We start from the raw sequence: 57,671 nt of genomic DNA on the forward strand, positions 1-57,671 counted from the left end.
TGCCCGCCGCCGGCGACTTGATAGGCGTACCGGCCGGAACCGCGAAGTCCAGTCCGGCGTGAGGATTACGCTCCTCGCCGTTGAAGAAACGTCGCACGCCGAATTTGCTCGAGAGCGGCCCGTCCACCGGTTTGTCCAGCAGAAGGTTGCTCGGGGTCACGGGACTGAACGTACGGTAGGCGCGGACTTGCACATCGAGTTCCTGCTCAATGCGCTTGAGGTCGTCCGGGTTGGGATTGACCTGGCGCTGGTTCTTCAGGGTAATCCGCTGCTCCGGGTACTGCTTGTTGCCCACCACGAAAGGCAGGTTACGGCCGCCGCTGCTGACCTGCTGCGACGTGCCTGGCTTGACGCTCAGCGGAATGCCGACAATGGCCAGCCAGTGCGCGTCCTGATCCTTGACCACCAGCACCGGCTTGCCCTGCCACGTGGCCTTGGGTGCTTGCGCGGCGGGGCCAAGATCGACCACCGCCACGCCGCCCGGCACCCGCTTGTTGAGCAGGCGGGAAATGTAGCTGTCAGCGTAGGCGGGCAGGGCAGCGCAAAAGACCAAGGCGGCAGTGGCCAACGAGCGGGATAGAAGAGGGAGCATTGATCAATCCAGAAGTGAAAGGGTGACAGGCGTCAGATGGTTGTCTTCAACGCGCACTTGCAGCTCGCCATCCGCCAGCTTTGCCGTCAGGCGCTGACCCTGTTGCGTCTGCTCGGCAGCGCGGATGGCCCTGCCGCGTTCATCCAGCAAAATACTGTAACCACGGCCCAGGGTCGCCAGCGGGCTGACCACGTTGAGCGTCTGCACCTGACTTTGTAGCTGCAGGCGACGGCTCTTGAGGTTTTCCTTGATCGCACGGGGCAGGCGCTCGGCCAGTACTGCCAGGCGCTGACGCAGAAACATCAGCGTGCGTCCCGGATGTTGCGCGGCCAGGCGGCTTTCCAGATGGCTCATGCGCACCTGGCGCTTGTGCATCTGCTGCTCAAAGGCACGACGCATGCGCATGTCCAGATCGTCGAGGCGCTGGGCGCGCTGGCGCAGGCGCTCGCCGGGGTGACGTAGGCGGCGGGAAATACCGTCGAGACGCAACTGCTCGCGCATCAGCCGGTCCTGCATGCGGCTGATCAGTCGGCGTTCCAGGCTGTCGACTCGGCGTTGCAGATCGCTGGAGTCCGGCGCCAGCAGTTCTGCGGCGGCGGAGGGCGTCGGGGCGCGCACGTCGGCCACGAAGTCACTGATCGAGACGTCGGTTTCGTGACCGACCGCGCTGACAATCGGCGTCACGCATGCGTCGATGGCCCGGGCCACGGCCTCTTCGTTGAAGCACCAGAGGTCCTCCAGCGAGCCGCCGCCCCGGGCGAGGATCAACGCATCGAAGCCGCGATCGTCAGCAAGTTTCAGGGCGCGCACGATCTGGCCGATGGCCTCGCGGCCCTGCACAGCGGTGGGGATCAGAGTGAGTTCGACCTGGGGGGCGCGACGGCGAAACACGCTGATGATGTCGCGAATCACCGCGCCGGTCGGGGAGCTGATGATGCCGATGCGCTTGGGGTGCAGGGGCAGGGCGACCTTGCGCTCGGCGCTGAACATCCCTTCGGCGCTGAGCTTTTCCTTCAGTGCGTCGAAGGCCAGACGCAGTGCGCCATCGCCAGCAGGCTCTACGGTGTCGAGAATCAGCTGATAGTCGCCGCGACCTTCAAACAGCGAAACCTTGCCGCGCACCTTGACCGCCAGGCCATCTTTCAGCGCCTGACGCACCCGCGCCGCGTTGCTGCGAAACAACGCGCAACGCACCTGGGCGCCGGAGTCCTTCAGCGTGAAGTAAACGTGCCCGGAGGCCGGACGCGAGAGGTTGGAAATCTCGCCCTCGACCCAGATGCTGGAAAACACATCTTCCAGCAGCACGCGTGCGCGGCCGTTGAGCTGGCTGACAGTGAGGACGTCCCGGTCAAGGCCGAGTCTTGCGAAGGGGTCTTTGATCATGGGGGCATCATAAAGGCATTGGGGCACGGGTCACCAGATGAGATCGCTGACGGCGCGCGCCCCGACGGCCATACTTGACGTCACCGACAGCGCGATTAAGCTGCCGCCCCCGATTACTCGTCAGACAGGCCCGTCATGGACACCCAAAGCATCATCGTCCCGCAAATCTCCAGCTTTCCTGCGCACGAAGCGAAGGCGCGGGCGATCCTGCGCTGGCTGGTGAAGCTGAACGTCGTCGAAGAATCGCTGACCACCTGTGGGCGCAGTTTCAATCGCATGGCCTACGCGGTTGCCCCGGGCGCGCGACGCTTCGTCGAAAACCCTGACGCCTTGCCGTTCGGTCAGCCGGTCAACGGTCTGGAAATCGTCCTCAAGCGCTGCATCTATACGCCGCAGAAGGGGTTCAAGGAGGAGGCCGGTTGCCCGGAGTGCCGGCGCGAGATCGGCGAAGCCCTGTTCGACAGCCTGGAAGAGTGGATGCCGGGCCATACCGACAACTTCATGTGCCCCGAATGCCGCCATGAAGACGACATCAACGGGTTTCTGTTTCTTGAGCCGTGCGGGTTCTCGAATCTGGGGTTCATCTTCAACAACTGGCTGGATGCCGGCTTCAAAAGCAGCTTTGTCGAGGCGTTTGCCGAGCGAATGGACCGGCCGGTGTCCCATGTCAACGTCAGGATGTAGATCTGCGCGGCTGTCATTGGGCGCCGTAATCCGGCTCATGCGTAAATAGCCTGATCTTTACATTGAGATAGTGCAGGTGTCTGGGTACAATGGCGCGCTTCCATTTTCCCGCTCGGGAGCCCAGCGATGCTGCGTATCAGCCAAGAAGCCCTTACATTCGACGACATTCTCCTTGTGCCCGGTTATTCCGAGGTGCTTCCCAACGAAGTCAGTCTTAAAACACGCCTGACCCGTGGCATCGAACTCAACATCCCCCTCGTTTCCGCCGCTATGGACACCGTCACTGAAGCCCGTCTGGCAATCGCCATGGCTCAGGAAGGCGGCATCGGCATCATCCACAAGAACATGACCGTCGAGCAGCAAGCTGCCGAAGTGCGCAAGGTCAAGAAGTTCGAAGCGGGTGTGGTCAAGGATCCGATCACCATCGAGGCTGACGCCACCGTTCGCGATCTGTTCGAACTGACCCGTCAACACAACATTTCCGGCGTTCCGGTCCTGCATGACGGCGAGCTCGTCGGCATCGTGACCTCCCGCGACGTCCGTTTTGAAACCCGCCTTGATGTGCCTGTTCGCGAAGTGATGACTCCGAAAGAGCGTCTGGTCACCGTCCGCGAAGGCGCCGACAAGTACGAAGTGCGCGATCTGCTGCACAAGCACCGTCTGGAAAAAGTCCTGATCGTCGACGACAAGTTCGCGCTCAAGGGCATGATGACCGTCAAGGACATCGAGAAATCCAAAGCCTGGCCGCTGGCGAGCAAAGACGACCAGGGTCGCCTGCGTGTCGGCGCTGCGGTCGGCACCGGTAAAGACACCGGCGAACGTGTCAGCGCACTGGTTGCTGCGGGCGTGGACGTCATCGTTGTCGACACCGCCCACGGCCATTCCAAAGGCGTGATCGACCGCGTTCGCTGGGTGAAACAGAACTTCCCTGACGTGCAGGTCATCGGCGGCAACATCGCCACCGGCGCCGCTGCACTCGCACTGGTCGAAGCTGGCGCTGACGGCGTCAAGGTCGGCATCGGTCCTGGCTCCATCTGCACCACCCGTATCGTGGCTGGCGTGGGCGTCCCGCAAATCAGCGCCATCGCCAACGTGGCTTCGGCACTGGAAGGCACCGACGTTCCGCTGATCGCCGACGGCGGCATCCGTTTCTCGGGTGACCTGTCCAAGGCCATCGTTGCCGGTGCCTACTGCGTGATGATGGGTTCGATGTTTGCCGGTACTGAAGAAGCACCGGGCGAGATCGAGCTGTTCCAGGGCCGTTCGTACAAGGCCTATCGCGGCATGGGTTCGCTGGGCGCAATGTCCCAGGCTCAAGGCTCGTCGGACCGTTACTTCCAGGACTCGTCCGACGGCGCGGAAAAACTCGTACCGGAAGGTATCGAAGGCCGCGTTGCGTACAAGGGTTCGCTGACTGCCATCGTTCACCAGTTGATGGGCGGCCTGCGCTCTTCGATGGGTTACACCGGCAGCGCCGACATCCACGAAATGCGCACCAAGCCTGAATTCGTGCGCATCACCGGTGCCGGCATGGCTGAGTCCCACGTTCACGACGTGCAGATCACCAAGGAAGCGCCGAACTACCGGGTCGGCTGACGCCTCCAGCCACAAGTTGATAGTTACTAGCTACAAGCGATCTGTAGCGGCACCGCCTTTAGGCCTGTCGCTACGGATCTGCGGCCCCCGACACCTTGCAGCTTGAAGCTTGAGGCTTGAAGCTGCTCTATCTAGAGTCCTCTCATGGCCCTCGACATTCACGCCCACCGCATCCTGATCCTGGACTTCGGTTCCCAGTACACCCAGCTGATCGCCCGTCGCGTTCGCGAAATCGGCGTGTACTGCGAACTGCACCCGTTCGACATGTCGGACGAAGCGATCCGCGAATTCGCCCCGAAAGGCATCATCCTCGCCGGCGGCCCCGAGTCCGTCCACGTCGCTGACAGCCCGCGCGCGCCGCAGGCCGTGTTCGACCTGAATGTGCCGATCTTCGGTATCTGCTACGGCATGCAGACCATGGCCGAGCAGCTCGGTGGCCGCGTGGCCGGCTCCGAAATGCGTGAGTTCGGTTACGCCCGCGTCGATATCGTTGGCAAGAGCCGCGTGCTGGATGGCATCGAAGACCACGTCGACGCCGATGGCGTTTTCGGCCTCGACGTGTGGATGAGCCACGGCGACAAGGTTACCGAGATCCCGGAAGGCTTCCACGTACTGGCCAGCACCCCAAGCTGTCCGATCGCCGGCATGGCCGACGACACCCGCGGCTACTACGGCGTGCAGTTCCACCCGGAAGTGACCCACACCAAGCAGGGCGGTCGCATCCTGTCGCGCTTCATCCTCGACATCTGCGGCTGCGAAGCATTGTGGACCCCGTCGAAGATCGCTGAAGACGCCATCGCCCAGGTTCGCGCCCAAGTCGGTACCGACAACGTGCTGCTGGGCCTGTCCGGCGGTGTTGACTCCTCGGTGGTCGCAGCGCTGCTGCACAAAGCCATCGGCGACCAACTGACCTGCGTCTTCGTCGACAACGGCCTGCTGCGCCTGCACGAAGGCGAGCAAGTCATGGCCATGTTCGCCGAGAACATGGGCGTCAAGGTGATCCGCGCCAACGCCGAGGATCAGTTCCTCAACAACCTGGCCGGCGAAAGCGATCCGGAGAAGAAGCGCAAGATCATCGGGCGCACCTTCATCGACGTCTTCGACGCCGAGTCGACCAAGCTCGACAACATCAAGTTCCTGGCCCAGGGCACCATCTACCCTGACGTGATCGAGTCCGCTGGCGCCAAAAGTGGCAAGGCTCACGTCATCAAGTCGCACCACAACGTGGGCGGCCTGCCGGAAGAGATGAACCTGAAACTGGTCGAGCCGCTGCGCGAACTGTTCAAGGACGAAGTCCGTCGTCTGGGCCTGGAACTGGGCCTGCCGTACGACATGGTCTACCGCCACCCATTCCCGGGCCCGGGCCTGGGCGTGCGCATCCTCGGTGAAGTGAAGAAGGAATACGCCGACCTGCTGCGTCGCGCCGACCACATCTTCATCGAAGAACTGCGCAAAGCCGACTGGTACCACAAAGTCAGCCAGGCCTTCGTCGTATTCCAGCCGGTGAAATCGGTTGGCGTGGTCGGCGACGGCCGTCGCTACGCCTGGGTGGTGGCCCTGCGTGCCGTGGAAACCATCGACTTTATGACCGCACGTTGGGCACACCTGCCTTACGAACTGCTGGAAACGGTCAGTGGCCGGATCATCAATGAGATCGAAGGCATTTCGCGCGTGACGTACGACGTGTCGAGCAAGCCGCCTGCGACGATTGAGTGGGAATGATGGGGTGGCCGGCATTGTCCGGCACGATCTAGCAAGAAATGCCCTGGAGCCCGCGTAACTGCGGGCTTTTGGGTTTTTGGGTGTGGCACGTTCTGGCAGGTTTGTGCATCGCCAGGCAAAGTGCTTGTGCGGCATTTGGGGGTACTGGCTGAGGTAACTGCCGACTTGACAGGGAAGGGCATGGTGTTAGATCCCATTACCGCCACTGGCTTGAACTCGACGACATAACACTAGACAGCTTTTATGAGTGAATCCGGGCATGCCTTTTTTTGAATCCAAACACCAAAACCCTGGATTTGTCTCATTGCTTTGCTTCGACCAGGGCGGGTGCCACGAGCGGAGTATTGGTGTGGAAAGCATCGATACCCAGCGACCGTTGAACCGCGATATTGTCTTTGACCTGGCCTCCGTTTCCAAACAATTCACTGCGTTTTGTTTGCTGCTGCTGGAGCAGGGGGGGCTTTTGCTTTAAGCGATCCGATAGGCCGCTTCGTACCAGAGATCAGTGGCTACTCATCTCAAATCAGCTTGCAGGATCTTGTTTATCACATTGGCGGAATGCCTGATTTCATAGAGATTGCATTGTCGCAAGGCATCGATTTTGGCGATGAGCTCGGTGCTGCCGATATCCTTGCTCTTTTAAGAGAGCAGACCCGTCCTGATTTTCCGACAGGAGAGCGATTTGAGTACAGTAATACGGGTTATTTTTTGCTGGGGATCGTTATAGAACGTGTGAGTGGGCTCTGCTTATCCGACTATGCCCAAACCCATATTTTTGCGCCCTTGCCCATGGAGCACACTTTTATTCTAGATGGATTGAGCCGGGATGATCGAGTTGCCAGCGGCTATGCAAGAAGTAACGGGCAGACTTATGCTCTTTCGCGTAGCCCCTGGAATTCCTTGGGGGCGAGCCTGGTACATTCTTCCGCTGCAGATCTCATGAAGTGGGGCGAGAATTTTCTCACCGCCAAGGTGGGAGGACATGCTGTTATAGGAAAAATGTTAACGCCGCTGGCGCCAGTAAACCACAGGGGAGAAGCGATCATTGAGCATTCGAGTTATTGCTTCGGGATATCCATGGAGAAAGATGGCAAGGGGGTGAAGTTCTGCCATGAGGGTGTTACGGCAGGCTTCAGCAGCTATTTCGAACGCTCGCTGGAGAAGGGCTATACGCTTGCTATTTTATCGAACGTCGAAGATTACGAAGTAGAGCAACTGGCTGCTGAGCTTTGTGCAGAGCATGGCCTTTAGGCTTGTGTTTCCCGCACAGAGCTCCCTGTTTAATTCCCATGGTTTAAGCTGAATGGCTGGTTATGAGGCCTGTGCTTCATAACTCACGCCAAGCGCTTTCGTGTAAGAGGCTGCCGCTGTAACGAACAACGCCGTCCTTCGCCCACCGCAAATGACCTCATTTGAAATTGGCTTGAAGTTCGAGGAAAATTCTTACGAAGAAGTCTTTGGGGGGCGCCTTAGCCTCGACATCAGCAAAAGAATTCGATGCTCGCATCCGCCATAATCAAGGAACCCGTTCATGAAATCCCGATTTTCTTTCAATTCGTCCTTTCTGATTATGTTGTCGCTGACAGGATGCGCAGCGACTATGGATGCTGCAAAGCACGATCAGCTTCGAGAAAGCGCGCTTTACGGCAGTTGGCATGTAGCAGGTCTAGCGGTATCAGACTCGGGCGTGCAAGCACTGGAAGATAATGACCCAAGCTTCATGGGCCGACGTCTCAGTTTCAATCACGATCAACTTGCATGGAAAGCGTTAGCAGACTCAACGGAAGACGTGTGCAACGGGCCTGCTTTTCATAAGCTTCCGGCGATGAGTGGAGCTGAACTGAAGCCACAACTCCATAAGCTGGGCATCGAAAAAGCCGTACCCTACGGCGTTGAATGCAAAACTGGAAGCTGGGGGCCTCTTGATAAAGAAAGCCCTGCATTTTTCCTGGCGCAAGATGGGACGTTAGCTCTTTCATGGTTTGACGGCGGACTGCTGAAACTGATACGAGACTGAACACGGGAAGGTCACGCTACCGGCCAAGACGTGAACCCAAGAGGGCGAGACCTTAGAAGGGCGTCATGTTCGCGTCTATGCACGCACGGAAGGTAACCGTTGGCTGCCGTATTTGATCGAAGCGTCGGCCAGCGTATTGGGCAGAAAACAGCCGAGTGGACCCCTTAGCGCGCCACTCGGCTGTTTAAATATGAAGCCTCAACGCACCCACGTCATCCCCATCAGCTCCAGCGCCGTCGTCAGATCCGCCAACGTCTCAAACCGACGTCCGCTCACCCGCTGCCATTTCGGCCGATCGATATAGACGCGTTTGCCCTCTCGTTTGATCTCGGTACGAACCGCAGTGCCTTCGTTGCTGCGGTGGACGATTGCGAGGTGACCATCACTGTCATCGAGGGTGAACATGCCCGCTCGTAGCAGTTTGTTCTCCAGGCTGAGCTCAATCCGGGGCGGGGCGACGAGCACTTGCAGACGCAGATCACTCTGGACGCGTCCCGCACGACGGCCCACCGTATCGGTCATTTCAACGCCGGGGTCTGGCGTTATTCCAGCCGATTCAGCCACACGAACGTCTTCAATGCGCAGCCCTACCGCGCCTTCCAGTTCCGCGAGACCGGGGACGCCCTGATACGTATTGGCGTGGGAATTACCCACCAGTGCTACCCAGTGGCCGCCGCTTCTCGCCCCTTGGTCTGCGTCGATCACGCCCTTGGCGTAGTAATTCATCACCTTCTGCCGCAGCCCTTGCTCCGCGCCGTCCATGCCGTCGACGCGGTAACTCGCCATGCAGTCGATGGCGCGGATGCGCACGCGGTTTTCTTGCGCGGCTTTGAAAACGGCCATGAAGGTGTATTTGCCGTTTGGATCAGTTCGATGGCCTTTGTCCAGCGCCTTGATGTAGTCCTCAAGCTGAGGCGACAGAGTGCCCGTTCTCGAAAACGTATCGAGATCCACCTGATGGAAGTCGGTGAGCACGTGCTCCATGTACAGGGTTTTCACCTTGAGCTTGGTGAGCAGCGGCATCTGTTCGATCAGAAACTGTTTGCTGCCGATCCCTGCATGGCTCTCGCCGATGACCAGGCCCGATGAACGTTTGAATACGATCTTGAGCGCACGTTTGAGCGGCGCGTTGGCACTCAGCTCTGGCATGTCTGGACGCTTTGGCAGTTCGAGCGTGTTGAAGAAGGCGTTGGCGTCATCGCGCAGATTGCGACGGATGCGCTTGAAGTCGTCATAGGGATCGGGTTTGTCAAAATCGGGGCTGTGATAGCGATCGTCGACAAAGCGGCCGCCATATTGCGCGCCCTCCATGACTTCAGTCCTCAGCGCCGCTGGCACTTCGTATGGGCTGGGGAGGGTGGTCGTCTGGGGAGAAACGCCGACCCCACGACCGGGCCCCATCTTGCCGAGCACCTTCCCGCCGCCTGACAGGTGCAAGGGAGTGACGGGCTCCCAAATGCCAGCAGCGTTAAGGCGCACAGGCATGTTTCGGTAAAACGAGTAGGGGTTTGCAGGGTCGATGATGGCCCAGCATTTCAGCTCGTTGATGTAGCGAACGGCGTAGGCGAAGCCATCGATCTCGATGAAGGTTTCGCCCTGATCGGTCAGGTAGATGCCCTTCATGCGACCTTCTTCACGCACGGGTTCGAAGGCATCCAGCAGCATGTTGGTCTCGAAGTAGGCCAAGGCATCGTCGCGCTCAAAGGGGTAAACGGATTCTGGTTTCAGGCCCGGCATCTGAACTAACCCATCGGTGGGCTCATCGACTTCCGGTGCCAGCTCTCCCTCGGGTTCAGGCTGCAGCAACTCGCCTTCCGGCATCGCCTCCCCGCCGATAAGAAAGGTGCTGTTGAACAAGACGTCGATGCTGGCCGTCACAGCCCCGATGACCCCTGCCTTGCGCTGCGCCGTGCTCGCGCCATTCACGGCCTGATCAATGTTGAGGCCCATGTCGGCGATGCCGGCACCCACGGCTGCCAGCGCAATCGGCCAGTCAATCGCCGCCAGCGCACCGGAAAGTTGGGAGAACGACCGCAGATAGCCGATCCACATCTGTTTGCGCAGGTCGCCGTTGGAATGCAGCGCCAGGTCTGCGTCGGCAAACATCCGAGCTCGGATCGCGTCGCGCAAATGGCTGAACGGGTCTCCCGACACGGGCCGACTGTGTTGATTGATCAAACCGGGATGAGCGGATCCCCATGAGGTGTAGAGCACATCCAGGCCATGGAACAGCCCGATGTTGTTGTCAGCCGCTCCGTGTGCCGACAACGGGAAATGGCCCATGAAACGCGCGCGGCGTTCTGGGCGGTTGTTCTGCGACAGCAGCCACCCATGCAGCTCTTCGGGCGTGGCGAAGGCATGAAAGGCCTGCACTTCGCCGGGGGTGTAGAGAATTTGCCGGCCTGCTGCGGTCACGATGCGCAAGACGTCGCTGGCTTCGTAGCCGATCACGTCGAAGGTCCAGACTTTCGCGTCAGCGCTGGCCGGAGCGCTGGCTCGCAGAGTTTGCAGGCTCGGTGCCTCAGACGGTTCTACGTTCGCCGCACGCAAGACGATTCGCAGATCTTCTTCACTGAGCCAGCCGGCCTGTTGGTCTTCGAAGGCGCTGGCGATGAAGTTGGCTTTGGCCATGGTGCGAAAATCGTCGGCGAAGTCGCGCCAGAACGCCTTCAGCTTTTCCTTATAGCGCGATTTGAAGTCCACGGACCAAAACTCAGTCATGACCTGGGCGGGCAACATCCTGACCTCGTTTCGTTCATCGAACGGTTCTGCATCGGGGCCTGCGGCGTAGAACCCGCTAAGCATCTGCAGGGTGTCGGCGTTGTCCTGATCGTGGGGATTGAAGCGGTGCATGACCAGTTGCGGGAGGGTCATCGATTGATAGGGCGCGTCGCGGTGCTCCCAGCCATTGAATGACCGCGGACTGCTGACTGCCGTGTGGAAGCGGTGCCAGTAAACGGTATCTGGCTCGATGTCGCGACCGGTCTGGCGCAGGAGGACTTCTCGGGCGATGCTGCGGGCCATTTCGCGCATGTCCGGGCAGGCCTCGACCATGCGCTCACTCATGGTGATGAGGGCGTTTCGGTCCTGGCTCAGGGATGCAGCGGGCGGGTGAGCGGGTGCAACGGTCATATTCGTCTTCCTTGATGAATGGGAAGACAAGCTTGGCGTGATTGCTGATTCATTTGGCACTAAATATGTATTGCGTACGCCGTCGCCTTAAATTTCTGTAAGGGCAGGTGTATCGTGTCCGCCCCTCGCATCGTTCAAGGATGCGACCCGTCGTTTGAGGTTTTTTCGTACATGTCTTTTACCCGTCGACAGATACTCGGAGGTCTGGCCGGTCTTGCGGTGGTCGGGCTTGGCGCGGGCGGCGCCTCAAGGTATTGGCTGGGCAAACGCGGGCCGGGAGAAGGGCACGATTATGAACTGATCGCCGCGCCGCTGGACGTTGAACTGGTGGCCGGGCACCAGACGCCCGCGTGGGCATTCGGCGGGTCGGCTCCTGGCACTGAATTGCGCGTCAGGCAGGGCGAGTGGCTACGGGTGCGCTTCATCAATCATCTGCCCGTGGAAACCACGATTCATTGGCACGGCATTCGGCTCCCGCTGGAGATGGACGGCGTGCCTTACGTCTCGCAATTGCCGGTCAAGCCGGGCGAGTACTTCGACTATAAATTCCGAGTGCCGGACGCCGGCAGCTATTGGTATCACCCCCATGTGAGCAGCAGTGAAGAGCTGGGCCGCGGGCTGGTGGGGCCGCTGATCGTCGAGGAGCGCGAGCCGACCGGATTTGCACACGAGCGCGTCGTCAGCCTGAAGAGCTGGCATGTGGACGAGGAGGGCGCTTTCACTGATTTCAGCGTCATTCGCGAGGCTGCCCGCGAGGGCACGGCCGGGCGATTGTCGACGATCAATGGCGTGCCACAGGGCGTCGTCGAGCTGCCTGCCGGGCAAATCACCCGGGTGCGCATTCTCAATCTCGACAACACGGTGACCTACCGCCTGAATCTGCCAGGCGCCGAGGCGATGATCTACGCCCTGGACGGCAACCCGGTCAAACCGCGCCCCTTGGGCAAGGATTACTGGCTGGGGCCGGGCATGCGCATCTGTCTGGCGATCAAAGCGCCTGCGGTCGGTGAAGAGATTTCCCTGCGCAACGGCCCGGTGCGGCTGGGCACCTTTCGTTCGGTCGCCAGCACCGATACGCCGGGCGAGTGGCCGCCTGAGTTGCCGGCGAATCCGGTTGCCGAGCCTGATTTGACCAACGCCGAGAAGCTCAATTTCAATTTCGAGTGGGTGGGTTCGGTGTCGGTGAATGTCGACAACGGTAAACCGCCCAGCTTGTGGCAGATCAATGGCCAAGCGTGGGACATCACCGACAAGACCTGCGCGGACCGGCCGATCGCCAAGCTCGAACAAGGCAAGAGTTACATCTTCGAGCTGAAGAACATGACGCAGTATCAGCATCCCATTCACTTGCACGGCATGAGCTTCAAGGTCATCGCTTCCAATCGCAAGAAGGTGGTTCCGTATTTCACGGACACCTATCTGCTGGGGCGCAACGAGCGCGCGCGCGTCGCGTTGGTGGCGGATAATCCCGGCGTCTGGATGTTTCACTGCCATGTGATCGATCACATGGAAACCGGTCTCATGGCCGCTATCGAGGTCTCCTGATGCGTCAGCCGCCCATCATCGATCGCAGTCGCGATCAGCATTTCATGCGCGAAGCCCTGGCGCTGGCGGCGGAGGGTGCGTTGCTGGGCGAGGTGCCGGTTGGCGCGGTGGTGGTGCAGAACGGCGAAATCGTTGGCCGCGGTTTCAACTGCCCCATCAGCGGCAGCGATCCCAGTGCCCACGCCGAGATGGTCGCCATTCGCGCGGCGGCGCAGTCACTCAGCAATTATCGCCTGCCCGGCAGCACGCTGTACGTGACGCTGGAACCCTGCAGCATGTGCGCGGGGTTGATCGTTCATTCGCGCATCAGCCGCGTGGTGTATGGCGCGACCGAGCCCAAAGCGGGGGTGGTGCAGAGTCAGGGGCAGTTCTTCATGCAGCCGTTTCTCAATCATCGCGTGCTGTTCGAAGGCGGGGTGCTGGGGGAGGAATGCGGGACGATGCTGAGCGAGTTTTTCAGGATGAGGCGGGCGAAGGGTTAGTTCAGTGCGACGGCGAGCGGATTCTGGCGCTGACTAAAGCGGCGCTTTCTCTTCCGACGGCTTGGTCTTGTCGACCCCAGGCACATGCAACGAGCCTTCCGCCACCTGGCCGCCTTCCATCTGCGGCTGCGTCACCCACGTCAGGATGTCGTAGTAACGGCGGATGTTGGCGACGAAACTGACCGGTTCGCCGCCACGGGCGTAGCCGTAGCGGGTCTTGCTGTACCACTTCTTCTGCGACAGACGCGGCAGCATCTTCTTCACGTCCAGCCACTTGTTCGGATTAAGCCCTTCGCTTTCGGCCAGCTTGCGCGCGTCATCCAGGTGGCCGCTGCCGATGTTGTAGGACGCAAGCGCCAGCCAGGTGCGATCCGGCTCCTGAATTGAGTCGTCGAGCTGTTCTTTGACGTAGGCGAAATACTTGGCGCCGCCCTGAATACTCTGTTTGGCGTCGAGCCGATTGGACACACCCATGGCCTGGGCCGTGCTCTGGGTGAGCATCATCAAGCCGCGCACGCCGGTCTTCGACGTCACGCCCGGCTGCCACAACGATTCCTGATAACCGATCGCCGCGAGCAGGCGCCAGTCCACCTGTTCTGCTTTGGCGGCGGTCTGGAAGTGCTTCTCGTACTTGGGCAGGCGCTCCTGCAAATGCTGGGCGAAGGTGTAGGCGCCGACATAACCGAGGACGTCGACATGCCCGTAGTAGCGGTCTTTAAGTCGCTGCAGCATGCCGTTCTTCTGCATCTTGTCGAGATAGGCGTTGATCTCGTTGAGCAGGCTGTTGTCATCCCCCAGCGCCACGGCCCAACGCTGATCGCGGCCATCGCCGAGGTCGAAGCCGACGCGAACGTTGGGGAAATACACCTGATTCATCGCCAGTTCGTTGGAATCCACCAGGGTCAGGTCGATCTGACCTTCATCCACCATCCGCAGCAGGTCGACGACTTCGACCTGATCGGACTCTTCGTAGTTGATGCCGGGGTACTTGACCTTCAGCGCTGCCAGTTGCTCGGCGTGGCTGCTGCCTTTGAGGACGAGGATGCGTTTGCCGACCAGATCGCCCGGATCGGTGGGGCGCGACTGGCCGTTGCGGTAAACGACCTGCGGGGTGACTTCAAGATAGGAGTGAGAAAAACGCACCTGTTTCGCGCGGTTTTCGCTGCTCACCAGGCCCGCTGCCGCTAGCACCGGCCCGCCGGGCTTGCCCATCTGATCGAACAGGTCGTCGAGGTTGTCGGCGGCTTCGATTTTCAGTTCAACGCCCAAATCGTCGGCGAAACGCTTCACCAGTTCGTACTCGAAACCGGTTTCACCGTTGCGGTCCTGAAAATAGGTTGCCGGGCTATTGCGGGTGACGACGCGCAGAACGCCATCCTCCTTGACTCGTTCCAGCGTGTTGGGTTTCTCCACACACGCGCCGAGCAGCAGGAAGATTCCGGTTGCGATGAGCCACTTGGCACAGCGTGGGCGGAAATCTGATAGGGAAAACATCGGTGCAGTATACGCAAAGGAGCCATACCGCCATATCTCGACAGCGCGGGTCCCGTCTGATAGAGCCGAGGAATTTTTACCTTCCGGCGCAGGCAAGCGCCCGGAGCCGACATTCGGGTGCATCCCATGCCGTGGTTTCGGGTGCCGACGCAGACTGATTAGGCTAGAATGCACGGCCTCAAAGCACACCCCCTTCCCGAGGCTGTCCCGACGATGTTGATCCTGCGTGGTGCTCCCGCCCTTTCCGCCTTCCGCCACAAGAAATTACTTGCGCAGCTGAACGATAAAGTTCCGGCTGTCAGTGGCCTGTACGCTGAATTCGCCCACTTCGCTGAGGTCAATGGCGTCCTGACCGAAGACGAGCAGCAAGTCCTTGCCCGCCTGCTGAAATACGGTCCGAGCGTGCCGGTTCAGGAGCCGGCGGGCCGCTTGTTCCTGGTACTCCCGCGTTTCGGCACCATTTCGCCATGGTCGAGCAAGGCCACCGACATCGCGCGCAATTGCAGCCTGACCAAGATCCAGCGCCTTGAGCGCGGCATCGCGTTTTATGTAGAAGGCCAGTTCAGCGACGCTGATGCGCAACTGATCGCCGACACGCTGCATGACCGCATGACCCAGATCGTACTGGGCGCGCTGGAAGAGGCCGCCAGCCTGTTCAGCCACGCCGAGCCCAAGCCGCTGATCGCCATCGACGTGCTGGGCGGCGGCCGCGCGGCGCTGGAAAAAGCCAACGTCGAACTGGGTCTGGCCCTGGCCGAAGACGAAATCGACTACCTGGTGAACGCGTTCACCGGCCTCAAACGCAACCCACACGACATCGAACTGATGATGTTCGCGCAGGCCAACTCCGAGCACTGCCGTCACAAGATCTTCAACGCCAGTTGGGACATCGACGGCCAGAGCCAGGACAAAAGCCTGTTCGGCATGATCAAGAACACCTATCAGATGCACAACGAAGGCGTGCTGTCCGCTTACAAGGACAATGCCTCGGTGATCGTCGGCAGCGTGGCCGGCCGCTTCTTCCCGAATCCTGAAAGCCGCGAGTACGGTGCGGTTCAGGAGCCGGTGCACATTTTGATGAAGGTCGAAACCCACAACCACCCGACGGCAATTGCCCCGTTCCCTGGCGCAGCCACCGGTTCCGGCGGCGAGATTCGTGACGAGGGCGCGACCGGACGTGGCGCCAAGCCGAAAGCCGGCCTGACCGGTTTCACGGTGTCCAATCTGAACATTCCGGGTTTCGAGCAGCCCTGGGAAAAGCCGTACGGCAAACCCGAGCGCATCGTGACACCACTGGACATCATGATCGAAGGCCCGCTGGGTGGCGCGGCGTTCAACAATGAGTTCGGTCGCCCGGCGCTGACCGGTTATTTCCGTACCTTCGAGCAGTCGATCAGCACGCCACATGGCGACGAAGTTCGCGGCTACCACAAGCCGATCATGCTCGCAGGCGGCATGGGCAACATCCGCGAAGGGCACGTGCAGAAAGCCGAAATCACCGTCGGCGCCAAGCTGATCGTGCTCGGCGGCCCGGCGATGCTGATTGGTCTGGGTGGCGGCGCGGCTTCCTCCATGGCCACCGGCACCAGCTCGGCTGACCTGGATTTCGCCTCGGTGCAGCGTGAAAACCCGGAAATGGAACGCCGTTGCCAGGAGGTCATCGACCGCTGCTGGCAGCTGGGTGAAGCCAATCCGATCGCGTTCATCCATGACGTCGGCGCGGGTGGTCTGTCCAACGCCTTCCCTGAACTGGTCAACGACGGCGGTCGCGGCGGCCGCTTCGAACTGCGCAACGTGCCAAACGACGAGCCAGGCATGGCCCCGCTGGAAATCTGGAGCAACGAGTCCCAGGAGCGTTACGTTCTGGCGGTCAGCGCTCCTGACTTCGAACGCTTCAAAGCCATCTGCGAACGTGAGCGTTGCCCGTTCGCGGTGGTCGGTGAGGCCACTGAAGAGCCGCAACTGACCGTCACTGACAGCCATTTCGGCAACAACCCTGTCGACATGCCGCTGGAAGTGCTGCTGGGCAAAGCCCCGCGCATGCACCGTTCGGCCGAGCGTGAGACAGAGCTGGGTGACGACTTCGACCCGAGCGCGCTCGACATCGAAGAAAGCGTGCAGCGCGTGCTGCATCACCCGGCCGTGGCAAGCAAGAGCTTCCTTATTACCATTGGCGACCGCAGCATCACCGGTATGGTCAATCGCGACCAGATGGTCGGCCCGTGGCAAGTGCCGGTGGCGGACGTCGCCGTCACCGCAACCAGCTTTGACGTGTACACCGGCGAAGCCATGGCGATGGGCGAGCGCACGCCGCTGGCCTTGCTGGATGCCCCGGCGTCCGGCCGCATGGCGATTGGCGAGACCCTGACCAACATCGCTGCTTCGAGCATCGGCAAGCTTTCCGACATCAAGCTGTCCGCCAACTGGATGTCCGCTGCCGGTCACCCGGGTGAAGACGCGCGTCTGTACGACACCGTGAAAGCCGTCGGCATGGAGCTGTGCCCCGAGCTGGGCATTACCATCCCAGTGGGCAAGGACTCGATGTCCATGAAGACCCGCTGGAGCGACGAGGGCACCGAAAAAACCGTGACCTCGCCGCTGTCGCTGATCGTCACCGGTTTCGCCCCGGTCACCGACATCCGCAAGACCTTGACCCCGCAATTGCGCATGGACAAGGGCCTGACCGATCTGATCCTGATCGACCTGGGCCGTGGCCAGAACCGCATGGGCGCGTCGATCCTCGCGCAGACCCACGGCAAGCTCGGCAGTGTTGCACCGGACGTCGATGACGCCGAAGACCTGAAAGCCTTCTTCGCCGTCATTCAGGGCCTCAACGCCGACGACCACCTGCTGGCCTACCACGACCGTTCCGACGGTGGCTTGATGGCGACCGTGCTCGAGATGGCGTTCGCTGGGCACTGTGGCCTGAACCTCGAACTCGACACGCTGACCGGCACCCGCGAAAAAATCGCGGCCATTCTGTTCAACGAAGAGCTGGGTGCAGTGATCCAGGTTCGCCAGGACGCCACGCCGCTGGTGCTCGCGCAGTTCAGCGCTGCCGGTCTGGGCGAGGACTGCGTCGCCGTGATCGGCAAGCCGATCAACAACAGCGATGTGATCATCAGCCTGAGCGGCGACACCGTGTTCAAGGGTGATCGCCGTCTGCTGCAGCGCCAGTGGAGCGAAACCAGCTACCAGATCCAGCGCCTGCGTGATAACGCCGATTGCGCCGATCAGGAATTCGATGCGCTGCTGGAAGAAGACAATCCAGGCCTGAGCGTGAAGCTGGGCTATGACGTCAACGACGACATCGCTGCGCCTTACATCAAGAAGGGCGTTCGCCCACAAGTGGCAGTGCTGCGTGAGCAGGGCGTCAACGGTCAGGTTGAAATGGCGGCTGCGTTCGATCGCGCCGGTTTCGCCTCGGTTGACGTGCACATGAGCGACATCCTCGCCGGTCGCGTCGACCTCAACGACTTCAAAGGTCTGGTGGCGTGCGGTGGTTTCTCCTACGGCGACGTGTTGGGTGCCGGCGAAGGCTGGGCCAAGTCCGCGCTGTTCAACAGCCGTGCACGGGATGCGTTCCAGGGCTTCTTCGCCCGCAGCGACAGCTTCGCGCTGGGCGTTTGCAACGGTTGCCAGATGATGTCCAACCTCAGCGAGCTGATCCCGGGCAGCGAATTCTGGCCGCACTTCGTGCGCAACCGCTCGGAGCAGTTCGAAGCGCGCGTGGCGATGGTCGAAATCCAGAAGTCGGCGTCGATCTTCCTGCAAGGCATGGCCGGCTCGCACATGCCGATCGCCATTGCCCACGGTGAAGGCCACGCCGAGTTCAAGACCCCTGAGGCGTTGATTGAAACCGATCTGTCCGGCACCGTTGCCGTGCGTTTCGTCGACAATCACGGCAAGGTCACTGAAACCTATCCGGCCAACCCGAACGGTTCGCCCCGCGGCATCGCGGGTCTCACCACACTCGACGGTCGCGTCACCATCATGATGCCGCACCCTGAGCGGGTGTTCCGCGCCGTGACCAACTCGTGGCGACCGGATGAGTGGGCTGAAGACGGCGCGTGGATGCGCATGTTCCGCAACGCCCGCGTCTGGGTTGACTGATCGCTGATGTACAAGCTGGCTTTCTTTGTGCCGCAGAGCCATGTGGAACAGGTCAAAAACGCGTTGTTCGCCGCCGGTGCGGGGCGAATCGGCGCGTATGACCGCTGCTCTTGGCAAGTGCTTGGCCACGGCCAGTTTCGCCCGCTGGATGGCAGTCAGCCTTTCATCGGGCAAGCCGGCGAGGTCGAGCAGGTTCAGGAATGGAAGGTCGAGCTTGTCGTGTCAGATGAGCTGATCAGGCAGGCGGTTGCTGCGCTGAAGGACAGCCATCCCTACGAAGTACCGGCTTATGACGTGTGGAAGCTGGAAGATATCTAGCTTCCCTGCAGCATGGCTCGAGATTGAAGCAATCCGCATTACCCCGGCAAAATCTTACGGCCGAATCTCTATCATCGTGCCGTCTTTCACCAGATCCCACACCTCACGAATATCGCTGTTGCGCATGGCGATGCAGCCGTTCGTCCAGTCCAGCGTGTGGAAATACCACTCCGGGTAATCGTCGTTGATCGGCGTGCCGTGAATCATGATCATGCTGCCCGGTTTCACGCCTTCGCGGCGGGCGCGTGCGGCATCGGAAATGTTGGGGTAGGAAATGTGCATCGACAGGTTGTAGGCGTCGCTGGTCTTGCGCCAGTCGAGCCAGTAGAAACCCTCCGGTGTGCGCTGGTCTCCCTCTTGCAGCTTCGGTCCGGTGGGCGCTTTGCCCAGTGAGATCCGGTACGTCTTCAGCGCCTCGCCACGGCTGATCAGCTGCAATTGATGCGCGGATTTGAGCACCAGCACTTTATCGACAGTCCGGTCCGCGATGTTCTGAGTGTCGACGACCTTTCCGCCAACGAACTTCTGTTCGCTGCCTTTGGGCACGATGGTCTGGGTGAACGCAGCCTGGGACAGCGGCACAACCGACAGGCATAAAACGGCAAGCAACCAACGCATGAAAAGGGTATCCCTGAAGCCTGCGCGGCAATCGCGCATCATCGTTTCGATCAAGTGGTCTTGAGCGGCGGTGTGACAGACAGACAATCGGTGCGTACCTGGAAATCTTGATGCCGCCGGTCGCGGAAAAAACACTCCAGGGTACGCCTGACCGTATTGAACGCCAGCTCAGACCACGGAATATCCGCTTCGTCGAAGAGCTTCACTTCAAGGCTTTCGATACCGGCCGCGAACTCCGGTTTGACCAGATTCGAGCGGTAGAAGATATGCACCTGATTGATGTGCGGCACATCGATCATCGAGTACAACTGCAGGTCCTCGACCTCTGCGCAGGCTTCTTCCAGCGTTTCGCGGCGGGCCGCCTGCTCGACGCTTTCGCCGTTTTCCATGAACCCGGCGGGCAGCGTCCAGTAGCCCAGTCGCGGCTCGATGGCCCGACGGCACAGCAAGACCTTGTCGCCCCACACCGGCACGACGCCGGCCACGATGTTGGGGTTCTGGTAGTGAATGGTGTCGCAATGTTCACACACGTAACGCGGGCGGCTGTCGCCCTCGGGAATACGCTGGATGACCTGTTCGCCGCAGTTGCTGCAGAATTTCATGATCGAATCGGGTTCCTGTTGGCAGCGGCTATCTTGAGCCGTAGCGCGGGTGGACGGCAAGAGGCGTCTTGCACGCGCGGGTTGTCCTACAAGACTTGGGCGCGTCGCCGCTTTGGTGCATGATGCCGGGCAGGCAACCGATCGAGAATTCCCATGCTGGATGAGCTACTTCACCGTATGAGCAGCCACACGCCGGTGATGCTGGAAACGGACGCGCGCTTTCCCGAGGCCGCCGTGCTTCTCCCCATTACCCGCAATGCAGAGCCTGAACTGGTGCTGACCCTGCGCGCCAGCGGCCTGTCGACCCACGGCGGCGAAGTGGCCTTCCCGGGCGGACGGCGTGACCCGGAGGATCCGGACCTCATCTTCACGGCGCTGCGCGAAGCCCAGGAGGAGATCGGTTTGCCACCGGGTCTCGTTGAAGTCATCGGCCCGCTGAGTCCGTTGATCTCCAAGCACGGCATAAGAGTGACGCCCTACGTCGGCATCATTCCGGATTTCGTCGAGTACACACCCAATGATGGCGAAATCGCAGCCGTCTTCAGCGTGCCGCTGGACTTCTTCCGTCAGGATGCCCGCGAACACACCCACCGCATCGACTATCAAGGGCGCAGCTGGTACGTGCCGAGTTACCGCTTCGGCGAGTACAAGATCTGGGGCCTGACCGCGATCATGATCGTCGAGTTGATGAACCTGTTGTTCGACAGCGCCATCGACCTCAACGAGCCGCCAAAGCGATCCATCATCCACACGCTGAAATCCTGACTCGCGGCCGCCGCGCCTTGCATCAGGAATGAGCCATGAGGGCCGAGCCGTGAGGAATACGTCATGAGGAATACGCCATGAAATACCGCTTGGGCGATGCCCGCGTCGATGCGCACGCCAGCAGCTGGATCGCGCCGACAGCCACCGTCATCGGCAACGTGCGTTTGCAGGCCAACGCCAGCGTCTGGTTCGGCGCGGTGTTGCGTGGCGACAACGAGCTCATCGACATCGGCGAGAACAGCAACGTGCAGGACGGCACCGTGATGCACACCGACATGGGCTCGCCGCTGACCATCGGACGGAACGTGACCATCGGCCACAACGCGATGCTGCACGGTTGCAGCGTGGGTGACAGCACGCTGATCGGCATCAACGCGGTCATTCTCAATGGCGCGAAGATTGGCAAGCATTGCATCATCGGCGCGAACTCGTTGATCGGCGAAGGCAAAGTCATTCCTGACGGTTCGCTGGTCATGGGCTCGCCCGGCAAGATCGTCCGCGAGCTGACTGACGCACAGAAGCAGATGCTCGACGCCAGCGCCGCCCATTACGTCCACAACGCTCACCGCTACGCGCGTGACCTGGCCCCGCAGGAAGATTGATGTCCAGCGCCATACCCCCGATCCATGAAGCAACCGTTCATGACAAGCCGATTCATGAAAAGCCCGTCCGCTCGCCCTGCGTGAGCATTTGTGCCCTGGACGACGCCGACATCTGCACCGGTTGCCAGCGCACCGTGGCCGAGATCACCGGCTGGAGCCGCATGGACAACCAGGCACGTCGCGCGGTGTTGATCGCCGGCGAGGAGCGGGCGAGAGCCAGCGGGATGATGTTTCTACTGGGTGGCAACAACCCTCAAGGTTGAATCAACCCTGCGCCGCTGCATCCCATTCCCCGGCCTTCATGGTAAATTGCGCGCCTTTCTACCTGCGGTTGCTTGCACACGGCGAGCGACCCTCGACCTGCTCCATGAGGACCTGAGATGACTCAAATCGGAACTCCACTGTCGCCGACCGCGACCCGCGTTTTGCTCTGCGGTTGCGGCGAGCTTGGCAAGGAAGTAGTGATCGAGCTGCAACGCCTGGGCGTTGAAGTGATCGCCGTCGACCGCTACGTCAATGCTCCGGCGATGCAGGTCGCACACCGCAGCCACGTGATCAATATGCTCGATGGCGCCGCCTTGCGTGCGGTGATCGAGTCCGAGAAACCGCATTACATCGTCCCGGAAATCGAAGCCATCGCCACCGCGACCCTGGTGGAGCTGGAGTCCGAAGGCTTCACGGTCATTCCGACGGCCCGCGCTGCGCAGCTGACCATGAACCGCGAAGGTATTCGTCGTCTGGCCGCTGAAGAGCTGGACCTCCCCACCTCGCCATATCACTTTGCCGACACCTTCGAAGACTACAAAAAAGCCGTCGAAGACCTGGGCTTCCCGTGTGTGGTCAAGCCGGTGATGAGCTCGTCGGGCAAGGGTCAAAGCTTGCTGAAAACCGACGCGGACATCCAGAAGGCCTGGGACTATGCGCAAGAAGGCGGTCGTGCCGGCAAAGGCCGTGTGATCATCGAAGGCTTCATCGATTTCGATTACGAAATTACCTTGCTGACCGTGCGTCACGTCGGCGGCACGACCTTCTGTTCGCCGGTCGGTCATCGTCAGGAGAAGGGCGACTATCAGGAATCGTGGCAGCCCCAGGCCATGAGCCCGGTGGCATTGGCCGAGTCCGAGCGCGTCGCCAAAGCGGTAACCGAGGCGCTGGGTGGCCGTGGTCTGTTTGGCGTCGAGTTGTTCATCAAGGGCGATCAGGTCTGGTTCAGCGAAGTCTCGCCGCGCCCCCACGACACAGGTCTGGTCACGCTGATCTCCCAGGACCTTTCGCAGTTCGCGCTTCACGCGCGGGCCATTCTCGGTCTGCCGATCCCGTTGATTCGCCAGTTCGGCCCATCAGCATCGGCCGTGATTCTGGTTGAAGGCCAGTCGACCCAGACGGCGTTCGCCAACCTGGAGCAAGCCTTGAGCGAACCGGACACCGCGCTGCGCCTGTTCGGCAAGCCTGAGGTCAATGGTCAGCGCCGGATGGGCGTGGCACTGGCGCGCGACGAGTCGATCGAAGCGGCCCGTCGCAAAGCCACCCGCGCGTCGATGGCGGTGAAGGTTCAGCTGTAAGCATCACGCTGAATGAAAAACGGCGCCCTCAGGGGCGCCGTTTTTGTTTGGCGATCACGCACCGTCGATACCCGGTTTGCTCAGGCAATCGTATCCAGGTCCGCGTGCCGGGTTTCTTTCAGGCACAGCACAGCGATCACGCTGATCAACGCCGCCGCCGAGACATAGCCACCGACCCAGCTCAAACCGCCCATCTCCACCAGCTTCTGCGCGAAGAAAGGCGCCACCGAGGCACCAACAATGCCGCCGATGTTGTAGGCCGCCGACGCGCCGGTATATCGCACCCGCGTAGGAAACAGCTCCGGCAACATCGCCCCCATCGGCGCGAACGTAACGCCCATCAGAAACAGCTCGATCGACAGGAACAGCGTCACCGCCCAGGTCGTGCCGTGGGTCAGCAAGGGCTCCATCAGAAACCCCGACAGGATCGCCAGCACGCCGCCGATGACCAGCACCGGCTTGCGACCAAATCGATCGCTCGCCAACGCGGAAAGCGGTGTCGCCATGGCCATGAACAGCACCGCAAAGCACAACATCGCGAGGAACGATTCGCGGCTGTAACCCAGGGTTTTCACGCCATAGCTCAGCGAGAAGACGGTGGAGATATAGAACAGCGCGTAGCACACCACCATCGACGCGGCCCCTAGCAGCATTGGCTTCCAGTACTGACCGAACAGCTCGGCAATCGGCAGTTTCACACGCTCATGGCGGGCGATGGCCTTGGCGAACACGGGCGTTTCCTCAAGCTTGAGGCGCACATACAGCCCGATGATGACCAGCACGGCACTGAGCAGAAACGGCACGCGCCAGCCCCAGGAGCGGAATTGCTCGTCATCCAGCGTCATCGCCAGCGTCAGAAACAGCCCGTTTGCCGCGAGGAAGCCGATGGATGGGCCCAACTGCGGAAACATGCCAAACCACGCACGCTTGCCCTTGGGCGCATTTTCGGTCGCCAGCAACGCCGCGCCGCCCCATTCGCCGCCCAATCCGAGGCCTTGGCCGAAGCGCAGCACGCAGAGCAGGATCGGCGCCCATGATCCGATGGCGTCGTAACCCGGCAACACGCCGATGAGCGTGGTGCAGACCCCCATGAGCAGCAGCGAGGCCACCAGTGTCGATTTGCGCCCCACACGATCACCGAAGTGACCGAACAGCGCCGAGCCCAGCGGACGTGCGAGAAAGGCGATCCCGAACGTCAGAAACGCCGACAGCATCTGTGCGGTGCTGGAGGTTTGCGGAAAGAACACCGGCCCGATCACCAGCGCGGCGGCGGTGGCGTACACGTAGAAATCGTAGAACTCGATGGCGGTGCCGATGAAGCTGGCGGTGGCGACGCGGGCCGCGGAATTGGCGGGGCGGGCCTCGCTCTCGTCGCTGCTCGGAAAGGCAGAAGTCGTGGTCATGGGGAATCCCTGGCAGTCGTATCGCCTGTCAGCGGGTGACGAAAATTCGTACGCGCGCTGCGGCAATCGTTAATTGTTTTTTTGGTCCAGCGCTGAACAGACTAGCCCGGATGCGGGCAAAGATGCGTGGCGTGCTCGGGATGGGAGCGAAGGCCAGGGTGTCGCGTGAGCGGTCAGGCTGTGTGACTGGCCAGATCGCGCATCGTGCGGGTAGCACGCGGATCGGCGGGGCTGGGTAAGCGGATCGATTATAGGAAGGGGATCGGCGCGGAAACAAGTGCCTCAGGGCGCCGCCCGACTTTTCAGATCACGTCTTTGGTGCGGGTGTTCAACCACATCAGCACGCGGCTGACGCGGTTGTCTTCGGTCTCGAGGATTTCCAGGCGGTAAGGGCCGATCTTAAGGCAGACCGCGCTGTTGGGAATGGTCTCCAGCGCTTCGGTGATCAGACCGTTGAGGGTTTTGGGCCCGTCGGAAGGGAGGTGCCAGCCGAGGCTTTTATTCAAATCACGAATCGACGCCGCGCCGTCAATCACCAGGCGCCCGTCAGGCTGCGGCTGAATATGCGGATTGTCGAGGGCTTGCTCGCTTTCGAATTCGCCGACGATCTCTTCCAGAATGTCCTCGAGGCTGACGATGCCCAGCACCTCGCCGTATTCATCGACCACCACGCCCATGCGCCGCTGCTGTTTGTGGAAGTTGAGCAGTTGCATCTGCAGCGGCGTGCTTTCCGGCACGAAGTAGGGTTCGTAGCAGGCGGCCCGCAGCGCCTCTTTGGTCAGCTCGTTGCGCGGCAGCAGGTGGCTGATCATCCGCGTGTTGAGCACGCCTTCCACCTGATTGATGTCGTTGTAGTAGACCGGCAGGCGGGTGTGGCGAGAGATGATCAGCTTGTCGATGATCTCCTCGATGGTGTCGTCGAGGTTGATGCCGTCGACTTCGCTGCGCGGCACCAGAATGTCATTCACGGTCATGCGGTCCAGCGCGTAAATCCCGGAGATGACGTGGGCACGGCCATATTGGCTTTCGTTGTCCTGATAGACCGTCGGGCGCGTGTCGTCTTCGTCATCGATGGTGTCTGGCCGGCGCTTCGACAGAAAAGGGCGCAACAGCGTTTTGGCGATGTTCTTGTAGAGCCAGGTCAGCGGCTGCAGCAGCCGAACCGGGATGCGCAGCACGTTGTTGCCCAGCAGCAGGATTGACTCGGGACGACGCGCCGCCAGCTTTCGCGGAATGAACTCGGTCACCACCACCAGCACGCTGGCGACACCTAGCCAAGCAATCAGCGGGCCGTGGAAATACCAGTGCCCGATGGCCAGCAACGTGGCGAGCACGGTGATCAGCGCCTTGAGCAGCGTGTTGCCGAGGATAAGGCTGTTGAGGTTGAACGCCAGAACCGGCTTCGGTGGCTCGTTGGAACGGTGATTGACCGGCATCGCCCGCAGATTATGGTGCGCCGCCTCGACCGCGCTGAACAGCCCGGACCACAAGGTGAGCAGGGCAAGCAGCGTGAGCATTGTGCCGACCGGCAGATTATCCATGATCAACGCCCGTCAGATGTGCAGGATGTATTCACGAACGAGCTTGCTGCCGAAGTAGGCCAGCATCAGGAGCAGGAATCCGCCCAGCGTCCAGCGGATCGCCTTGTGGCCGCGCCAGCCCAGATGGTGGCGTCCCCACAGCAGCACACTGAAGACGATCCACGCGAGGATCGACAGCAGGGTTTTGTGTACCAGATGCTGGGCAAACAGGTTTTCGACGAACAGCCAGCCGGAGATCAGCGACATCGACAGCAAGACCCACCCGGCCCAGAGGAAGCCGAAGAGCAGGCTTTCCATGGTCTGCAACGGGGGGAAGCTTCTGATCAGGCCAAGGCGGTGCTTGTTCTTCAGCTGATGATCCTGCAGCAGCAGGAGCAGGGACTGGAACACCGCGATGGTGAACATGCCGTAGGCGAGGATCGACAGCAGGATATGGCTGATGATGCCGTGTTCTTCGATGATCGGTTGCTGGGTACCGGAAGGCGCGAACTGCGCCATCAGGCTCGTCAGCAGCCCCAGCGGGAACAGGAGGATCAGCAGGATTTCGACCGGGAGGCGAATGCACGCGAGCATGGTCACGATGATGACGGCAACAGCAATCAGGCTGGCGGCACTGAAAAAGTCCAGACCCAGGCCGATAGGGCGCACCAGTTGGCCGAACAGCGCACTGGCCTGGCAAGCGACGGCAAGGGTGCCGATCAGGCACAGCAGCCATTTGTCGGCCTTTTGGCCCTGACGCAGGCGCATACCCTGGTAGACAGTCGCAGCGGCATAAAACACGGCGGCGGCGAGGCTGAAGAGCAAACTCGGTGACAAGGGGGACATAGATCCTGTTGGGCGTGCTCGAAAGCCGGTGAGTTTGGCATAAAACGCGCATTTCACGAAAGACTACAGAAGGAGACGCCGTGGTGTCCGTGCGCTGGAGTCTTCGCTATAATCCGCGACCTGCTCAAGCCACAGGCTAGCCGATCGCTGTTTCAGCCGCCTTTATAGCGTCCCTATTTCAATAGCGACTCTCTGAAGAACAGGCGTCGCAATCTCGCCAGCCGACTGAAAAAGGCCGCTACGGGCCTGGCCGCATCAATCGGGGTTCAGCACGAACCCAAAGGATCACGCATGTTTGAAAATCTGACAGATCGTCTCTCGCAGACGCTGCGCCAGGTCACTGGTAAAGCCAAGCTGACCGAGGACAACATCAAGGACACACTGCGTGAAGTGCGTATGGCGCTGCTTGAAGCCGACGTCGCCTTGCCGGTTGTCAAAGACTTCGTCAATCGCATCAAGGAGCGCGCCGTCGGCACCGAGGTGTCGCGCAGCCTGACGCCGGGCCAGGCGTTCGTGAAGATTGTCCAGGCCGAGCTGGAAGAGATGATGGGGGCGGCCAACGAAGAGCTGACCCTCAACGTCACGCCGCCGGCGGTCATCCTGATGGCGGGTCTGCAAGGTGCGGGCAAGACCACCACTGCCGGCAAGCTCGCCCGATTCCTGAAAGAACGCAAAAAGAAAACCGTGATGCTGGTGTCGGCGGACGTCTATCGTCCGGCCGCGATCAAGCAGCTGGAAACCCTGGCCAACGACATCGGCGTGACGTTCTTCCCGTCCGACATCAGCCAGAAGCCGGTCGACATTGCCGAAGCGGCTATTAAAGAAGCCAAACTCAAGTTCATTGATGTCGTGATCCTCGACACCGCCGGTCGTCTGCACATCGACGCCGAGATGATGGGCGAGATCCAGGCGCTGCACGCGGCGGTCAAGCCGGCCGAGACGCTGTTCGTCGTCGACGCGATGACCGGCCAGGATGCTGCGAACACCGCCAAGGCGTTTGGTGATGCGCTGCCGCTGACCGGTGTGATCCTGACCAAGGTCGACGGCGATGCCCGTGGAGGTGCTGCACTGTCGGTGCGCGCCATTACGGGCAAGCCGATCAAGTTCATCGGCATGGGCGAGAAGAGCGAGGCGCTGGAGCCTTTCCATCCGGACCGTATCGCATCGCGCATCCTCGGTATGGGTGATGTGCTCAGCCTGATCGAGCAGGCCGAACAGACCCTCGACAAGGACAAGGCCGACAAGCTGGCCAAGAAGCTGAAGAAGGGCAAGGGCTTCGACCTCGAAGACTTCCGCGATCAGCTGCAACAAATGAAGAACATGGGCGGCCTGGGCGGGCTCATGGACAAGCTGCCAAGCATCGGTGGCGTGAACCTGTCGCAGATGGGTAACGCACAAGGCGCCGCCGAAAAGCAGTTCAAGCAAATGGAAGCCATCATCAATTCGATGACCCCGGCCGAGCGTCGCGACCCTGAGCTGATCAGCGGTTCACGCAAACGCCGTATCGCCATGGGTTCGGGCACCCAGGTGCAGGACATTGGTCGTCTGATCAAGCAGCACAAACAGATGCAGAAGATGATGAAAAAGTTTTCGACCAAGGGCGGCATGGCGAAAATGATGCGCGGCATGGGCGGAATGTTGCCCGGCGGCGGTATGCCCAAAATGTAAATTGCATCGCGTGGGAGTGATTCCCGCGCGTCATTCATGGGGGCAACCGTCCCGATGGCCTGCTCAGGCAGGCGCTCACCGCCGTCCTCGCTGACGGCTCCACGGCAGATCTAAGTGGCCTGACGGCGTACGCCGGAAAAAGTCATTTGCAAAAATCCGGATATTCCTTAGAATATGCGGCCTTTCGGGCACCCATGCCCGCTGTGCATCTTAGATTTGCAGCACCGACTACAGGAAAATTGTTCAATGCTAACAATCCGTCTTGCCCTTGGCGGCTCTAAAAAGCGCCCGTTCTACCACCTGACTGTCACCGACAGCCGCAACCCACGTGACGGTTCCCACAAGGAACAAATCGGTTTCTTCAACCCGGTTGCCCGTGGTCAGGAAATCCGTCTGTCCGTGAACCAAGAGCGTCTGGCCTACTGGCTGAGCGTTGGTGCACAACCTTCTGAGCGTGTTGCTTCGCTGTTGAAGGAATCTGCCAAGGCTGCGGCCTGAGCAATATGAACGCGACGCCAGCTTCCGCCGACGATCTGATCGTCATCGGCAAGATTTACTCGGTACACGGCGTTCGCGGCGAAGTGAAGGTGTATTCCTTTACTGATCCGACTGAAAACCTGTTGCAGTACAAAACCTGGACGCTCAAGCGCGAAGGCAATGTGAAACAGGTCGAGCTGGTCAGTGGACGCGGGAACGACAAGTTCCTGGTCGCCAAGCTCAAGGGTCTTGATGATCGTGAAGAAGCTCGTCTTCTGGCCGGTTATGAGATCTGCGTGCCGCGCAACCTGTTCCCTGAATTGACCGACGGCGAGTACTACTGGTACCAGCTTGAAGGTCTGAAGGTCATTGACGGTCTTGGGCAATTGCTCGGGAAGGTCGATCATCTTCTGGAAACCGGCGCAAACGATGTAATGGTGGTCAAACCCTGCGCAGGCAGTCTGGATGATCGCGAACGCCTTTTGCCCTATACGGAGCAATGCGTGTTGGCAGTTGATCTGGTTGCAGGCGAGATGAAGGTGGAATGGGACGCGGATTTCTAAGCAATGGCCAGCCTGCGCATAGAAGTCATCACGCTGTTTCCCGAGATGTTTTCCGCCATCAGCGAATACGGCATTACCAGCCGTGCGGTGAAACAGGAGCTGTTGCAGCTGACCTGTTGGAATCCGCGGGATTACACCACTGATCGACATCACACTGTGGACGATCGCCCGTTTGGCGGTGGCCCTGGCATGGTGATGAAGATCAAGCCCCTCGAAGATGCTCTGGCTCAGGCCAGGCAGGCGGCGGGGGATGCGGCGAAGGTGATTTACCTGTCGCCACAGGGCCGCAAGCTGGATCAGACTGCGGTACGCGAACTGGCGCAGGAAGAAGCACTTATCCTGATTGCCGGTCGTTATGAAGGCGTCGACGAGCGTTTCATTGAAGCTCATGTCGATGAAGAGTGGTCGATTGGCGACTATGTGTTATCTGGCGGTGAGCTGCCGGCCATGGTCCTGATAGATGCGGTTACGCGACTGCTGCCTGGAGCTTTAGGGCATGTAGATTCCGCGGAGGAAGATTCCTTCACGGATGGTCTGCTGGATTGCCCGCACTACACCCGACCGGAGGTGTATGCGGATCAGCGTGTTCCCGACGTATTGCTTAGTGGCAATCACGCACACATCCGGCGTTGGCGTTTACAGCAGTCCCTTGGGCGGACCTATGAACGACGCGCCGATCTTCTGGAAAGCCGCTCGCTTTCTGGAGAAGAGAAGAAGCTGCTGGCGGAATACCTCCGCGAGCGGGACGATAGTTAACGTATCGATGGTAGATCGAACCGATTTACCTTAGGAGCACAGCATGACTAACAAAATCATCCTTGCACTCGAAGCAGAGCAGATGACCAAAGAGATCCCTCCCTTTGCCCCGGGCGACACCATTGTCGTTCAGGTGAAAGTGAAGGAAGGCGACCGCGCTCGTCTGCAGGCGTTCGAAGGCGTTGTTATCGCCAAGCGTAACCGTGGTGTGAACAGTGCTTTCACTGTTCGTAAAATCTCCAACGGTGTTGGCGTTGAACGTACTTTCCAGACCTACAGCCCGCAAATCGACAGCATGGCTGTGAAACGTCGCGGCGACGTTCGCAAGGCCAAGCTGTACTACCTGCGTGACCTGTCCGGTAAAGCAGCTCGCATCAAGGAAAAACTGGTTTAATCCCAGTCTTCCCATGCGAATGAAAAAGCAGCCTACGGGCTGCTTTTTTGCTTTCTGGCATTCGGTTTTGTCCCGCCTTCGCAAGTATGAAAAACTGCCACCGGTTTCCACCCCCCAAGTCAGAACCCATGCCCGCCATTGACCATCCCATGATCGACCGCTTCCTTGACGCTCTGTGGCTGGAGAAAGGGCTGTCGGACAACACGCGCCATGCCTATCGCAGTGACCTCGCACTGTTCAACGGCTGGTTGCAGGAGCAGGGCGTGGACCTGATGAGTGTCAGTCGGGAGGCGATTCTCGATCACCTCGGATGGCGGGTCGACAACGGCTACAAGCCTCGCTCGACAGCGCGACTGCTTTCCGGCGTGCGTGGCTTCTATCGCTACCTGCTCAGAGAAAAGCTGATCGCGGTCGACCCTACGTTGCAGGTCGACATGCCACAGTTGGGTAAGCCACTTCCCAAATCCTTGTCCGAAGCCGACGTCGAAGCGTTGCTGGCTGCGCCCGACCTGAGCGACGCCATCGGCCAGCGTGACCGGGCGATGCTTGAAGTGCTCTACGCCTGCGGACTGCGGGTGACCGAGCTGATCAGCCTGACGCTTGAACAGGTCAACTTGCGCCAGGGCGTGCTGCGCATCATGGGCAAGGGCAGCAAAGAGCGGCTGGTGCCGATGGGGGAGGAAGCCATCGTCTGGGTCGAGCGCTACATGCGCGACGCCCGCCACGAATTGCTCAACGGCCGCCCCAGCGACGTGCTGTTTCCCAGCCAGCGCGGCGAGCAGATGACCCGCCAGACCTTCTGGCACCGCATCAAGCACCAGGCCAAAGTCGCCGGCATCGGCAAGTCCCTCTCGCCACACACCCTGCGTCACGCCTTTGCCACGCACTTGCTCAACCACGGCGCCGATCTTCGCGTCGTGCAGATGCTCCTCGGTCACAGTGATCTGTCGACGACGCAAATCTACACCCACGTCGCCCGCGCGCGGTTGCAGGAAATGCATGCGAAGCACCACCCGAGGGGGTAGATGACTTCAGTAATTTGCGACCTGTCTTACATCGGCGGGCGTCGGCCTTGCGAGCCTTATGTGATAGGCTTTGCCGGTTTCGCAGATCAAGGCCCTGAAAACATCCTGGTGCGGTTTCGCCACCCGTTTTCAGCCCGGCCCGTCTGCTCACCGCTCGAGGAGTTTTCATGCGCGTCACTCGTTTTCTCGGTGCTGCCGTTGTAGCGCTGGCCAGCTCTTTCAGCCTGTTTGCCCACGCCGATGAGGCGTCCGACAAAGCCATTCGCAAGACCCTGGAATCGCTCAATCTGGAAATTCCCATCGAGAGCATTTCCAGCAGCCCGTTGAACGGCCTCTATGAGGTCAATCTGAAAGGCGGTCGCGTGCTGTACGCCAGTGCGGACGGCCAGTTCGTGATGCAGGGCAACCTGTATCAGATGCAGGCCGGCAAGCCGGTCAACCTGACCGAGAAAGTCGAGCGTCAGGCGATTTCCAAGACCATCAACGGCATCCCTGCCGCTGAGATGGTCGTCTACCCAGCCGTGGGCGAGACCAAATCCCACATCACGGTATTCACCGACACCACCTGCCCGTACTGCCACAAGCTGCACGCCGAAGTGCCGGAGCTGAACAAGCGCGGCATCGAAGTGCGCTATGTAGCGTTCCCGCGTCAGGGCCTCGGTTCGTCGGGTGACGAGCAACTCCAGGCAGTGTGGTGCTCCAAGGACCGCCGCGGTGCAATGGACCGCATGGTCGACGGCAAGAATATTCAGGCGCCCAAGTGCGATAACCCGGTCACCAAACAGTTCGAGATCGGCCAGTCCATCGGCGTGAACGGCACACCGGCCATCGTGTTGGCCGACGGTCAGCTGATTCCGGGCTACCAGCCGGCGCCGCAAGTGGCCAAACTGGCGCTGGGCGCCAAGTAATTTCGTTTATCGCAGCCTCCTGCGGTAAACATTGAAGCGGCCTGTGTGCAGCGCTTCATCAATAGCGAGCCGTGTTGAATGCGGCTGATTCCACGGCCGGCCTCGCGTCGGCCGTTTTATGGGGAGTTCATAGTGAAACCGGTCAAAGTAGGCATCTGTGGGCTGGGTACTGTCGGTGGCGGTACCTTCAATGTGCTAAAGCGTAACGCCGAGGAAATTGCCCGCCGTGCCGGGCGTGGAATCGAAGTGGCGCAGATTGCCATGCGTACACCAAACCCCAATTGCCAGATTACCGGTACCCCGACCACGACCGACGTGTTCGACGTGGCGAGCAACCCTGAAATCGACATCGTCATCGAGCTGATCGGTGGCTACACCATCGCCCGTGAACTGGTGCTCAAGGCCATCGAAAACGGCAAGCACGTGGTCACCGCCAACAAGGCGCTGATCGCCGTGCACGGCAACGAAATTTTCGCCAAGGCCCGGGAGAAGGGCGTCATCGTCGCCTTCGAAGCGGCAGTGGCGGGCGGCATTCCGGTGATCAAGGCCATTCGTGAAGGCCTGTCGGCCAACCGCATCAACTGGGTGGCCGGCATCATCAACGGCACCGGCAACTTCATCCTCACCGAGATGCGCGAAAAAGGCCGGACCTTCCCGGACGTCCTCGCTGAAGCGCAGGCGCTGGGTTACGCAGAAGCCGATCCGACCTTCGACGTCGAAGGCATCGACGCGGCGCACAAGCTGACCATTCTGGCGTCCATCGCTTTTGGCATCCCGCTGCAATTCGACAAGGCCTACACCGAGGGCATCACCAGGCTGACCACCGCCGACGTCAATTACGCCGAAGCGCTGGGCTACCGGATCAAGCACCTGGGCGTCGCCCGCAGCACGCCGAGCGGTATCGAGCTGCGCGTCCACCCGACCCTGATCCCGGCCGATCGCCTGATCGCCAACGTCAACGGTGTGATGAACGCCGTGATGGTCAACGGCGATGCAGCCGGCTCGACCCTGTTCTACGGCGCAGGTGCCGGCATGGAGCCGACCGCTTCATCTGTCGTGGCGGATCTGGTCGACGTGGTCCGTGCCCTGACCACCGATCCGGAAAACCGTGTCCCGCATCTGGCCTTTCAGCCCGACTCGCTGTCGGCCCACCCGATCCTGCCGATCGACGCGTGCGAAAGTGCCTACTACCTGCGCATCCAGGCCAAGGATCATCCCGGCGTGCTGGCGCAGGTGGCGAGCATCCTGTCCGAGCGCGGCATCAACATCGAATCGATCATGCAGAAAGAAGTCGAAGAACATGACGGCCTAGTGCCGATGATTCTGCTGACCCACCGCGTGGTCGAGAAACGCATGAACGATGCGATCAAAGCGCTGGAAGCGCTGGAAGATGTCGCCGGGCCGGTTGTCCGCATCCGCGTTGAGCATTTGAACTGAGATCAGCCGCAAGCGTTAAGCGGCAAGCTGCAAGCTGCAAGTAACAGCAAAATCATACCGCGGTGAGCTTTGGGTCCCGGGCTGGAGTTGAAGGTTAAGCACTTTCACTTGCAGCCCGCCACTCGAAGCTTGCCGCCCAAACCGAAGGTTTGAACAATGCGCTATATCAGTACCCGCGGCCAGGCACCGGCCCTGAATTTCGAAGACGTGCTGCTGGCCGGTCTGGCGAGCGATGGCGGTCTGTACGTTCCGGAAAACCTGCCGCGTTTCACCCAGGAAGAAATCGCGTCCTGGGCCGGCCTGCCTTACCACGAGTTGGCGTTTCGCGTCATGCGCCCGTTCGTGACCGGCAGCATCCCGGACGCGGATTTCAAGAAGATCCTCGAAGAAACCTACGGCGTGTTCTCCCACGCTGCGGTTGCGCCCCTGCGTCAGCTCAACGGCAACGAGTGGGTGCTGGAGCTGTTCCATGGCCCGACCCTGGCGTTCAAGGATTTCGCCCTGCAACTGCTGGGTCGTCTGCTGGACTACGTGCTCGAGAAGCGCGGCGAACGCGTGGTCATCATCGGCGCCACTTCCGGTGACACTGGCTCGGCCGCCATCGAAGGCTGCCGTCGTTGCGACAACGTCGATATCTTCATCCTTCACCCGAACAATCGCGTGTCCGATGTTCAGCGCCGCCAGATGACCACCATCTTCGGCGAGAACATCCATAACATCGCGATCGAAGGCAACTTCGACGACTGCCAGGAAATGGTCAAGAACAGCTTCGCCGACCAGAGCTTCCTCAAAGGCACGCGTCTGGTGGCGGTGAACTCGATCAACTGGGCGCGGATCATGGCCCAGATCGTCTACTACTTTCACGCGTCGCTGCAGTTGGGCGGCCCGGCACGTTCGGTGGCGTTCTCCGTGCCGACCGGCAATTTCGGTGACATCTTCGCCGGTTACCTGGCCCGCAACATGGGCCTGCCGATCAGCCAACTGGTGGTCGCGACCAACCGCAACGACATCCTGCACCGCTTCATGAGCGGCAATCAGTACGTCAAGGAAACCCTGCACGCGACGTTGACCCCTTCGATGGACATCATGGTGTCGTCCAACTTCGAGCGTCTGCTGTTCGACATGCACGGTCGCAACGGCGGCGCGATTGCCAAGCTGATGGACACCTTCAGGCAAGGCGGCGGTTTCAGCGTGGATGAAGAACGCTGGACCGAAACCCGCAAGCTGTTTGATTCGCTGGCGGTCAGTGACGAAGACACCTGCAAAACCATCGCCGAAGTATTCGCCAGCACTGGCGAGCTGCTCGATCCGCACACCGCGATCGGCGTGAAAGCCGCACGGGACTGCCGCCGCAGCCTCGATACGCCGATGGTGATTCTGGGAACGGCGCATCCGGTCAAGTTCCCGGATGCCGTGCTGAAGGCCGGTGTAGGAAAAGCGCTCGAGCTGCCTGCACATTTGTCTGATTTGTTTGAGCGAGACGAACGCTGCACCGTCCTCCCAAATGACCTCAAGGCCGTACAGGCCTTTGTCAGCCAGCATGGCAATCGTGGCAAACCTCTCTGACCGTATCGCCGTGTAACAACTAAGGCCCGCCTCGCAGCGGGCCTTGTTTTTTCTGCGTGCCACACTTCCGAAGAATCTTAATTTCTCGGATAAGCCTGTGGTTGTTAAACATTTTTACTCAACGGCATTCAATGGCCGTCACCTTGATCTCCGACCGGCGCTATGGGCATTGCTGCTGCTCGTCTGCCTCTACAGTCCCATGGGTCACTCCAGTGAAAACCTGCCGTTCGCCCTGGGTGCGCCTTTCCTTGCGCAACAGCCCATCGCCCTCAATGACGCGGACCGTCAGTGGCTGGACGCACGAAAAACGCTCCGGGTTGGCATTTCCGTCGCCGATCACGAGCCCGTCGACATTACCACTGACCGCAATCGCTATCAGGGCATCAGCGCGGATTACCTCAGCGTGGTCAGCGCCCGGTTGGCAATTCCCGTTCAAGTGCGAGGGTTCGCTAAACGAGAGAAGGCGGTGGAGGCACTCTTGGCCGGTGACATCGACGTGCTGACCAGCGCCAGCGGATTTGAGCGAAACAAAGCCGGACTGTCGATGACGCGCGACTACCTAGCGGACCGCGCGGTGGTGTTCGGCCGGGCCAACGACACCAGCCTCAAGCCTACGCTGGAAGGCAAACGCGTGGTGCTGCTGGACGGCTATGCCGACGCTGCGGTTGTGCAGCGCATCTACCCCGAAAGCAACATCGTGCTTGCGCCCACGCTCTACAGCGCCATGGAGGCGTTGGCCCACGACGACGCCGACGCGCTGATTGCCAACGAGCTCGTGGTGCAGTCCTATAGCCTTTTGCGCCCGTACCTGGGGCTGCACAGCAAGTTCGACAGCCTGTTGCCACCCATGGGTTTTTCGTTCGCCCTTCGCGATAAAGACGCAAGACTTCACGCACTGTTCGATCGCGTGCTGGCAGACATGGACGAGTCTTTGCACCGGGAAATCCTGGGGCGATGGACCGTCGGGCTTGGCGCTGACCCTGCGCGTCGGCAAGTCAGTATCAACCCCGTTGAACAGTTGTGGATCCGCAAACATCCGCGGGTGGTGGTGGCGTCAACTCAGCACCCTCCCTACATCTACAAAGACGCTCGTGGTCAATGGTTGGGGCTGAACGTCGATGTGCTGGCGCGCATTTCGCGCCTGACCGGGTTGCAGTTTGTCTATCAGGAAGCGCCTTCCACCTATTCTCTGCTTGAGACCCTGGCAGACGGCGGCGCGCACATGAATACCACCCTGGCCGAAAACCCCGAGCGCAAGAAAATGCTGTATTTCACGTATGCATTTGGAGGCAACAGCTGGGTATTTCTGGAACGCGCCGACAGCAATGTCTCCCTTCAGCTGGCGGACATGACCGGCAAGGTGCTCGCGCTCCCCGCGCGACATGCGTTGCTGGAGTTTATTCAGACACGCTACCCGCAGATCCGCCTGCTGCTCGTGCCCACCTACGCCGAAGCCCGCCAGCTCGTCGAGGAGGGGGAGGCGGACGCCACTATTCAGAACGAGGCGGGCGCCTGGCTGTATCCGCCCGGCGGGCTGAAAGTGGGCCGCAGCGTCGAAGGGTTGTGGTCTCCGGACCGGTTTTCCGTGGTCAAGGCCCATCCCGAATTGCTCGGCATTCTGAACAAGGCCCTTGAGGAATTTTCCGTGACGGAAATGCGCGCTATTCGTCTCAAATGGCTCGGCGCGGCAGCCGCTGCGCCTTCGGTGTGGAACCGCATCCCCAACTGGATTTATGGGGTTACGGGCGCCTCACTGTTGCTGGGTCTGGTGTCGCTGGTCTGGAGTAGCCGCCTGAGGTATCAGATCCATCAACGGCAGCGCGCCGAAGCACAGTTGGGTGATCAGCTCGCCTTCAAACGGACATTGCTCGATGCTTTCCCCAACCCTGTTTATGTGCGTGATCTGCAAGGCCGGCTCGTCGCCTGCAACCGCAGTTATGAGGAGAGCTTCGGGATCGGTTACGAACAGATGCAAGGCCGACGCCTGACCGATGTCGATCTCGTTGACCGCGATATGGCCGAGCAACTGCACGCCGATTACATGAAGCTGCTGGAGACGCAGGAGCCGGTGTTTGCCGAGCGCGTCCTTACGCTGGCCGGGCGACGGGTCTACGCCTGGCAATGGGCGGTGCCTTATCATCGCGCCGATGGTCAAATGCAGGGATTGCTCGGCGGCTGGATGGACATCAGCGAGCGTAAGCGCCTGGAGAGCGAGTTGCGCGAAGCTCGTCAGGCCGCGGAGCGGGCGGCAGGGCAGTTGAAGGCGCTGCTCGACGAATTGGGGCGGGCGAAGGCATCAGGGGGGTAAATTTTGCCTGTCACATTCGGCAGGCATGCTCCGGAGTCAAGCTGTAGCAGTCAGTGCGCATGTGTCAAAGCGCCACACTGCTCAGAACTTTCCGCTGCTGCCAATGGTCATTGGTTAGCACCTTTGCATTCAAACTGTTGAGTGGTGATCCGGATGGAAAATATCAGCTTGCTACTGAGCGAAGCGCTGTCTCCTTATCAGGCGATTATCGGCCCGGCCGGTATTCTGGGCGAACGCCTGGTGACGCTGAAAAATCCAGCGGGTGCGAGGGTGATTGAACGGGTTTTTTCTGCATCGCAGTTGGGCGACAAGCGTCAGCTGACTGACGTGGTAGATGGTCTTCACCGCGATTTGATGGTGGCAGAAGGGCGCATCGAGCCTTGTGTCATCGCTGCCATGCGCAATGTGTCCCAGTCTGCCGCCTATGCTGCCTCCCGACCTTTCGTCTGAGTCGCAGGGAACCTTCTCCATTCGGTAGGCTCCTATCAGTTACGGCAGGCGCAGGCATTGTGCTCCGATGTTCATGCTGCCTGCCGTACGGGTCCAAGATGGACCACGGTTGACCCCGAGTAGTCTCCCCGCTGCTCGGGGTTTCTTTTGTCTGACATTCACAGCTTCAACGGCAGGCGCGGATCTCACCCGGCGTCAGTTCGGTTCCTCATCGAAAAATGTCTGGGCATCGCGCAGGTATTCCTCCTTCTTCATCATCCACTCCGCGTAAAACCCGATCAGTCGCGTCACGCGCAGCACACGCATTTCCCGGTTGATGATCTCCATCGCCGCACGGCCCTTCTCGGTCTTCGAACAGGCAATGTGAGCGAACTGGTATTTGGGCACGTCTTTGACCGGCAAGAACTCCAGCTCTGCTAGCGGAATGCCCTGTTCCTGCGCGTGAAAGCGCGCTTCCGGCCAGTAACTGATGATCGCCTGGAAGCGATCCAGCCGTTCCATTTCCAGCATGCTGCCCACCGCTGTATTGCCGTAGTGCAGGATCAGACGTTCGGGGTGGGGGGTCTCGCGCAACACTTTATCGATGACGGGGCCGTAGCTGCGTTCGCCGACGATGCCGACATCGACGCTGTCGCTGGCCAGTAAGGCGGCAAGGTCGAGGCGGCCGTCGGCGTTGATGAACGGTGCGAACAGTGCGTGGCGTCTGCGCTCGATCGTCACACCGTTACTGGGCGTGGCGTAGGACGGGATGGAAAACAGAATGGTTTTGTCGCGCTCGGGCGTCCACAGCAGGGTCGGGTCGCAGGCGAACACGTCGGGGTCATTGAGCATCTGGGTTCCGCGCGCGCGGTTGACGTGCATGACCTGGTGATCGTACTCCGGCATCCGGGCAGTCAGCTCGGGCATCAGCTTGTCGATGGCACCCTGGCCCGCCAATGGTCCGGAAAATATGGTCAGGGGCGGGAAGTCGCGCAGCAGCCAGATCAGCGTTTCACGTGCCGACGCCGTACCGGGCAGGCAGGCGAACAGGCCTGCGATCAGCAAGGCGCGCATTCGGGAACCGGTGACATGCATGGAAGCGTTGACCCTCATCGACAGCGTCTCGCAGCAAGGAATCGGTGATGTGCCTCATTTATTTAACACATGTCATGGGGGCATGAGTAACGCCTCGCGAACGTTGTGCCCCGTCCCCCATTTGAGAGGCGAGCCGCATTGCTCATCGAGTTCGGTCGTTCAACGGGGCTGCATCGGGTAGACTTGCCGCCTTTCCCGTCTCTCTAGAAGCCCGTTCATGGCCCAGCCGTCCACGACCTACAAGTTCGAACTCAACCTCACCGACCTTGATCGCGGGGTCTATGAAACCGTCAAGCAGACCATCGCCCGTCATCCTTCGGAAACCGAAGAGCGCATGACCGTGCGCCTCCTGGCCTACGCCTTCTGGTACAACGAGCACCTGTCGTTTGGCCGGGGTCTGTCAGACGTCGATGAACCGGCGCTGTGGGAAAAGAGTCTGGACGATCGCGTCCTGCACTGGATCGAAGTCGGACAGCCCGACGCCGACCGCCTGACCTGGTGCTCGCGCCGTACCGAACGCACCAGCCTGCTGGCCTACGGCAGTCTGCGGGTGTGGGAAGGCAAGGTCATACCGGCGATCAAGACGCTGAAGAACGTCAACATCGCTTCGGTCCCCCAAGAAGCGCTCGAAGTCTTGTCCAAGGACATGCCTCGGGTGATCAAGTGGGACGTGATGATCAGCGAAGGCACGATCTTCGTCACAGATGATCGCGGCCAGCACGAAGTGCAATTGCAGTGGCTGGCAGGCGAGCGGGGCTGATTCACGCCTGCACCGCGACGGCCTCGCGATGCTGTTGCCAAGCCATCGCGACGGCATCGCTGCCTCCTGCCAGTCCCAACGAGAATCCCAGCGGAACCTGAATGCGCATCGAACCACGCGAGTTACCTGACACCCTGCCTTTTCTTGGCGACCTGCCACCCTTGCTCACCCGGCTGTACGCGGCCCGCGGTGTCGCCTCGGAGGCAGAACTCGACAAGGGCCTTGCCCGATTGATTCCGTATCAACAGCTCAAGGGCATCGACGCCGCCGTCGAGCTGCTGGTGACGGCGTTGCAGCAGCGCCATCGCATTCTCATCGTGGGCGACTTCGATGCCGACGGCGCGACGGCCAGCACCGTCGGCGTGATGGGCCTGCGCTTGCTCGGTGCCGCGCACGTGGACTACCTGGTGCCGAACCGTTTCGAATTCGGTTACGGCCTGACACCTGAAATCGTCCAGGTCGCCCTTGAACGTCAGCCCGATTTGCTGATGACCGTGGACAACGGCATTTCCAGCGTCGAAGGCGTTGCGGCAGCGAAAGCGGCGGGCTTGCAGGTGTTGGTCACCGATCACCACTTGCCCGGCCACGAATTGCCGGCGGCTGATGCCATCGTTAACCCGAACCAGCCCGGCTGCACCTTCCCGAGCAAGTCGCTGGCCGGCGTCGGCGTGATCTTTTATGTGTTGATGGCCTTGCGCGCGCGACTGCGGGACATCGGCTGGTTCGAGGGCCGCGCTCAACCCAATCTGGGCGAGTTGCTGGATCTGGTGGCGCTGGGCAGCGTCGCTGACGTGGTGCCGCTGGATGCCAACAACCGGATTCTGGTGCACCAGGGGCTGATGCGCATCCGCGCCGGGCGTGCACGTCCGGGGTTGCGCGCCATTCTGGAGGTCGCCCGTCGCGAGGCGTCGCGCATCACCTCCACCGATCTGGGGTTCATCATCGGCCCGCGCCTGAATGCGGCCGGGCGTCTGGATGATATGAGCCTGGGCATCGAATGCCTGCTGTGTGATGACGAGACCGAGGCGCGGGAAATGGCGGTGCGTCTGGACGAGCTCAATCAGGACCGCAAATCCATCGAGCAGGGCATGCAGCGCGAGGCGCTCGCCCAGCTCAAGGACCTGCCGCTGGAGTCGATGCCGTTTGGGCTGTGCCTGTTCGAACCCGAGTGGCACCAGGGCGTGATCGGCATTCTGGCTTCGCGCCTGAAAGAGCGTTATCACCGCCCGACTATCGCGTTCGCCAGCGCCGGCGAGGGTGTGCTGAAGGGGTCGGCGCGTTCGGTACCCGGCTTTCACATCCGCGACGCACTGGATGCCGTGGCGGCGAAACATCCCGAGCTGATCAGCAAGTTCGGCGGCCACGCGATGGCGGCCGGGCTGTCGCTGCCGGAAGGCAACTTCCCGGCATTCGCCGAGGCCTTCGACACCGAGGTTCGCCGCCAGCTCAAGGAAGAAGACCTGACCGGCCGGCTGTTGTCCGACGGCACCTTGGCGGTGGAAGAATTTCATCTGGAACTGGCCCGTGCCCTGCGCAATGCCGGCCCGTGGGGGCAGCACTTTCCCGAACCGTTGTTCCATGGCGTGTTCCAGCTGGTGGAGCAGCGGGTGGTCGGCGAGCGCCATCTGAAGATGGTACTCAAGACCGAGTGCGGCAGCGTGAAGCTTGAAGGCATCGCCTTCAGCGTCGACCGCGACGTATGGCCCAACCCGACTGTGCGCTGGGTCGAGCTGGCCTACAAGCTGGACCTGAACGAATTTCGCGGCAACGAAACCGTGCAACTGATGGTGGTTCACCTCTCGCCGCGCTGAGCCACGATCAACTTGCGGTGTGCCTGCTGACGCCTTCCCGGCTAAAGCCAGTCCTACAGATGTACGCGGTGTCTCGGTAGGACCGGCTTTAGCCGGGAAGGGGCCTGCGTGGGCACCCTCAATCTCGCGGTGTGACATCCGACGCCTTCCCGGCTAAAGCCAGTCCTACAGATGTACGCGGTGTCTCGGTAGGACCGGCTTCAGCCGGGAAATGACTGAACCCTCACTTCGCTCGGGTTGTCGACTAGGCTCAAGGTTCGCACGTAAGGAACCTGCCACACGATCTGAGAGGTCCCCCATGAGCCTGCTGCTTGAACCCTATACCCTTCGCGAACTGACACTGCGCAATCGCATCGTGGTTTCGCCAATGTGTCAGTACTGCTGCGCCGACGGCCTGGCCAATGACTGGCATTTGGTCCATCTGGGCAGCCGCGCGGTCGGCGGCGCAGGGCTGATTTTCACTGAAGCGGCGGCGGTGACCCAGGATGGGCGCATTACCCCGGAAGACCTCGGCATCTGGAACGACGAGCACATCGAGCCGCTGCAACGCATCACTCGATTCATCAAAGCACAGGGCGTGGTTGCCGGCATTCAGCTGTCCCATGCCGGACGCAAGGCCAGTACATGGCGGCCATGGGTGAGCCAGAGTGGCGCCATCCCTGCCGACCAGGGTGGCTGGGCGACCTGGGGGCCCTCGAAGATCCCATTCGACCCGACCTACACCGTGCCCACCCCGCTGGATGAAGCCCAGATTCAGGACGTGATCAAGGCGTTCGTCGACGCCGCCAAACGTGCCTTGACCGCAGGTTTCGAAGTCGTCGAAATTCACGCTGCCCACGGTTATCTGCTGCATCAGTTCCTGTCGCCGCTGAGCAACCAGCGTCAGGATCAATACGGTGGCTCGTTCGAAAACCGCATTCGTCTGACGCTTGAAATCACCAAAGCCGTGCGCGACGTCTGGCCTGCAGGCCTGCCGTTGTTCGTGCGCGTCTCGGCCACCGACTGGGTGGAAGGCGGCTGGACTGCGGACGAAACCGTTGAGCTGGCAAAGCGCTTGAAAGAGTTGGACGTTGATCTTGTTGACGTGTCCTCCGGCGGCACTGCGGCGAAAGCCGAGATCCCCGTGGGCCCGGGCTATCAAACCGAGTTCGCCGCTCGCGTGCGCAACGAGTCCGGCATTGCCACCGGCACCGTCGGCATGATCACCGAACCCACCCAGGCCGACACCATTCTGCGTACCGGCCAGGCAGACCTGATTTTCCTCGCCCGCGAACTGCTGCGCGATCCGTACTGGCCGCTGCAAGCCGACGAGGCGCTCGGTGGACGCCAGGCCACATGGCCTGCGCAATACCAGCGAGCAACGCACCGCGATCAGCCGATTCATGAGTCGGATTTGCGGGATTGATCACACCGCTGAATAGCTGATCTGCACTGCTCCAGCATCTCTGGCTCTGTGATGCTGGTTCTATTGGAGAAGATTCATGTGGGAGTGAGCTTGCTCGCGAAGACGGTATTCCAGCCGCTGAAGATTTGGCGAATGTACCGACCTCTTCGCGAGCAAGCTCGCTCCCACATTTGTCCTGCGTCGGCCTCCGGAATGAAGATAGCCCTTCACTTCCCCCCACTCCCCGCCACGCTTTCCCCGCCCCGAGTCAGGTAATACGCGCCGAGGATCGGCAGCAGGGTCACCATCATCACGAGCATCGCCACGACGTTGGTCACCGGCACGTCCCGCGGGCGGCTGAGTTGGTTGAGCAGCCAGATGGGCAGGGTGCGTTCGTGCCCGGCGGTGAAGGTGGTGACGATGATTTCGTCGAACGACAGGGCAAACGCCAGCATGCCGCCGGCCAGCAGCGCCGAGCCAAGGTTAGGCATGATGATGTAGCGGAAGGTCTGCCAGCCATCGGCGCCGAGGTCCATCGACGCTTCGATCAGGCTGTGGGAGGTGCGGCGCAGGCGGGCGATGACGTTGTTGTAGACGATCACCACGCAGAAGGTCGCGTGGCCGACAATGATGGTGAACATCCTTGGCTCGATCCCCAGGCTCTTGAACGCTGACAACAAGGCCAGCCCGGTGATGATGCCGGGCAGGGCGATGGGCAGAATCAGCATCAGTGAAATCCCGTCCTTGCCGAAGAAGTCCCGCCTGTACAGCGCCGCCGAGGCCAGCGTGCCGATCACCAGGGCGATCAGTGTGGCAACGCAGGCGATTTGCAGCGACAGCTTGATCGACTCCAGGACGTCGGGCCGCGCGAACGCCACGCCGATCCACTTCAGGGTGAAACCCTTCGGCGGGAAGCTGAAGGCGGCGTCTTCGGTGTTGAAGGCGTAGACGAGGATGATCAGGATCGGAAAGTGCAGGAATACCAGCCCGCCCCAGGCGGCGATCTTCAGGCCCCACGACGCTCTTTCAGAGTGCATCGAAAGCCCCCAGTCGTTTGACAATAGCCAGATAAACCGCGATCAGCACGATGGGCACCAGCGTGAATGCCGCGGCCATGGGCATGTTGCCGATGGCGCCTTGCTGCGCGTAGACCATGCTGCCAATGAAGTAGCCCGGCGGGCCGATCAGCTGCGGCACGATGAAATCCCCCAGCGTCAGCGAAAACGTGAAGATCGAGCCCGCCGCAATCCCTGGCACCGACAGCGGCAGAATCACCTGCATGAACGTTTGCCGCGGCGTGGCACCGAGGTCGGCGGAGGCGTGCAGCAAAGAGGGCGGCAGGCGTTCGAGGGAGGCCTGAATCGGCAGGATCATGAACGGCAGCCAGATGTAGACGAACACCATGAAACGCCCAAGGTGCGAGGTCGACAATGTGCTGCCACCAATGCCGGGCACGCTCAACAGCCACTGCAACACCGGCGCCAGCCCCAGATGCTGCACGAACCATTGCGCCACGCCGCCCTTGGCCAGCAGCAGCGTCCATGCGTAGGCCTTGACGATGTAGCTGGCCCACATGGGCATCATCACCGCAATGTAGAAGAACGCCTTGGTTTTGCCGGTGGTGTAGCGCGCCATGTAATAGGCGATGGGGAAGGCGACGATGGCGCTGGCGATGGACACTGCAACCGCCATGACCAGGGTGCGCCGGATGACGTCGAAATTGGCCGGGTTGAACAGCGCGCCGAAGTTCGCCAGGGTCAGGTCCGGCGTCACAGTCATGCTGAAGTCGTCGAAGGTATAGAAGCCCTGCCACAACAGGCCCAGCAGCGAGCCGAGGTAAATCGCGCCGAACCACAGCAGCGGCGGGATCAGCAGCAGCGACAGGTACAGATTCGGGCGTCGATACAGCAAGTTGGAAAAGCGCCGGAGTGGCGATGGCCGTTGCGTCGGTGCCGGGCCTGTGAAGGTCTGACCCATCTCACTGCGCCTCAACCGGCGTGTCATGCAACGTAATCATCGCTTCCCGCGCCCAGCGAACGGTGACGGGTTGCCCCGGTCGATGATGCGCGCCGGCGTCCAGCCACTGATCGTTGGCCTGGCTGACCGTGAGCGTCTGGCCGTTGTCCAGTCTGACCTCGTAGCGGGTGGCACTGCCCTGGTATTGAATGTCGTGCAGCACGCCGCTGAGCTGAATGTCGTGCGTCACAGTGCCGCCCTCGGCAAAACGGATGTGCTCCGGTCGAATCGAAAACGCGCCCGGATTGCCGCTCAACATCTGCGCCAGTTCACCACGCACGACGTTGGAGGTGCCCACGAACTCTGCCACGAAGGTCGTCGCCGGTTTCATGTACAGATTGCGTGGCGTATCGACCTGCTCGATGCGGCCCTTGTTGAACACCGCGACCCGGTCCGACATCGACAGCGCTTCAGTCTGGTCGTGGGTGACGAAGATGAAGGTGATGCCCAGTTGACGCTGCAGTTTCTTCAGTTCGCTCTGCATCTGTTCGCGCAGCTTCAGGTCGAGGGCGCCGAGGGGTTCGTCGAGCAGTAACACCCGCGGGCGATTGACCAGTGCCCGCGCCAGGGCTACACGCTGGCGCTGGCCGCCGGACAGTTGCGCGGGTTTGCGTGCGCCGTAGCCATCAAGGGCGACCATGTTCAGTGCCTCGTCGGCGCGCTTGATCCGTTCGGCCTTGCCGACGCCTTTTACTTTCAGGCTGTAGGCGACGTTGTCCCGCACGTTCATGTGAGGGAACAGCGCGTAGTCCTGAAACACGGTGTTGACGTCGCGCTGGTAGGGCGGCAGACCGGCGGCTTCCTGACCATGAATGCGGATCGAGCCGGCGCTGGGTTGCTCGAAGCCTGCGATCAGGCGCAGGCAGGTGGTTTTGCCGGAACCCGAAGGGCCGAGCATGGAAAAGAACTCGCCTTCCTGGATGTCGATGGACACCCGGTCCACGGCTTTCACTTCGCCGAACAGCCGCGAGACCTGGGTGAACTGGACAGCGTGGGTCATGGCTTAACGTCCACCCATGATCGCAATGTAATCCTGAGTCCAGCGGCTGTACGGCACGTACTTGCCGCCCTCAGCCTGTGGGGTTTTCCAGAAGGCGATTTTCTCGAACAGGTCAAATCCGTTGGTTTCGCAGCCCTCGGCGCCGAGCAGTGCGTTGCCCTTGCAGGCGTCAGGCACCACCGGCAGGGAGCCGAACCAGGCGGCAACGTCACCCTGAACTTTCGGTTGCAGCGACCAGTTCATCCATTTGTAGGCACAGTTCGGGTGTTTGGCTTCGGCGTGCAACATCGTCGTGTCGGCCCAGCCGGTGGCGCCTTCCTGGGGGATGGTCGAGGCCACGGGCTGTTTCTCGGCAACCAGCCCGTTGACCATGTAGCCCCACGAACTCGACGCCGCCACGCCTTCGTTTTTCACGTCGCTCATCTGCACCGTCGCGTCATGCCAGTAGCGATGAACCAGCGGCTGCTGGGCGCGTAGCAGATCGAGCACGGCCTTGTACTGGGTCTCGGTGAGCTGATAGGGATCGACGATGTTCAGTTCCGGCTTGGCCGTCTTCAAATACAGCGCAGCGTCGGCGATGTAGATCGGCCCGTCGTAGGCCTGGACCCGGCCCTTGTTCGGTTTGCCGTCGGGCAAATCCTGCGGCTCGAACACCACGCTCCAACTCACCGGCGGCGTCTTGAACACGTTGGTGTTGTACATCAGCACGTTCGGGCCCCACTGGTACGGCGTGCCGTACGTTTTGTTTTCAACCGTGTACCACGGACCATCTTTCAGGCGCGGGTCGAGGGTTTTCCAGTTCGGGATCAGCGTGGGGTCGATGGGCTGCACGCGCTTGCCGGCGATCAGCCGCAACGACGCGTCGCCCGACGCGGTGACCAGGTCATAGCCGCCCTTGGTCATCAGGCTGACCATCTCGTCGGAGGTTGCAGCGGTCTTGACGTTGACCTTGCAGCCGGTCTCCTGCTCGAAGCCGGTCACCCAGTCGTAGGCCTTGTCGCTTTCGCCTCGCTCGATGTAACCCGGCCACGCCACGATATCCAGCTGCCCCTCGCCATCGCCCACCGCCGTGAGTGCTTCAGCGGCCTGCACCGCGCCGCTGGTGAATAGTGCGGTAATCACGGCGCTCAGAATCGCGGTCTTGTGCACGGACATGGTGGGTTTGCCTCATGGTGGTGGTTTGGGCAGAGATCGGTGGTGCAGAGCGTAGTGCCCCGTTCGATCCCCGACAAACTTCACGCAGCAAATACCGAGCCCATTCCTGCAGGCGGATGCGGTTGAGTGAAAACCTGTCCGGGCTCTGGACGCTCAGTCGCCGCAACATTCAGAAGCAAACCCGCCTGACGTGCGTCGGTGCCTTCGCCTTAACCTGCGGGTCGAATCGTCTGTCCCCATTTCTGAAGGTGAAGTCATGAACACGCGCGGTTTACTTGATCAATTGTTGAAATCCGGTCAGGACCTGCTGCAAAACAAGGCCGGCGCTCACGACAAGAGCGGCAAAAGCGGGCAAAACGGGCAGGGCGGGCTTGGCGATCTGCTTGGCAAGGTCGGCGGCAGCGGTCTGGGAGGCAAGCTGGGCGGCAGCCTTGGCGGGCTGCTCTCCGGTGCTGGCGGCGGTGCGTTGGCGGCGGGCGCGATGGGCTTGCTGATGGGCAACAAAGGCGCACGCAAAATGGGCGGCAAAGCGCTGACCTACGGCGGGCTCGCAGCGTTGGGCGTGCTGGCGTACAAGGCCTATGGCAACTGGCAGGCGAGTCAGGGGGTGGCGCAACCGGTTGAGCCGCAAACCGTTGACCGCGTGCCACCGGCCCAGGTTGAACAGCACAGCGAAGCCATCCTGCGGGCGCTGGTGGCCGCGGCCAAGGCTGACGGCCACGTCGACGACCGTGAACGCGAACTCATCGAAGGCGAGTTCACCCGCATCACCGGCGACAATGAACTGCAGCAGTGGCTCCATGCCGAGCTGAACAAACCACTGGACCCTGTCGATGTCGCCCGTGCGGCGCAAACCCCGGAAATCGCTGCCGAGATGTACCTGGCCAGCGTAATGATGGTCGACGAAGAGCACTTCATGGAGCGCGCTTACCTGGACGAACTCGCCAAGCAACTGAAACTCGATCCGGCGTTGAAGACCGAGCTTGAGCAGCAGGTGCGTCAGGCCCAGCCGTAAACCGTCATTCCGCCCTGCGATCCGGCACGGATACGACGGCCAATAGCCGCAAACCTGTTGGGTCAGGCCCCACAATCACTGGGGCCTGACCCGCATTCTTATTCCTCGCTACAGAAGTCCCGCCCAGACATCCGCCCGCGCCGTATTCGTACCATCAAGCAACGCCACATCAAGCCGATAGCGTGTAAGACATTTCCGATATGGCTGTGTGTTATGGCGTTTTCCTCGTCAGAAACACCCCAAGTGTCGGTAAGGCACTAGGCTATACTCCCGCTCGCTTTGGACCGTCTGTCGGTCCGCTTCTTGAACCCGGTCATGCCGGCGTTGAACCCTTGAGGGCTGACTGTGAAGAACTGGACGTTGCGTCAACGGATTTTGGCGAGCTTCGCTGTCATCATCGCCATCATGCTGTTGATGGTGGTTGCGGCATTCAATCGCTTGTTGGTGATCGAGAGCAGTGGCGATGCCGTACGGCTGGACGCGCTGCCCGGCGTTTTTTACAGCAGCACCGTGCGCGGCGCCTGGGTTGAAAGCTACGTAGCCACTCAGCATTTACTCAGTGAGGGCGCCGGACGCGACCTCACCAGCGCTGAAGAAGACCAGTACAAAGACTTCGAAGACCGCCTGCAGGCGCAGATCGTCAATTACCAGAAAAGCATCTTCGACGAATCCGATCGCAATGACTTCGCCCAGTTTCTGCAGTTGCGCGAGCGCTATCAGCTAGTGCTCAACGGTGTGCTAGCGGCCTATCAGGGCGACAACTATGCGCTGTCCCAACGGATGTTTGCCGAGCAACTCACGCCCGCGTGGTTTGAGGGTCGCAAGGAACTCAATGCACTCGGCGCCAAGAACAAGGTGGTCGCCGACAAGGCGTCCGACGCCATCCAGGCCGCGGTTTCCAGCGCCAAGATCACCCTCGGCATCTCGCTGATCATCGCTCTGCTGGCAGCAGCTGCGTGCGGCCTGTTGCTGATGCGCGCAATTCTGGCGCCGATGAACCGCATCGTGCAGATCCTCGACATCATGCGCACTGGCGACCTGAGCACGCGGCTGGCACTGGACCGCAACGATGAGTTCGGATCGGTGCAAACCGGCTTTAACGACATGGTTGCCGAACTCGCCGCACTGGTGTCCCAGGCCCAGCGCTCGTCGATTCAGGTGACCACCTCGGTGACCGAGATCGCCGCGACCTCCAAACAGCAACAAGCCACGGCCACCGAGACCGCTGCGACCACCACGGAAATCGGCGCGACGTCGCGGGAAATTGCCGCAACGTCCCGGGATCTGGTGCGCACCATGACCGAAGTGACCTCGGCTGCGGATCAGGCTTCGGTCCTGGCGGGCTCCGGTCAGCAAGGCCTGGCACGCATGGAAGAAACCATGCACTCGGTCATGGGCGCGGCCGATCTGGTCAACTCCAAGCTGGCGATCCTCAATGAGAAGGCCGGCAACATCAATCAGGTGGTGGTGACCATCGTCAAAGTCGCCGACCAGACCAACCTGCTGTCGCTCAACGCCGCCATCGAAGCCGAAAAAGCCGGCGAATATGGCCGTGGTTTCGCCGTGGTGGCGACCGAGGTCCGGCGCCTGGCCGACCAGACCGCCGTGGCCACCTACGACATCGAGCAGATGGTTCGGGAGATCCAGTCGGCGGTGTCGGCAGGCGTCATGGGCATGGACAAATTCTCCGAAGAAGTGCGTCGCGGCATGTACGAAGTGACCCAGGTCGGCGAGCAGCTTTCGCAGATCATTCATCAGGTGCAGGCCCTCGCGCCGCGTGTCTTGATGGTCAACGAAGGCATGCAGGCCCAGGCCACCGGCGCCGAACAGATCAACCAGGCGCTGGTGCAGTTGGGTGACGCCAGCAGCCAGACCGTTGAATCCCTGCGTCAGGCCAGCTTTGCCATCGATGAGCTGAGCCAGGTGGCGGTGGGGCTGCGTAGCGGCGTTTCGCGTTTCAAGGTCTGAGTCAGGCCCATGATCGAGCATTCAGCCAAGCGCAGCGCTGCGGTATTGCCGAAGAGCAAGCTGTTTCTGCTGTTCCGTATCGGTGCGGAACGTTATGCGCTGCAAGCGACAGAAGTCGCCGAAGTGCTGCCACGGCTGGTGCTCAAGCCCATCGCGCAAGCGCCGCACTGGGTCGCCGGTGTATTCGCCCACCGGGGTGCAATCGTCCCTGTCATCGACCTCAGCGCGCTGACCTTCGGCCATCCTTCCCAGCTGCGCACCAGCACGCGGCTGGTGCTGGTGCACTATCGCCTGGGCGGCGATCGTCCCCCGCGTGAGCTGGGGTTGATCCTCGAACAGGCAACCGACACGCTGCGCTGCTCGCCCCATGAATTCAAAGCCTACGGCCTGGACAACGCCCAAGCGCCGTATCTGGGGCCGGTGCGCGAAGACGAACACGGCCTGCTGCAGTGGATACGCGTGGAAGACTTGCTCAGCGACGCTGTGCGCGAACTGTTGTTTCCCGAACAGCCCATGAGCCTGGATGCCTTCGAGGCCACGCCATGAGCAGCGATGCGCGTTTCTTCGCTTTCCTAAAGGACCGCATCGGGCTGGACGTCGCGTCGGTGGGCGAGGCGATCATCGAGCGCGCCGTGCGTCAGCGCTGCACGCTGTCCAAGGCGCGGGACCACGACGATTACTGGCAGACGCTGCTGGTTTCGGCGGACGAGCAACAGGCGCTGATCGAAGCGGTGATCGTCCCCGAAACGTGGTTTTTCCGTTACCCGGAATCCTTCGTCACCCTCGGCAAGCTGGCCAGTACCCGACTGGCGCAGCTCAATGGCGTGCGTCCGCTGCGGATTCTCAGCCTGCCGTGCTCCACCGGCGAGGAGCCTTATTCCATCGCCATGGCGCTGTTCGACGCCGGTTTGCGAGGCCCGCAGTTCAGCGTCGAGGCGGTGGACATCAGCCCGCTTTCAATCCAGCGCGCGCGCCAGGGCGTGTATGGCAAGAACTCCTTTCGTGGGGATCAACTGGGTTTTCGGGAGCGTTTCTTCAACGCGGCCGAAGAGGGCTATCGTCTGGAGATGCGCGTACGTGATCAGGTCCGCTTTCAGTGCGGCAACCTGCTCGATCCCGCCATGCCGGTGGCGCAGTCGGCCTACGATTTCGTGTTCTGCCGCAACCTGCTGATCTACTTCGACGTCGAGACTCAGCGTCAGGGCTTCGAGGCGCTCAAACGCATGACCCGCGACGACGGCGTGCTGTTTATCGGCCCCGCCGAGGGCAGCCTGCTCGGGCGCATGGGCATGGTGTCGATCGGCATTCCCCAATCCTTTGCCTTTCGTCGGCGTGACGAGGCCGTTTCCGAACCCCACGGCGGGCTGACTGCCCCAGCCATGCCGCCGTCGCGAAACGATGCTTTGCCTGCTTACTCAACGTCTGCTCGCTCAGCCTCGGCCCCGTCGCGCGGCACCCTTAAACCCCAGGCCTTTGCGCCGAGGTTGTTGGGTGATCCTGCGCTGGCTGAAGAACGCAGGGCTGCGCTCAGACCCGACATCAAGGCGGTGGTAGCGCCGGGTGCTGGCAATTGCGAAGCAGCCGAGTTGCTGCGCAGCATCGCCGTCCTTGCCAACGAAGGCCGCAGTGGCGAGGCGAAGGTGGCGTGCGAGCAGTACCTCAAGCGCTTCGACCCCGTGGCGCCGGTGTTTTACTGGCTGGGCCTGCTCAGCGAAGTGGCGGGGGAGACGAGCGCGGCACAAGGGTTTTATCGCAAGGCGTTGTATCTGCAACCACAGCATCCGGAAACCCTGGCGCAACTGGCCGCGCTCCTCGCCGCCCAGGGCGACAGCGCAGGGGCCCGGCGGCTGCAGGAGCGCGCGGCACGGGGTGTCACTAAAGAAGGACACAGTGGATGAGTCGCGTACACACAGAGCTGGTCAGCGACGACGCCGAGGCGATCGACGACTGCTGGAACCGCATTGGCATCCATGGCGACCGCTCCTGTCCGCTGCTTGCCGATCATATTCATTGCCGTAACTGCTCCGTCTACTCGGCCGCAGCCACGCGCTTGCTCGACCGCTATTCGCTGGCGCAGGAGCAGCGCGTGTCGATGCACACCGATGCGCTGGCCGTCGACGTCGAAACCCGCTCGACCGTGGTGTTTCGTCTGGGCGAAGAGTGGCTCGGTCTGCCGACCCGGTGTCTGGTGGAAGTGTCGCCGGTGCAAGCCATTCATTCCCTTCCGCACCAGCGTTCCCGCGCCTTGCTGGGGGTTGCCAATGTGCGCGGCGCCCTGGTGGCGTGCCTGTCGTTCGTCGAACTGCTCGGGCTGGACCCTTCAGTCGCGCCGGTGGGTGACGCCCGAACATTGCCGCGCATGCTGATCGTTTCGGCAGACGGCGGTCCGGTGGTGGTGCCGGTGGACGAAGTCGACGGCATTCATGCCATTGAGGCGCGTCTGCTGGACAGTGCCTCGGCGTCGACGCAGAACAGCAACGCGCGCTTCACCCGAGGGGTCGTGCAATGGAAAAACCGCAGCTTGCGCCTGCTCGATGAAGACCACCTGTTGTCGGCTGTGAACCGGAGCCTGACATGACGCCCGATCAAATGCGCGATGCGTCGCTGTTCGAACTCTTCACCCTGGAGGCGGAAGCGCAGACCCACGTGTTGAGCGCAGGCCTGTTGGCCCTTGAGCGCAATCCGACCCAGGCCGATCAACTGGAAGCGTGCATGCGCGCGGCCCATTCGCTGAAAGGCGCGGCGCGTATTGTCGGGGTCAACGCCGGCGTCAGCGTTTCCCACGTCATGGAAGATTGCCTGGTCAGTGCCCAGGAAGGGCGATTGCACCTACTGCCCGAGCACATCGACGCTCTGCTGATGGGCACCGATTTGCTGATGCGCATCGCCACGCCTGGCGCCACCGTGCCTCAGGCAGATGTCGACGGCTATGTGGCGCTGATGAACAACATGGTCAGCGACGATCCGGCGATGAAAGCCATGCTGGTGCCGACCGCGCTGCCTTCCCTCGAAGACATCCTGCTGGCCAATGCGCAGTCGCTGGTCACCTCGCTTCAGTCGGCGCAGGATTCGGCGGCTGAAGAGCTGGCAGCCTCTGCTGTCGAACCCGTTCCGGACCCTGCGCTCAAAGCGGAGGCTCCCGGTGAACGACGTGTGGTCGAGACCGGCGAACGGGTCCTGCGCGTCACCGCCGAACGCTTGAACAACCTGCTGGACCTGTCGAGCAAGTCGCTGGTCGAGACCCAACGGCTGAAGCCGTATCTGGCCGCGATGCAACGGGTCAAACGCACCCAGACCGGTGCGACCCGAGCGCTGGACAGTCTCGAAGCCTTGCTCGGCGCCAACACCGATCCCGACGCGCAGAAGGCGCTGGACGAAGCGCGGCGGCTGCTCGGCGAAGCGCAGCATTTGCTGATTCAACAAACGGCGGACCTCGACGAGTTCGGCTGGCAGGCCTCGCAACGCGCGCAACTGCTCTACGACACGGCGCTGGCCTGCCGCATGCGACCGTTTGCCGACGTGCTGGCGGGGCAGGCGCGCATGGTCCGTGATCTGGGCCGCTCGCTGGGCAAGCAGGTGCGGCTTGAGATCGACGGCGAAAAGACTCAGGTCGATCGCGACGTGCTGGAAAAACTTGAAGCGCCATTGACCCACTTGCTGCGCAACGCCGTCGACCATGGCATCGAGCTGCCCGAGCAGCGCGTCGCCATCGGTAAGCCAGCCGAGGGGCTGATTAAGCTGAAGGCCTCTCACCAGGCCGGTTTGCTGGTGGTCGAGCTGATCGACGACGGCGCCGGGGTGGATCTTGAGCGTCTGCGCCAAAGCATCATCGATCGCAAACTCTCGCCCGCCGAAACCGCTGCGCAGTTGAGCGAGGAGGAACTGCTGAGCTTCCTGTTCCTGCCCGGGTTCAGCATGCGCGACAAGGTCACTGAAGTGTCCGGTCGAGGCGTCGGTCTGGATGCGGTTCAGCACATGGTCCGGCAGCTGCGTGGCGGCGTCGAACTGGACCAGCGCGCGGGGAAGGGCAGCCGTTTCCATCTCGAAGTGCCGCTGACCTTGTCGGTGGTGCGCAGTCTGGTGGTGGACGTCGGCGGCGAAGCGTATGCCTTTCCGCTGGCGCACATCGAGCGCATGCGTGACGTGCGCGCCGACGAAATCGTACAGCTGGAAGGGCGTCAGCATTTCTGGCATGAAGAGCGCCACGTCGGGCTGGTAGCCGCCACTCAGCTGCTTAACCGTCCGGCCAGCCAGCACAGTGAAGACGTGCTCAAAGTGGTGGTGATTCGCGAGCGCGATGCGGTGTATGGGGTTGCCGTGGAGCGTTTCATCGGCGAACGCACCCTGGTGGTGTTGCCGCTGGATCCGCGCCTGGGCAAGGTTCAGGACATCTCCGCCGGCGCGTTGCTCGACGACGGCTCGGCGGTGCTGATCATCGACGTTGAAGACATGCTGCGTTCGGTGGAGAAACTGCTCAATACCGGACGCCTGGAACGCATCGACCGGCGCAGTCGTCAGGCTGACGCACGGGTGCGCAAGCGCGTGCTGGTGGTCGATGACTCCCTGACCGTGCGCGAACTGGAACGCAAACTGTTGCTCAGTCGTGGCTATGAAGTGGCGGTGGCCGTAGACGGCATGGACGGCTGGAACGCCCTGCGCGGTGAGGATTTCGACCTCCTCATCACCGACATCGACATGCCGCGCATGGACGGCATCGAGCTGGTGACGCTGGTGCGTCGCGACAGCCGCCTGCAATCGCTGCCGGTGATGGTGGTGTCGTACAAGGACCGTGAAGAAGATCGCCGCCGCGGCCTGGACGCCGGCGCCGATTACTATCTGGCCAAGGCCAGTTTCCACGACGACGCGTTGCTCGATGCGGTCGTTGAGTTGATAGGAGATGCGCAGGGATGAAGATCGCCATCGTCAACGACATGCCCATGGCGGTGGAGGCGCTGCGTCGCGCGCTGGCTTTCGAGCCGGCGCACCAGATTGTCTGGGTGGCCAGTAACGGCGCCGAGGCTGTCGAGCGTTGCGTCCAGCAAAAGCCCGATCTGATACTGATGGACCTGATCATGCCGGTGATGGACGGCGTGGAGGCGACTCGACGTATTATGGCGGCGACGCCGTGTGCCATCGTCATCGTCACCGTGGATCGCGAGCAGAATGTGCATCGGGTGTTCGAAGCCATGGGCCATGGCGCGCTGGACGTGGTCGACACGCCTGCGCTGGGGGCCGGCAACCCCAGGCATGCCGCCGCGCCTTTGTTGCGCAAGATACTTAATATAGGCTGGCTCATTGGCGAGCGGGACACGCGGGTGCGCCCCGTGCCGCCCCCGGTGCGCGAGTCGGCACAGCGTCAGCGGTTGATCGCGATCGGCTCATCGGCCGGCGGGCCTGCCGCGCTGGAAATACTGCTCAAGGCGCTGCCGAATGACTTTCCGGCCGCCATCGTGCTGGTGCAGCACGTGGATCAGGTATTCGCCGAAGGGATGGCGCAATGGCTGAGCGGCTCTTCGGGGCTTGAGGTCAGGCTGGCGCGCGATGGCGAGCCGCCGCAAGTGGGCACGGTGCTGCTGGCGGGCACCAACCACCATATTCGTCTGCTCAGGAACGGCACGCTGGCGTACACCGCAGAGCCGGTTAACGAAATTTACAGGCCCTCCATCGACGTGTTTTTCGAAAGTGTGGCCAGCTATTGGAATGGTGACGCAGTGGGTGTTTTGTTGACCGGCATGGGCCGTGATGGTGCGCAGGGACTCAAGCTGATGCGTCAGCGGGGCTTTCTCACCATCGCCCAGAATCAGGAAAGCTGTGCGGTGTACGGCATGCCTAAAGCGGCTGCGGCGATCGACGCCGCCATGGAAATTCGCTCACTGGACTCGATCGCACCTCGCTTGAAGGAGGTATTCACCCAATGAATTTCCAGGTGATTTCACAGCCCGCCTGTGACCAGGAGACCCCGCATGCATGATTTGCAACTGGACGATCTGAACGCCACGGATGAAAACGCTGCGATGGTGCTGCTGGTCGACGATCAGGCCATGATCGGCGAGGCTGTCCGCCGCGGGCTGGCGCACGAAGACAACATCGACTTCCATTTCTGCGCAGACCCGCATCAGGCGATAGCCCAAGCGATCCTCATCAAGCCGACCGTGATTCTTCAGGACCTGGTCATGCCCGGCCTGGACGGCCTGACACTGGTGCGTGAGTACCGCGCCAATCCGAAGACCCGTGACATTCCGATCATTGTGCTCTCGACCAAGGAAGACCCGCTGATCAAAAGCGCCGCCTTTGCCGCTGGCGCCAACGATTATCTCGTCAAACTGCCGGACAACATCGAACTGGTGGCGCGCATTCGCTACCACTCGCGCTCCTACATGACGCTGCTGCAGCGCGACGAAGCCTATCGTGCGTTGCGGGTCAGTCAGCAACAGCTGCTGGACACCAACCTGGTGCTGCAACGGCTGATGAACTCCGACGGTTTGACCGGCCTGTCCAATCGCCGCCACTTCGACGAGTACCTGGAACTGGAATGGCGCCGTTCCACCCGGGAGCAAACCCAGATCTCGCTCTTGATGATCGACGTCGACTACTTCAAGGCTTACAACGATGCCTTCGGCCATCTCGAAGGTGACGAGGCATTGCGTCAGGTCGCCAAAGCCATCCGCGCCAACTCCAGCCGTCCTTCCGACCTGCCGGCGCGTTACGGTGGCGAAGAATTTGCGCTGGTACTGCCCAGCACCTCCCCGGGCGGCGCGCGTTTGCTGGCTGAAAAACTGCGTCAGACCATCGCCGGCATGAACATCCCCCACGTCGCCCCGACCCAAGGCTCCAGCCTGACGGTCAGCATTGGTCTGGCCACTGTCGTCCCGCAAGTGGGCAGCCACAGTCGCCAGTTGATTCAAAGTGCGGATCAGGGGCTGTATGCGGCTAAGCACAA

At 61.2% G+C, this 57,671-nt stretch carries 47 protein-coding genes and 2 pseudogenes (2 of these 49 running past the window's edge); 35 read left to right on the forward strand and 14 right to left on the reverse strand.

Features of this window, described 5'->3' with window-relative positions:
- Positions 1-592: the 5' portion of a peptidoglycan DD-metalloendopeptidase family protein gene (locus QWI18_RS11490; protein WP_369318868.1), read on the reverse strand. 251 nt of this gene lie to the left of the window's left edge; the window shows 592 of its 843 coding nt (coding positions 1-592); the start codon lies at positions 590-592; the stop codon falls past the left edge of the window.
- Between the two features lie 3 nt (positions 593-595).
- Entirely contained in the window at positions 596-1,975 is a 1,380-nt protein-coding gene (xseA, locus tag QWI18_RS11495) for an exodeoxyribonuclease VII large subunit (RefSeq protein ID WP_065989994.1), read from the reverse strand.
- A 135-nt stretch (positions 1,976-2,110) separates the two neighbouring features.
- On the opposite strand from xseA, the gene QWI18_RS11500 reads away from it, so the two are divergent.
- From QWI18_RS11500 to QWI18_RS11520, 5 genes and pseudogenes are all read left to right on the forward strand, one after another.
- Complete coding sequence (locus QWI18_RS11500) at positions 2,111-2,659, forward strand: sugar ABC transporter ATPase (RefSeq protein WP_369318869.1); 549 nt, start codon at positions 2,111-2,113, stop codon at positions 2,657-2,659.
- Positions 2,660-2,785: 126 nt separating this feature from the next.
- Complete coding sequence (gene guaB, locus QWI18_RS11505; RefSeq protein ID WP_065989989.1) at positions 2,786-4,255, forward strand: IMP dehydrogenase; 1,470 nt, start codon at positions 2,786-2,788, stop codon at positions 4,253-4,255.
- 144 nt (positions 4,256-4,399) lie between these two features.
- Positions 4,400-5,977 carry a glutamine-hydrolyzing GMP synthase gene (gene guaA, locus QWI18_RS11510; RefSeq protein WP_065989987.1) on the forward strand — a complete coding sequence of 526 codons (1,578 nt, stop codon included), beginning with the start codon at positions 4,400-4,402 and terminating at the stop codon, positions 5,975-5,977.
- A gap of 259 nt (positions 5,978-6,236) precedes the next feature.
- Positions 6,237-7,228, forward strand: a pseudogene (locus tag QWI18_RS11515) (serine hydrolase domain-containing protein).
- 280 nt (positions 7,229-7,508) lie between these two features.
- Positions 7,509-7,994 (forward strand): hypothetical protein, encoded by a 486-nt coding sequence (locus tag QWI18_RS11520; protein WP_192132297.1) that lies wholly within the window; start codon positions 7,509-7,511, stop codon positions 7,992-7,994.
- 198 nt (positions 7,995-8,192) lie between these two features.
- Here QWI18_RS11520 and QWI18_RS11525 read toward each other — a convergent pair whose 3' ends face one another.
- Positions 8,193-11,126, reverse strand: a complete 2,934-nt coding sequence (locus QWI18_RS11525) for a DUF6543 domain-containing protein (RefSeq protein WP_369318870.1) — start codon at positions 11,124-11,126, stop codon at positions 8,193-8,195.
- Positions 11,127-11,297: 171 nt separating this feature from the next.
- Here QWI18_RS11525 and QWI18_RS11530 point away from each other — a divergent pair, with 171 nt between their 5' ends.
- On the forward strand, positions 11,298-12,671 hold the full coding sequence (locus tag QWI18_RS11530) for a multicopper oxidase family protein (RefSeq protein ID WP_192132293.1): 1,374 nt from the start codon (positions 11,298-11,300) through the stop codon (positions 12,669-12,671).
- Positions 12,671-13,153 carry a tRNA adenosine(34) deaminase TadA gene (tadA, locus tag QWI18_RS11535; RefSeq protein ID WP_065989978.1) on the forward strand — a complete coding sequence of 161 codons (483 nt, stop codon included), beginning with the start codon at positions 12,671-12,673 and terminating at the stop codon, positions 13,151-13,153. The genes QWI18_RS11530 and tadA overlap by 1 nt, the downstream gene beginning before the upstream one ends.
- Before the next feature lie 33 nt (positions 13,154-13,186).
- On the opposite strand, the gene mltF is transcribed toward tadA, so the two are convergent.
- The gene (gene mltF, locus QWI18_RS11540; protein WP_065989976.1) at positions 13,187-14,647 is read right to left on the reverse strand and encodes a membrane-bound lytic murein transglycosylase MltF; all 1,461 of its coding nucleotides are present in this window, start codon (positions 14,645-14,647) and stop codon (positions 13,187-13,189) included.
- A 213-nt stretch (positions 14,648-14,860) separates the two neighbouring features.
- Between mltF and purL the strand changes: the two genes are divergently transcribed.
- Together purL and QWI18_RS11550 are read left to right on the forward strand one after the other, a co-directional pair.
- Complete coding sequence (gene purL / locus QWI18_RS11545; protein ID WP_369318871.1) at positions 14,861-18,760, forward strand: phosphoribosylformylglycinamidine synthase; 3,900 nt, start codon at positions 14,861-14,863, stop codon at positions 18,758-18,760.
- Between the two features lie 6 nt (positions 18,761-18,766).
- Positions 18,767-19,078 carry a YqfO family protein gene (locus QWI18_RS11550; protein ID WP_296306139.1) on the forward strand — a complete coding sequence of 104 codons (312 nt, stop codon included), beginning with the start codon at positions 18,767-18,769 and terminating at the stop codon, positions 19,076-19,078.
- Positions 19,079-19,132: 54 nt separating this feature from the next.
- Here the strand turns inward: QWI18_RS11550 and QWI18_RS11555 are convergent, their stop codons facing one another.
- Entirely contained in the window at positions 19,133-19,696 is a 564-nt protein-coding gene (locus QWI18_RS11555; RefSeq protein ID WP_192132287.1) for a murein L,D-transpeptidase family protein, read from the reverse strand.
- A 50-nt stretch (positions 19,697-19,746) separates the two neighbouring features.
- Positions 19,747-20,298 carry an NUDIX hydrolase gene (locus QWI18_RS11560; protein ID WP_065989972.1) on the reverse strand — a complete coding sequence of 184 codons (552 nt, stop codon included), beginning with the start codon at positions 20,296-20,298 and terminating at the stop codon, positions 19,747-19,749.
- Between the two features lie 153 nt (positions 20,299-20,451).
- Here QWI18_RS11560 and QWI18_RS11565 point away from each other — a divergent pair, with 153 nt between their 5' ends.
- The 4 genes from QWI18_RS11565 (at position 20,452) to purT (ending at position 23,227) form a co-directional block, all read left to right on the forward strand.
- On the forward strand, positions 20,452-21,063 hold the full coding sequence (locus tag QWI18_RS11565) for a CoA pyrophosphatase (RefSeq protein ID WP_074892286.1): 612 nt from the start codon (positions 20,452-20,454) through the stop codon (positions 21,061-21,063).
- Between the two features lie 77 nt (positions 21,064-21,140).
- On the forward strand, positions 21,141-21,665 hold the full coding sequence (locus QWI18_RS11570; RefSeq protein ID WP_065989968.1) for a gamma carbonic anhydrase family protein: 525 nt from the start codon (positions 21,141-21,143) through the stop codon (positions 21,663-21,665).
- Positions 21,665-21,928: a DUF1289 domain-containing protein gene (locus tag QWI18_RS11575; protein ID WP_369318872.1), complete on the forward strand. Its 264-nt coding sequence runs from the start codon at positions 21,665-21,667 to the stop codon at positions 21,926-21,928. Before QWI18_RS11570 ends, QWI18_RS11575 begins: the two co-directional genes overlap by 1 nt.
- Positions 21,929-22,045: 117 nt before the next feature.
- Entirely contained in the window at positions 22,046-23,227 is a 1,182-nt protein-coding gene (gene purT, locus QWI18_RS11580; protein ID WP_192132281.1) for a formate-dependent phosphoribosylglycinamide formyltransferase, read from the forward strand.
- 80 nt (positions 23,228-23,307) lie between these two features.
- On the opposite strand, the gene QWI18_RS11585 is transcribed toward purT, so the two are convergent.
- The 3 genes from QWI18_RS11585 to QWI18_RS11595 all read right to left on the reverse strand — a co-directional run bounded on the left by QWI18_RS11585 (position 23,308) and on the right by QWI18_RS11595 (position 26,996).
- Complete coding sequence (locus tag QWI18_RS11585; RefSeq protein WP_065989963.1) at positions 23,308-24,630, reverse strand: MFS transporter; 1,323 nt, start codon at positions 24,628-24,630, stop codon at positions 23,308-23,310.
- A gap of 302 nt (positions 24,631-24,932) precedes the next feature.
- Positions 24,933-26,171 (reverse strand): transporter associated domain-containing protein, encoded by a 1,239-nt coding sequence (locus QWI18_RS11590; RefSeq protein ID WP_192132277.1) that lies wholly within the window; start codon positions 26,169-26,171, stop codon positions 24,933-24,935.
- A gap of 12 nt (positions 26,172-26,183) precedes the next feature.
- On the reverse strand, positions 26,184-26,996 hold the full coding sequence (locus QWI18_RS11595; protein WP_065989961.1) for an inner membrane protein YpjD: 813 nt from the start codon (positions 26,994-26,996) through the stop codon (positions 26,184-26,186).
- Positions 26,997-27,287: 291 nt separating this feature from the next.
- On the opposite strand from QWI18_RS11595, the gene ffh reads away from it, so the two are divergent.
- The 11 genes and pseudogenes from ffh to QWI18_RS11650 all read left to right on the forward strand — a co-directional run bounded on the left by ffh (position 27,288) and on the right by QWI18_RS11650 (position 38,548).
- Positions 27,288-28,664 carry a signal recognition particle protein gene (ffh, locus tag QWI18_RS11600; protein WP_065989960.1) on the forward strand — a complete coding sequence of 459 codons (1,377 nt, stop codon included), beginning with the start codon at positions 27,288-27,290 and terminating at the stop codon, positions 28,662-28,664.
- A gap of 246 nt (positions 28,665-28,910) precedes the next feature.
- Positions 28,911-29,162, forward strand: coding sequence for a 30S ribosomal protein S16 (gene rpsP, locus QWI18_RS11605; protein WP_037012442.1), 252 nt, complete (start codon positions 28,911-28,913; stop codon positions 29,160-29,162).
- A 5-nt stretch (positions 29,163-29,167) separates the two neighbouring features.
- Entirely contained in the window at positions 29,168-29,704 is a 537-nt protein-coding gene (gene rimM, locus QWI18_RS11610; protein WP_037012440.1) for a ribosome maturation factor RimM, read from the forward strand.
- Between the two features lie 3 nt (positions 29,705-29,707).
- Entirely contained in the window at positions 29,708-30,460 is a 753-nt protein-coding gene (gene trmD / locus QWI18_RS11615) for a tRNA (guanosine(37)-N1)-methyltransferase TrmD (RefSeq protein ID WP_369318873.1), read from the forward strand.
- A 43-nt stretch (positions 30,461-30,503) separates the two neighbouring features.
- The gene (rplS, locus tag QWI18_RS11620) at positions 30,504-30,854 is read left to right on the forward strand and encodes a 50S ribosomal protein L19 (RefSeq protein ID WP_037012438.1); all 351 of its coding nucleotides are present in this window, start codon (positions 30,504-30,506) and stop codon (positions 30,852-30,854) included.
- Between the two features lie 128 nt (positions 30,855-30,982).
- Complete coding sequence (gene xerD / locus QWI18_RS11625; RefSeq protein WP_065989954.1) at positions 30,983-31,879, forward strand: site-specific tyrosine recombinase XerD; 897 nt, start codon at positions 30,983-30,985, stop codon at positions 31,877-31,879.
- Positions 31,880-32,046: 167 nt separating this feature from the next.
- Positions 32,047-32,787, forward strand: coding sequence for a bifunctional protein-disulfide isomerase/oxidoreductase DsbC (dsbC, locus tag QWI18_RS11630; protein ID WP_369318874.1), 741 nt, complete (start codon positions 32,047-32,049; stop codon positions 32,785-32,787).
- Positions 32,788-32,919: 132 nt separating this feature from the next.
- The gene (locus QWI18_RS11635; RefSeq protein WP_369318875.1) at positions 32,920-34,224 is read left to right on the forward strand and encodes a homoserine dehydrogenase; all 1,305 of its coding nucleotides are present in this window, start codon (positions 32,920-32,922) and stop codon (positions 34,222-34,224) included.
- A 156-nt stretch (positions 34,225-34,380) separates the two neighbouring features.
- The gene (gene thrC, locus QWI18_RS11640) at positions 34,381-35,790 is read left to right on the forward strand and encodes a threonine synthase (protein WP_369318876.1); all 1,410 of its coding nucleotides are present in this window, start codon (positions 34,381-34,383) and stop codon (positions 35,788-35,790) included.
- A gap of 199 nt (positions 35,791-35,989) precedes the next feature.
- A pseudogene (locus QWI18_RS11645) lies at positions 35,990-38,038 on the forward strand (transporter substrate-binding domain-containing protein); the annotation flags it as partial.
- A gap of 213 nt (positions 38,039-38,251) precedes the next feature.
- The gene (locus tag QWI18_RS11650) at positions 38,252-38,548 is read left to right on the forward strand and encodes a DUF3509 domain-containing protein (protein ID WP_369318877.1); all 297 of its coding nucleotides are present in this window, start codon (positions 38,252-38,254) and stop codon (positions 38,546-38,548) included.
- Positions 38,549-38,743: 195 nt separating this feature from the next.
- Here the strand turns inward: QWI18_RS11650 and QWI18_RS11655 are convergent, their stop codons facing one another.
- Complete coding sequence (locus QWI18_RS11655) at positions 38,744-39,640, reverse strand: TIGR02285 family protein (protein WP_369318878.1); 897 nt, start codon at positions 39,638-39,640, stop codon at positions 38,744-38,746.
- Between the two features lie 199 nt (positions 39,641-39,839).
- On the opposite strand from QWI18_RS11655, the gene QWI18_RS11660 reads away from it, so the two are divergent.
- From QWI18_RS11660 to QWI18_RS11670, 3 genes are all read left to right on the forward strand, one after another.
- Positions 39,840-40,382, forward strand: a complete 543-nt coding sequence (locus QWI18_RS11660) for a YaeQ family protein (protein WP_065989944.1) — start codon at positions 39,840-39,842, stop codon at positions 40,380-40,382.
- A 101-nt stretch (positions 40,383-40,483) separates the two neighbouring features.
- Positions 40,484-42,193, forward strand: coding sequence for a single-stranded-DNA-specific exonuclease RecJ (gene recJ, locus QWI18_RS11665; protein ID WP_192132258.1), 1,710 nt, complete (start codon positions 40,484-40,486; stop codon positions 42,191-42,193).
- A gap of 298 nt (positions 42,194-42,491) precedes the next feature.
- A complete protein-coding gene (locus QWI18_RS11670) occupies positions 42,492-43,598 on the forward strand; it encodes an NADH:flavin oxidoreductase/NADH oxidase (RefSeq protein WP_192132257.1) in 1,107 nt (368 codons plus the stop codon).
- 206 nt (positions 43,599-43,804) lie between these two features.
- Here QWI18_RS11670 and QWI18_RS11675 read toward each other — a convergent pair whose 3' ends face one another.
- Genes QWI18_RS11675 through ydcS form a run of 4 tightly spaced genes read right to left on the reverse strand, consistent with a single transcriptional unit; the run spans position 43,805 to position 47,748 of the window.
- Positions 43,805-44,614, reverse strand: a complete 810-nt coding sequence (locus QWI18_RS11675; RefSeq protein ID WP_369318879.1) for an ABC transporter permease — start codon at positions 44,612-44,614, stop codon at positions 43,805-43,807.
- Positions 44,604-45,554: an ABC transporter permease gene (locus QWI18_RS11680; protein ID WP_192132253.1), complete on the reverse strand. Its 951-nt coding sequence runs from the start codon at positions 45,552-45,554 to the stop codon at positions 44,604-44,606. Before QWI18_RS11680 ends, QWI18_RS11675 begins: the two co-directional genes overlap by 11 nt.
- Before the next feature lies 1 nt (position 45,555).
- The gene (locus QWI18_RS11685; RefSeq protein ID WP_369318880.1) at positions 45,556-46,593 is read right to left on the reverse strand and encodes an ABC transporter ATP-binding protein; all 1,038 of its coding nucleotides are present in this window, start codon (positions 46,591-46,593) and stop codon (positions 45,556-45,558) included.
- Positions 46,594-46,596: 3 nt separating this feature from the next.
- A complete protein-coding gene (gene ydcS / locus QWI18_RS11690) occupies positions 46,597-47,748 on the reverse strand; it encodes a putative ABC transporter substrate-binding protein YdcS (RefSeq protein ID WP_369318881.1) in 1,152 nt (383 codons plus the stop codon).
- A 256-nt stretch (positions 47,749-48,004) separates the two neighbouring features.
- Between ydcS and QWI18_RS11695 the strand changes: the two genes are divergently transcribed.
- From QWI18_RS11695 to QWI18_RS11730, 8 genes are all read left to right on the forward strand, one after another.
- On the forward strand, positions 48,005-48,763 hold the full coding sequence (locus QWI18_RS11695) for a tellurite resistance TerB family protein (protein ID WP_065989930.1): 759 nt from the start codon (positions 48,005-48,007) through the stop codon (positions 48,761-48,763).
- A 345-nt stretch (positions 48,764-49,108) separates the two neighbouring features.
- Positions 49,109-50,731, forward strand: a complete 1,623-nt coding sequence (locus QWI18_RS11700; RefSeq protein ID WP_065989928.1) for a methyl-accepting chemotaxis protein — start codon at positions 49,109-49,111, stop codon at positions 50,729-50,731.
- 9 nt (positions 50,732-50,740) lie between these two features.
- A complete protein-coding gene (locus QWI18_RS11705) occupies positions 50,741-51,277 on the forward strand; it encodes a chemotaxis protein CheW (protein ID WP_065989927.1) in 537 nt (178 codons plus the stop codon).
- Positions 51,274-52,629, forward strand: coding sequence for a CheR family methyltransferase (locus tag QWI18_RS11710; RefSeq protein WP_369318882.1), 1,356 nt, complete (start codon positions 51,274-51,276; stop codon positions 52,627-52,629). The genes QWI18_RS11705 and QWI18_RS11710 overlap by 4 nt, the downstream gene beginning before the upstream one ends.
- On the forward strand, positions 52,626-53,309 hold the full coding sequence (locus QWI18_RS11715; RefSeq protein ID WP_065989925.1) for a chemotaxis protein CheW: 684 nt from the start codon (positions 52,626-52,628) through the stop codon (positions 53,307-53,309). The genes QWI18_RS11710 and QWI18_RS11715 overlap by 4 nt, the downstream gene beginning before the upstream one ends.
- A complete protein-coding gene (locus QWI18_RS11720) occupies positions 53,306-55,642 on the forward strand; it encodes a hybrid sensor histidine kinase/response regulator (RefSeq protein ID WP_296306132.1) in 2,337 nt (778 codons plus the stop codon). Before QWI18_RS11715 ends, QWI18_RS11720 begins: the two co-directional genes overlap by 4 nt.
- The gene (locus tag QWI18_RS11725) at positions 55,639-56,649 is read left to right on the forward strand and encodes a chemotaxis response regulator protein-glutamate methylesterase (RefSeq protein WP_296306131.1); all 1,011 of its coding nucleotides are present in this window, start codon (positions 55,639-55,641) and stop codon (positions 56,647-56,649) included. Before QWI18_RS11720 ends, QWI18_RS11725 begins: the two co-directional genes overlap by 4 nt.
- Before the next feature lie 45 nt (positions 56,650-56,694).
- Positions 56,695-57,671, forward strand: partial view of a PleD family two-component system response regulator gene (locus QWI18_RS11730; RefSeq protein WP_065989920.1) — the 5' portion only. 28 nt of this gene lie beyond the right edge of the window; only the first 977 of its 1,005 coding nucleotides appear in the window; it begins with the start codon at positions 56,695-56,697; its stop codon lies beyond the right edge, outside the window.

This window comes from Pseudomonas sp. W2Oct36 (assembly GCF_041060465.1).
Lineage (GTDB): Bacteria > Pseudomonadota > Gammaproteobacteria > Pseudomonadales > Pseudomonadaceae > Aquipseudomonas > Aquipseudomonas graminis_B.

Bases quoted from the DNA above. Each gene is read 5' to 3' on its own strand.
- QWI18_RS11575 (WP_369318872.1), top strand. From the start codon at position 21,665: ATGTCCAGCGCCATACCCCCGATCCATGAAGCAACCGTTCATGACAAG.
- QWI18_RS11520 (WP_192132297.1), top strand. From the start codon at position 7,509: ATGAAATCCCGATTTTCTTTCAATTCGTCCTTTCTGATTATGTTGTCG.
- QWI18_RS11675 (WP_369318879.1), bottom strand. From the start codon at position 44,614: ATGCACTCTGAAAGAGCGTCGTGGGGCCTGAAGATCGCCGCCTGGGGC.
- trmD (WP_369318873.1), top strand. From the start codon at position 29,708: ATGGCCAGCCTGCGCATAGAAGTCATCACGCTGTTTCCCGAGATGTTT.
- rplS (WP_037012438.1), top strand. From the start codon at position 30,504: ATGACTAACAAAATCATCCTTGCACTCGAAGCAGAGCAGATGACCAAA.
- mltF (WP_065989976.1), bottom strand. From the start codon at position 14,647: ATGTTTTCCCTATCAGATTTCCGCCCACGCTGTGCCAAGTGGCTCATC.
- QWI18_RS11595 (WP_065989961.1), bottom strand. From the start codon at position 26,996: ATGTCCCCCTTGTCACCGAGTTTGCTCTTCAGCCTCGCCGCCGCCGTG.
- rimM (WP_037012440.1), top strand. From the start codon at position 29,168: ATGAACGCGACGCCAGCTTCCGCCGACGATCTGATCGTCATCGGCAAG.
- QWI18_RS11710 (WP_369318882.1), top strand. From the start codon at position 51,274: ATGAGCAGCGATGCGCGTTTCTTCGCTTTCCTAAAGGACCGCATCGGG.
- tadA (WP_065989978.1), top strand. From the start codon at position 12,671: ATGCGTCAGCCGCCCATCATCGATCGCAGTCGCGATCAGCATTTCATG.
- QWI18_RS11590 (WP_192132277.1), bottom strand. From the start codon at position 26,171: ATGGATAATCTGCCGGTCGGCACAATGCTCACGCTGCTTGCCCTGCTC.
- QWI18_RS11725 (WP_296306131.1), top strand. From the start codon at position 55,639: ATGAAGATCGCCATCGTCAACGACATGCCCATGGCGGTGGAGGCGCTG.
- QWI18_RS11685 (WP_369318880.1), bottom strand. From the start codon at position 46,593: ATGACCCACGCTGTCCAGTTCACCCAGGTCTCGCGGCTGTTCGGCGAA.
- QWI18_RS11715 (WP_065989925.1), top strand. From the start codon at position 52,626: ATGAGTCGCGTACACACAGAGCTGGTCAGCGACGACGCCGAGGCGATC.
- xerD (WP_065989954.1), top strand. From the start codon at position 30,983: ATGCCCGCCATTGACCATCCCATGATCGACCGCTTCCTTGACGCTCTG.
- QWI18_RS11695 (WP_065989930.1), top strand. From the start codon at position 48,005: ATGAACACGCGCGGTTTACTTGATCAATTGTTGAAATCCGGTCAGGAC.
- purT (WP_192132281.1), top strand. From the start codon at position 22,046: ATGACTCAAATCGGAACTCCACTGTCGCCGACCGCGACCCGCGTTTTG.
- recJ (WP_192132258.1), top strand. From the start codon at position 40,484: ATGCGCATCGAACCACGCGAGTTACCTGACACCCTGCCTTTTCTTGGC.
- ffh (WP_065989960.1), top strand. From the start codon at position 27,288: ATGTTTGAAAATCTGACAGATCGTCTCTCGCAGACGCTGCGCCAGGTC.
- QWI18_RS11525 (WP_369318870.1), bottom strand. From the start codon at position 11,126: ATGACCGTTGCACCCGCTCACCCGCCCGCTGCATCCCTGAGCCAGGAC.
- QWI18_RS11570 (WP_065989968.1), top strand. From the start codon at position 21,141: ATGAAATACCGCTTGGGCGATGCCCGCGTCGATGCGCACGCCAGCAGC.
- rpsP (WP_037012442.1), top strand. From the start codon at position 28,911: ATGCTAACAATCCGTCTTGCCCTTGGCGGCTCTAAAAAGCGCCCGTTC.
- purL (WP_369318871.1), top strand. From the start codon at position 14,861: ATGTTGATCCTGCGTGGTGCTCCCGCCCTTTCCGCCTTCCGCCACAAG.
- QWI18_RS11670 (WP_192132257.1), top strand. From the start codon at position 42,492: ATGAGCCTGCTGCTTGAACCCTATACCCTTCGCGAACTGACACTGCGC.
- QWI18_RS11660 (WP_065989944.1), top strand. From the start codon at position 39,840: ATGGCCCAGCCGTCCACGACCTACAAGTTCGAACTCAACCTCACCGAC.
- QWI18_RS11530 (WP_192132293.1), top strand. From the start codon at position 11,298: ATGTCTTTTACCCGTCGACAGATACTCGGAGGTCTGGCCGGTCTTGCG.
- guaA (WP_065989987.1), top strand. From the start codon at position 4,400: ATGGCCCTCGACATTCACGCCCACCGCATCCTGATCCTGGACTTCGGT.
- QWI18_RS11655 (WP_369318878.1), bottom strand. From the start codon at position 39,640: ATGAGGGTCAACGCTTCCATGCATGTCACCGGTTCCCGAATGCGCGCC.
- dsbC (WP_369318874.1), top strand. From the start codon at position 32,047: ATGCGCGTCACTCGTTTTCTCGGTGCTGCCGTTGTAGCGCTGGCCAGC.
- xseA (WP_065989994.1), bottom strand. From the start codon at position 1,975: ATGATCAAAGACCCCTTCGCAAGACTCGGCCTTGACCGGGACGTCCTC.
- QWI18_RS11680 (WP_192132253.1), bottom strand. From the start codon at position 45,554: ATGGGTCAGACCTTCACAGGCCCGGCACCGACGCAACGGCCATCGCCA.
- thrC (WP_369318876.1), top strand. From the start codon at position 34,381: ATGCGCTATATCAGTACCCGCGGCCAGGCACCGGCCCTGAATTTCGAA.
- QWI18_RS11560 (WP_065989972.1), bottom strand. From the start codon at position 20,298: ATGAAATTCTGCAGCAACTGCGGCGAACAGGTCATCCAGCGTATTCCC.
- QWI18_RS11500 (WP_369318869.1), top strand. From the start codon at position 2,111: ATGGACACCCAAAGCATCATCGTCCCGCAAATCTCCAGCTTTCCTGCG.
- QWI18_RS11705 (WP_065989927.1), top strand. From the start codon at position 50,741: ATGATCGAGCATTCAGCCAAGCGCAGCGCTGCGGTATTGCCGAAGAGC.
- QWI18_RS11550 (WP_296306139.1), top strand. From the start codon at position 18,767: ATGTACAAGCTGGCTTTCTTTGTGCCGCAGAGCCATGTGGAACAGGTC.
- QWI18_RS11565 (WP_074892286.1), top strand. From the start codon at position 20,452: ATGCTGGATGAGCTACTTCACCGTATGAGCAGCCACACGCCGGTGATG.
- QWI18_RS11555 (WP_192132287.1), bottom strand. From the start codon at position 19,696: ATGCGTTGGTTGCTTGCCGTTTTATGCCTGTCGGTTGTGCCGCTGTCC.
- ydcS (WP_369318881.1), bottom strand. From the start codon at position 47,748: ATGTCCGTGCACAAGACCGCGATTCTGAGCGCCGTGATTACCGCACTA.
- guaB (WP_065989989.1), top strand. From the start codon at position 2,786: ATGCTGCGTATCAGCCAAGAAGCCCTTACATTCGACGACATTCTCCTT.
- QWI18_RS11585 (WP_065989963.1), bottom strand. From the start codon at position 24,630: ATGACCACGACTTCTGCCTTTCCGAGCAGCGACGAGAGCGAGGCCCGC.
- QWI18_RS11720 (WP_296306132.1), top strand. From the start codon at position 53,306: ATGACGCCCGATCAAATGCGCGATGCGTCGCTGTTCGAACTCTTCACC.
- QWI18_RS11650 (WP_369318877.1), top strand. From the start codon at position 38,252: ATGGAAAATATCAGCTTGCTACTGAGCGAAGCGCTGTCTCCTTATCAG.